52 protein-coding genes and 1 tRNA gene are annotated in these 57,671 nt (G+C 39.8%); 20 read left to right on the forward strand and 33 right to left on the reverse strand.

Annotated features, from left to right (window positions below; translation table 11 throughout):
• The first annotated feature begins 123 nt into the window (after positions 1-123).
• The gene (locus ABE099_RS12045) at positions 124-1,590 is read left to right on the forward strand and encodes a methyl-accepting chemotaxis protein (RefSeq protein WP_430030945.1); all 1,467 of its coding nucleotides are present in this window, start codon (positions 124-126) and stop codon (positions 1,588-1,590) included.
• 187 nt (positions 1,591-1,777) lie between these two features.
• Here ABE099_RS12045 and ABE099_RS12050 read toward each other — a convergent pair whose 3' ends face one another.
• From ABE099_RS12050 to ABE099_RS12095, 10 genes are all read right to left on the reverse strand, one after another.
• Complete coding sequence (locus ABE099_RS12050; protein ID WP_430030948.1) at positions 1,778-2,341, reverse strand: hypothetical protein; 564 nt, start codon at positions 2,339-2,341, stop codon at positions 1,778-1,780.
• A gap of 364 nt (positions 2,342-2,705) precedes the next feature.
• Complete coding sequence (gene secG, locus ABE099_RS12055; protein ID WP_210090114.1) at positions 2,706-2,939, reverse strand: preprotein translocase subunit SecG; 234 nt, start codon at positions 2,937-2,939, stop codon at positions 2,706-2,708.
• Between the two features lie 123 nt (positions 2,940-3,062).
• Positions 3,063-3,512: an OsmC family protein gene (locus ABE099_RS12060; RefSeq protein WP_430030951.1), complete on the reverse strand. Its 450-nt coding sequence runs from the start codon at positions 3,510-3,512 to the stop codon at positions 3,063-3,065.
• Between the two features lie 136 nt (positions 3,513-3,648).
• Positions 3,649-4,695: a LacI family DNA-binding transcriptional regulator gene (locus tag ABE099_RS12065; RefSeq protein ID WP_430030953.1), complete on the reverse strand. Its 1,047-nt coding sequence runs from the start codon at positions 4,693-4,695 to the stop codon at positions 3,649-3,651.
• A 248-nt stretch (positions 4,696-4,943) separates the two neighbouring features.
• On the reverse strand, positions 4,944-6,371 hold the full coding sequence (locus ABE099_RS12070; protein WP_430030955.1) for a 6-phospho-beta-glucosidase: 1,428 nt from the start codon (positions 6,369-6,371) through the stop codon (positions 4,944-4,946).
• Positions 6,372-7,664, reverse strand: a complete 1,293-nt coding sequence (locus tag ABE099_RS12075) for a DUF4038 domain-containing protein (RefSeq protein WP_430030957.1) — start codon at positions 7,662-7,664, stop codon at positions 6,372-6,374.
• Between the two features lie 87 nt (positions 7,665-7,751).
• Entirely contained in the window at positions 7,752-9,056 is a 1,305-nt protein-coding gene (locus tag ABE099_RS12080; protein WP_430030959.1) for a PTS sugar transporter subunit IIC, read from the reverse strand.
• 80 nt (positions 9,057-9,136) lie between these two features.
• Complete coding sequence (locus ABE099_RS12085; RefSeq protein WP_430030962.1) at positions 9,137-9,436, reverse strand: PTS sugar transporter subunit IIB; 300 nt, start codon at positions 9,434-9,436, stop codon at positions 9,137-9,139.
• 77 nt (positions 9,437-9,513) lie between these two features.
• Positions 9,514-9,846, reverse strand: a complete 333-nt coding sequence (locus ABE099_RS12090; RefSeq protein ID WP_430030964.1) for a PTS lactose/cellobiose transporter subunit IIA — start codon at positions 9,844-9,846, stop codon at positions 9,514-9,516.
• A 126-nt stretch (positions 9,847-9,972) separates the two neighbouring features.
• On the reverse strand, positions 9,973-11,943 hold the full coding sequence (locus tag ABE099_RS12095) for a BglG family transcription antiterminator (protein ID WP_430030966.1): 1,971 nt from the start codon (positions 11,941-11,943) through the stop codon (positions 9,973-9,975).
• Between the two features lie 469 nt (positions 11,944-12,412).
• Between ABE099_RS12095 and ABE099_RS12100 the strand changes: the two genes are divergently transcribed.
• The 4 genes from ABE099_RS12100 (at position 12,413) to glpK (ending at position 17,372) form a co-directional block, all read left to right on the forward strand.
• A complete protein-coding gene (locus tag ABE099_RS12100; protein ID WP_430030968.1) occupies positions 12,413-13,879 on the forward strand; it encodes an L-fucose/L-arabinose isomerase family protein in 1,467 nt (488 codons plus the stop codon).
• Between the two features lie 117 nt (positions 13,880-13,996).
• The gene (locus ABE099_RS12105) at positions 13,997-14,839 is read left to right on the forward strand and encodes a transketolase (RefSeq protein WP_430030970.1); all 843 of its coding nucleotides are present in this window, start codon (positions 13,997-13,999) and stop codon (positions 14,837-14,839) included.
• A 47-nt stretch (positions 14,840-14,886) separates the two neighbouring features.
• The gene (locus ABE099_RS12110; protein ID WP_430031099.1) at positions 14,887-15,822 is read left to right on the forward strand and encodes a transketolase family protein; all 936 of its coding nucleotides are present in this window, start codon (positions 14,887-14,889) and stop codon (positions 15,820-15,822) included.
• An 11-nt stretch (positions 15,823-15,833) separates the two neighbouring features.
• The gene (gene glpK, locus ABE099_RS12115) at positions 15,834-17,372 is read left to right on the forward strand and encodes a glycerol kinase GlpK (RefSeq protein WP_430030973.1); all 1,539 of its coding nucleotides are present in this window, start codon (positions 15,834-15,836) and stop codon (positions 17,370-17,372) included.
• A 138-nt stretch (positions 17,373-17,510) separates the two neighbouring features.
• On the opposite strand, the gene eno is transcribed toward glpK, so the two are convergent.
• The 6 genes from eno to ABE099_RS12145 all read right to left on the reverse strand — a co-directional run bounded on the left by eno (position 17,511) and on the right by ABE099_RS12145 (position 24,818).
• Positions 17,511-18,797, reverse strand: a complete 1,287-nt coding sequence (gene eno / locus ABE099_RS12120) for a phosphopyruvate hydratase (protein ID WP_210090124.1) — start codon at positions 18,795-18,797, stop codon at positions 17,511-17,513.
• Positions 18,798-18,896: 99 nt separating this feature from the next.
• A complete protein-coding gene (gpmI, locus tag ABE099_RS12125) occupies positions 18,897-20,438 on the reverse strand; it encodes a 2,3-bisphosphoglycerate-independent phosphoglycerate mutase (protein ID WP_430030975.1) in 1,542 nt (513 codons plus the stop codon).
• A gap of 1 nt (position 20,439) precedes the next feature.
• The gene (tpiA, locus tag ABE099_RS12130) at positions 20,440-21,192 is read right to left on the reverse strand and encodes a triose-phosphate isomerase (protein WP_430030977.1); all 753 of its coding nucleotides are present in this window, start codon (positions 21,190-21,192) and stop codon (positions 20,440-20,442) included.
• 61 nt (positions 21,193-21,253) lie between these two features.
• Positions 21,254-22,435 (reverse strand): phosphoglycerate kinase, encoded by a 1,182-nt coding sequence (locus ABE099_RS12135; RefSeq protein ID WP_430030979.1) that lies wholly within the window; start codon positions 22,433-22,435, stop codon positions 21,254-21,256.
• A gap of 245 nt (positions 22,436-22,680) precedes the next feature.
• Positions 22,681-23,691: a type I glyceraldehyde-3-phosphate dehydrogenase gene (gene gap / locus ABE099_RS12140; RefSeq protein WP_430030982.1), complete on the reverse strand. Its 1,011-nt coding sequence runs from the start codon at positions 23,689-23,691 to the stop codon at positions 22,681-22,683.
• A gap of 89 nt (positions 23,692-23,780) precedes the next feature.
• On the reverse strand, positions 23,781-24,818 hold the full coding sequence (locus tag ABE099_RS12145; RefSeq protein ID WP_430030984.1) for a sugar-binding transcriptional regulator: 1,038 nt from the start codon (positions 24,816-24,818) through the stop codon (positions 23,781-23,783).
• A 681-nt stretch (positions 24,819-25,499) separates the two neighbouring features.
• On the opposite strand from ABE099_RS12145, the gene ABE099_RS12150 reads away from it, so the two are divergent.
• The 4 genes from ABE099_RS12150 (at position 25,500) to ABE099_RS12165 (ending at position 29,075) form a co-directional block, all read left to right on the forward strand.
• Positions 25,500-25,571, forward strand: a tRNA-Arg gene (locus tag ABE099_RS12150).
• Between the two features lie 270 nt (positions 25,572-25,841).
• Positions 25,842-26,438, forward strand: coding sequence for an ATP-dependent Clp endopeptidase proteolytic subunit ClpP (gene clpP, locus ABE099_RS12155; RefSeq protein WP_210090130.1), 597 nt, complete (start codon positions 25,842-25,844; stop codon positions 26,436-26,438).
• A 157-nt stretch (positions 26,439-26,595) separates the two neighbouring features.
• A complete protein-coding gene (gene ade / locus ABE099_RS12160; RefSeq protein WP_430030986.1) occupies positions 26,596-28,392 on the forward strand; it encodes an adenine deaminase in 1,797 nt (598 codons plus the stop codon).
• Positions 28,393-28,700: 308 nt separating this feature from the next.
• On the forward strand, positions 28,701-29,075 hold the full coding sequence (locus ABE099_RS12165) for a hypothetical protein (RefSeq protein ID WP_430030988.1): 375 nt from the start codon (positions 28,701-28,703) through the stop codon (positions 29,073-29,075).
• A gap of 8 nt (positions 29,076-29,083) precedes the next feature.
• Here ABE099_RS12165 and ABE099_RS12170 read toward each other — a convergent pair whose 3' ends face one another.
• The 12 genes from ABE099_RS12170 to ABE099_RS12225 all read right to left on the reverse strand — a co-directional run bounded on the left by ABE099_RS12170 (position 29,084) and on the right by ABE099_RS12225 (position 41,274).
• Positions 29,084-30,298, reverse strand: coding sequence for a GDSL-type esterase/lipase family protein (locus tag ABE099_RS12170; RefSeq protein ID WP_430030990.1), 1,215 nt, complete (start codon positions 30,296-30,298; stop codon positions 29,084-29,086).
• Between the two features lie 245 nt (positions 30,299-30,543).
• Complete coding sequence (locus ABE099_RS12175; protein WP_430030992.1) at positions 30,544-31,644, reverse strand: PdaC/SigV domain-containing protein; 1,101 nt, start codon at positions 31,642-31,644, stop codon at positions 30,544-30,546.
• A 312-nt stretch (positions 31,645-31,956) separates the two neighbouring features.
• Positions 31,957-32,997, reverse strand: a complete 1,041-nt coding sequence (locus ABE099_RS12180) for an ABC transporter substrate-binding protein (protein WP_430031101.1) — start codon at positions 32,995-32,997, stop codon at positions 31,957-31,959.
• A gap of 72 nt (positions 32,998-33,069) precedes the next feature.
• Positions 33,070-33,876, reverse strand: coding sequence for an ABC transporter permease (locus tag ABE099_RS12185; protein ID WP_430030995.1), 807 nt, complete (start codon positions 33,874-33,876; stop codon positions 33,070-33,072).
• Between the two features lies 1 nt (position 33,877).
• Positions 33,878-34,726, reverse strand: coding sequence for an ABC transporter permease (locus tag ABE099_RS12190; RefSeq protein ID WP_430030997.1), 849 nt, complete (start codon positions 34,724-34,726; stop codon positions 33,878-33,880).
• Positions 34,723-35,694, reverse strand: coding sequence for an ABC transporter ATP-binding protein (locus ABE099_RS12195; RefSeq protein ID WP_430031000.1), 972 nt, complete (start codon positions 35,692-35,694; stop codon positions 34,723-34,725). Before ABE099_RS12195 ends, ABE099_RS12190 begins: the two co-directional genes overlap by 4 nt.
• Positions 35,695-35,954: 260 nt before the next feature.
• Positions 35,955-36,713: an SIMPL domain-containing protein gene (locus tag ABE099_RS12200; protein WP_430031002.1), complete on the reverse strand. Its 759-nt coding sequence runs from the start codon at positions 36,711-36,713 to the stop codon at positions 35,955-35,957.
• Positions 36,714-36,935: 222 nt separating this feature from the next.
• A complete protein-coding gene (locus ABE099_RS12205) occupies positions 36,936-37,205 on the reverse strand; it encodes an HPr family phosphocarrier protein (RefSeq protein ID WP_091235902.1) in 270 nt (89 codons plus the stop codon).
• A 218-nt stretch (positions 37,206-37,423) separates the two neighbouring features.
• Entirely contained in the window at positions 37,424-38,353 is a 930-nt protein-coding gene (whiA, locus tag ABE099_RS12210; RefSeq protein WP_430031005.1) for a DNA-binding protein WhiA, read from the reverse strand.
• A gap of 5 nt (positions 38,354-38,358) precedes the next feature.
• Complete coding sequence (locus ABE099_RS12215; protein WP_430031007.1) at positions 38,359-39,345, reverse strand: gluconeogenesis factor YvcK family protein; 987 nt, start codon at positions 39,343-39,345, stop codon at positions 38,359-38,361.
• A 15-nt stretch (positions 39,346-39,360) separates the two neighbouring features.
• On the reverse strand, positions 39,361-40,254 hold the full coding sequence (gene rapZ / locus ABE099_RS12220; protein WP_430031009.1) for an RNase adapter RapZ: 894 nt from the start codon (positions 40,252-40,254) through the stop codon (positions 39,361-39,363).
• A gap of 69 nt (positions 40,255-40,323) precedes the next feature.
• A complete protein-coding gene (locus tag ABE099_RS12225) occupies positions 40,324-41,274 on the reverse strand; it encodes an ROK family glucokinase (RefSeq protein ID WP_430031011.1) in 951 nt (316 codons plus the stop codon).
• 216 nt (positions 41,275-41,490) lie between these two features.
• Here ABE099_RS12225 and ABE099_RS12230 point away from each other — a divergent pair, with 216 nt between their 5' ends.
• Positions 41,491-41,634 (forward strand): hypothetical protein, encoded by a 144-nt coding sequence (locus tag ABE099_RS12230; protein ID WP_430031013.1) that lies wholly within the window; start codon positions 41,491-41,493, stop codon positions 41,632-41,634.
• A gap of 179 nt (positions 41,635-41,813) precedes the next feature.
• Here ABE099_RS12230 and ABE099_RS12235 read toward each other — a convergent pair whose 3' ends face one another.
• The 3 genes from ABE099_RS12235 to ABE099_RS12245 form a co-directional block, all read right to left on the reverse strand.
• The gene (locus ABE099_RS12235) at positions 41,814-43,817 is read right to left on the reverse strand and encodes a flavocytochrome c (protein ID WP_430031015.1); all 2,004 of its coding nucleotides are present in this window, start codon (positions 43,815-43,817) and stop codon (positions 41,814-41,816) included.
• 562 nt (positions 43,818-44,379) lie between these two features.
• Complete coding sequence (locus ABE099_RS12240) at positions 44,380-45,042, reverse strand: ComEA family DNA-binding protein (RefSeq protein ID WP_430031017.1); 663 nt, start codon at positions 45,040-45,042, stop codon at positions 44,380-44,382.
• Positions 45,043-45,266: 224 nt separating this feature from the next.
• Positions 45,267-46,595: a DUF438 domain-containing protein gene (locus ABE099_RS12245; protein ID WP_430031019.1), complete on the reverse strand. Its 1,329-nt coding sequence runs from the start codon at positions 46,593-46,595 to the stop codon at positions 45,267-45,269.
• A gap of 200 nt (positions 46,596-46,795) precedes the next feature.
• On the opposite strand from ABE099_RS12245, the gene ABE099_RS12250 reads away from it, so the two are divergent.
• The 5 genes from ABE099_RS12250 to ABE099_RS12270 all read left to right on the forward strand — a co-directional run bounded on the left by ABE099_RS12250 (position 46,796) and on the right by ABE099_RS12270 (position 51,321).
• Complete coding sequence (locus tag ABE099_RS12250; RefSeq protein WP_430031021.1) at positions 46,796-47,473, forward strand: response regulator transcription factor; 678 nt, start codon at positions 46,796-46,798, stop codon at positions 47,471-47,473.
• Entirely contained in the window at positions 47,470-48,882 is a 1,413-nt protein-coding gene (locus ABE099_RS12255; RefSeq protein ID WP_430031024.1) for an ATP-binding protein, read from the forward strand. The genes ABE099_RS12250 and ABE099_RS12255 overlap by 4 nt, the downstream gene beginning before the upstream one ends.
• Before the next feature lie 70 nt (positions 48,883-48,952).
• Positions 48,953-49,864: an ATP-binding cassette domain-containing protein gene (locus ABE099_RS12260; RefSeq protein ID WP_430031026.1), complete on the forward strand. Its 912-nt coding sequence runs from the start codon at positions 48,953-48,955 to the stop codon at positions 49,862-49,864.
• Between the two features lies 1 nt (position 49,865).
• Positions 49,866-50,579: an ABC transporter permease gene (locus ABE099_RS12265; protein ID WP_430031028.1), complete on the forward strand. Its 714-nt coding sequence runs from the start codon at positions 49,866-49,868 to the stop codon at positions 50,577-50,579.
• Between the two features lies 1 nt (position 50,580).
• Entirely contained in the window at positions 50,581-51,321 is a 741-nt protein-coding gene (locus tag ABE099_RS12270) for an ABC transporter permease (protein ID WP_430031031.1), read from the forward strand.
• A 2-nt stretch (positions 51,322-51,323) separates the two neighbouring features.
• Here ABE099_RS12270 and ABE099_RS12275 read toward each other — a convergent pair whose 3' ends face one another.
• On the reverse strand, positions 51,324-51,746 hold the full coding sequence (locus ABE099_RS12275) for an Lrp/AsnC family transcriptional regulator (protein WP_430031033.1): 423 nt from the start codon (positions 51,744-51,746) through the stop codon (positions 51,324-51,326).
• Positions 51,747-51,905: 159 nt separating this feature from the next.
• Here ABE099_RS12275 and ABE099_RS12280 point away from each other — a divergent pair, with 159 nt between their 5' ends.
• The 5 genes from ABE099_RS12280 to ABE099_RS12300 all read left to right on the forward strand — a co-directional run bounded on the left by ABE099_RS12280 (position 51,906) and on the right by ABE099_RS12300 (position 56,310).
• Positions 51,906-52,688 (forward strand): MBL fold metallo-hydrolase, encoded by a 783-nt coding sequence (locus ABE099_RS12280; protein WP_430031036.1) that lies wholly within the window; start codon positions 51,906-51,908, stop codon positions 52,686-52,688.
• Between the two features lie 173 nt (positions 52,689-52,861).
• Positions 52,862-53,770 carry an ABC transporter ATP-binding protein gene (locus ABE099_RS12285; RefSeq protein ID WP_430031038.1) on the forward strand — a complete coding sequence of 303 codons (909 nt, stop codon included), beginning with the start codon at positions 52,862-52,864 and terminating at the stop codon, positions 53,768-53,770.
• Positions 53,770-54,513 carry an ABC transporter permease gene (locus ABE099_RS12290; RefSeq protein WP_430031040.1) on the forward strand — a complete coding sequence of 248 codons (744 nt, stop codon included), beginning with the start codon at positions 53,770-53,772 and terminating at the stop codon, positions 54,511-54,513. The genes ABE099_RS12285 and ABE099_RS12290 overlap by 1 nt, the downstream gene beginning before the upstream one ends.
• 5 nt (positions 54,514-54,518) lie before the next feature.
• Entirely contained in the window at positions 54,519-55,655 is a 1,137-nt protein-coding gene (locus ABE099_RS12295) for a sensor histidine kinase (RefSeq protein ID WP_430031042.1), read from the forward strand.
• A gap of 52 nt (positions 55,656-55,707) precedes the next feature.
• A complete protein-coding gene (locus tag ABE099_RS12300) occupies positions 55,708-56,310 on the forward strand; it encodes a response regulator transcription factor (protein WP_430031045.1) in 603 nt (200 codons plus the stop codon).
• A 13-nt stretch (positions 56,311-56,323) separates the two neighbouring features.
• Here the strand turns inward: ABE099_RS12300 and trxB are convergent, their stop codons facing one another.
• Positions 56,324-57,274, reverse strand: coding sequence for a thioredoxin-disulfide reductase (gene trxB / locus ABE099_RS12305; RefSeq protein WP_430031047.1), 951 nt, complete (start codon positions 57,272-57,274; stop codon positions 56,324-56,326).
• Positions 57,275-57,671 lie beyond the last annotated feature (397 nt).

Here is a 57,671-nt window from a genome sequence, read left to right on the forward strand (position 1 = left end):
ATTAATTTTTACTAAATTTCCTACCAGCATTTGCCGAAATAAAGAATATTGTGCATTTTGTAATGGTATTTTTTGTTCAAAGTTATATCAAAATTTTTGTTAGAGAAGGGGAAGTTAAAGTTAATGGATAATATGAAAATACTGCAAACTCGAAATAAGCTGTTTGTCAAAATAATTTGGATCATGGCTATTTTAGGGGTAGTTACGGATATTATGGTTGGTGTTGATCGTTCCATGCTTATGACTCTTTCCATCGTGTCTGTCATCTGCTGTTCTATCGCTACTTATATGACCTATGCCAACCGAGGCACAAAATACGTCATGTTTGTCATTCCACTTATCGTAGCCGCTTTAACATTTCTATTAATATACCAAGACCCAGAACCAATTATCGGAACGTACCTACTTGTTTATTTAAATCTTGGGTTAATGACGTTATATTCAAATTATAAGCCTATTGTGTTTGCAGGAATTTTAGGGATAGCTACCACCGTTTATTTTTACTTCACTCCTTTTTATCATGACAAAATGTTTACGCGTGAGCCATTAAGCTACTTACTCTTATTTTTGTGTTTTACGACAGTAGCCCTTGCCTTTGCCGCTAGATTTAGTGAGAAACTACAAAAGGCAGTCTTGGAAAAGCAACGGGATACTGAGCAAGCAAAAAAAGAAAGTGATGCTGTATTAACAAAGCTCCAATCATCCATTGATGTTCTAACCAATTTAAGTGCTGGTTTGAGAGATAATGTAACGGTTACAGGTACCATTTCCAAGGAAATAACTATTGCATTTAGTGAAGTGTCATCAAGCATGGAACAACAAAGTCATAATTTACAAGACATTAACACCTCTGTACATACCGTCAACGATGTCATTCAGCAATCTGTAAACAGCTCTGTCCGGCTACATGAGTTATCTGATACGATGCTAGGAAACACACATAGCGTAAAGGGTCAAATTAAAACTTTTGCTCAGCAAATTCAGGATTTAAAGCAAACGATCACATCTATGGTTCATCAAATGGACCAATTAAATGAGCAAAGCCAACAAATCAGCACCATTGTACAAACTATTTACACGATTTCCATGCAAACTAATCTTTTAGCTATGAATGCAGCGATCGAAGCCGCACATGCGGGTGAGCATGGCAAAGGCTTTACAGTGGTCGCCGATGAAATTCGCAAGCTTGCGGAGCATTCTCGTGCGTCAACGGAAGAGATCAATTCAATTTTAGAGGATGTAATGGGACGTATTGTTAGTGTCAGCGAAGAGGTTGCGGTAGGACATGAGGCCATTATTGCAAGTGAAAGTAAATTCGGGGAAATAACTGAATTTGTAAATACAGTCGCGGCTGAATCTGAAAATATTAGTCAACACTCCGACCAAGCAGATGCGCAAATGACGCAAATTAAACAAAAATACAATACGATCGTAGAGCATATTCAATCTATTGCAGAGGGTACTGAAAACAATATGAGTACTACCGAAGAAATTTTGGCAAGCATTGAAGCGCAGGACGGGAAAATCGCGGAAATTGTAAAGTTATATCAAGATCTAGACGCACTGATTTCTACCCTTTCGAAAGAATAGTTAAAAAAAGCTATGATGCGCCCATCTTTGTTAGCAATGCAAAACTTATTTATGTTTTGTGCATTGCCCACTATGATGGGCGCATCACCATTTACAGTCTTTGTCTTTTATCTTATCTTTTTTGATTTATTGACTTATGGCTTTAAAATTTATGACTTTATATTTTATAAATTATTGTGTAATCAAGTTATGTAATGGGCTCTGAAACACTATGACATACATCCATAAACCACGGGTACGTTTCCTTAGCTTTATAAAATTGCTCTGCATGAATGATTGCTGGAATAACGTAGTCCCCTTTATAAAAAATTTTCTCTCCTACTCGTGACATTGGAACATGATAAGAAACCTTCAATGCACGGAATAAAATGGGTTCTAGCAAAGTCACATAATGATGAATATTATTTTGCTCCGCATATAACACAATTGCTGCTAATAAACGATCCAAATTTTTCCCTCGGCGATTCTCTTGTAAAATAGCAACCTTATCAACCTCAGCAATATGATTGGGATCAGATTGAATGGAAGCTTGCTTATGGAATGGAGCTATCTCGTCCAAACCTCCTTGATATTTTGGATGATAGGGTTTTATTTCAACTGTAGCTACAGGATTACGATGCTCATCAAAAATAAGACATTGATCTAACACTTCATCAAAATACTCAAGCTCAAACCCCTTTTCAACCCAAGCTTGTGTCCAAATCTGATTGAAAATCAATCGTTCTTCTTCGTTTTCTACTATTTTAAACATCATTTTCCCCCATTCTTTCAGAAGGTCCAAAAGCACCAACTAAACACCCTAATTTCCTAGCATCTGGGCTTTATATACTAAAATAGTAATATGATTCTTATTTTGAGAGCAATACAATATTTAACATATAGTCCAATAAAGTGATTAAAAGTCATCACAGTTCGATAAATTGGTTCTTTTTACCTTAATAAAAAACTAATAAAACTCTCATTTATGTAGGACTGTGTAACTAGTACAATTTATAAGTGCCATTAATATTAAAGGAGAGCGTTAAATAAGGTTAAATAAAATAGCAAAAAAAAGACGCATACATAATTGTACACGCCTTTGAATGTTTACTTATTGATTTCGTTCAATCCGTTCATTATTTAACTACAATCGCAACTACGATTGATAAGATAAAAAATCCGGCTCCAAGTCCTACAGTTACACGTTGTAGTACTAATTCCATACCACGTGCCTTTGATTTACCAAAAAGATGTTCCGCACCTCCGGAGATGGCACCGGACAGACCTGCGCTTTTCCCCTCTTGTAGTAAGACCGCAGCAACTAGACCGATCGAGAAAATCACAAGCAATATTTTTAATAGGATTTCCATTCAACCCACCTCCTAAAGACTGGTATAAACAGCATTTATATTTTAACATAGCCTGTATGAGAAAACAATAATTAGTTATAGGCTGTATAAAACCGTTAGACATTTAAGTACAATAGATGTTCATTAAACATCCATAACCCGAATCACTGGCTCAGCACTAACCTGCACATTACCTGCAACAGCTCTAGAAATCATACAGGCCCCTTCTGCTTGTATGGCAAGACGATGAACATGCTCCACGATAGCCGTTTGTGTCCCTTCCTTTAACACAATAGTAGGACGGTGTACAATCGACTCAAATGTAAAAATGTTATTCGTTACATCTACCGTTGCTTCTGAATGAAGGGTATGAGAAATAGGTACAATAGCTGCGCGCTCTAGCATCGCGGCCAACGTTATCAAATAACAAGTCGAAGCTGCACCTAACAACATCTCATCTGGATTTGTCCCCACACCTGGTCCCCCCATAGGGACAGGAATGGATACTGTAGATTTTAAGTTACCCGCCTCAATCGTTCCTTCACTATTTCTCCCACCATTCCAAGTGGCATTCAGTTTAAATAAATGCTTCATGTTCCATCCTCCTACTGAACGATACAGTAAATAGCAAAATTAATGTTATCCAATTATTGATGTATTTATAACATAATCTGCTAAATTTCTTCCATACTAAAATTAGTGAACATTTTCAGTAACGTTGGCTTCTAGCCTAGCAGGATTTACGTACAATAACGTCTGTATTTACATACACCTGTACATTACTAGCATCGGCATGATTGCTAGAATCAAGGGGATTTATTTTTTGGAGCAAGACATCCATCGCTGTTTTAGCCATCACGTCTTTTTTCACTTGAATCGTTGTTAGCTCAGGACTAATAATTTCGGCTTCAAAAATGTTATCAAAGCCCATTACAGCAACATCTTCGGGCACCTTAATACCTAACTCTTGAAACGTTTTAATTGCACTGATCGCCATATAATCATTTTCACAAAAAATAGCCTCAGGTAATTCCTTAGCGTTAGCCTTAATTCCCTCAATTTCTGCTTTAAAAGAAGGCTGTGAGACGACAGACATCGGATTCATAAAATAGGTGAGCTTATCCTCTAATTGTAGTCCGCTTTCAGCTAGAGCCTCCATAAAACCTGCCTTCCGCTTAATAAAGTTCACAATTCTCACATCAGACTGGACGTACCCTATCGATTTATAGCCCTGAGCTAAGAGGAATTTCCCCGCCTGATAACCTCCTAGGTAGTTATTAATCCCCACAATACTAGCATCCACCTGCTCTAAGCAAGTATCCATGACTACGACATTTTTGTGGACAGACAACACAGAGTTAATCAACTCTGCACTTAAATTTGTCCCTAACAGCAATATTCCTGCAGAGGACTGCTCACTTTCGAGTAATTCAATCTCCTTGTTCAGGTTTTGAATTGACACCGAAGAAATAACAAGTGTATGGCCTTGTTCTCCAGCATAGGACATTAAATGGTGAATTAATTCGTTAAAAAAGGGCTGTGACTCGTAGTGCTCCGTTACGATATCTACATTTTTACAAGCGATAAATCGAATTAAAGTATTGTTTTTGGGTGCTATTTTATTACTTTTAAACGTGCGTGGAATATATCCATTTTGTCGTGATATTTCTAAAATATGTTGTCTGGTCGCTTCACTTACACCAGCTTTATTGTTTAACGCCAAGGAAACTGCCGATTTAGAGACGCCGGCAAGTCTGGCAATATCATCTATTTTCACAAATACCACTCCTGATTCAAAGTACTCAGCATTTTGCATAACTTAATTCTCTTTTATCCAAAATGCTCACTACTGAATTATAACATTGTTCATTGGAAAGTTTATATGAAATTGAGTAAACTAAACTAAAATGTACTCATATATAAAAAGTGCGACCGCCCCAGTTGCAATTACAGAAGCGACCGCAGTTCATACCTATTTAATTGATCGTAATCATATTTATCTTTGCCCTATACTTTCCTAATAAGCTATTCCAAATCTTCTCCATTACTTTCGATCACCTTTTGATACCAATAAAACGATTTTTTCTTGCTACGCTTCTTGGTTCCATTCCCCTCATTATCACAATCCACATAAATAAACCCATAACGTTTACTCATCTCACCTTTAGTTGCACTTACTAAATCAATGCAGCCCCACGTTGTATACCCCAGTAAATCGACACCATCTTCTTCGACTGCTAACTTGAACGCTTTGATGTGCTCACGTAAATATTCAATACGATAATCATCATCAATATTGCCATTCTCATCAGGTTGATCTACCGCACCCAGTCCATTTTCTACAATAAACAGCGGCTTCTGATAGCGATCGTACAACACATTTAACGCCGATCTTAAACCTAAAGGATCGATTTGCCATCCCCACTCTGATGATTTTAGATAAGGATTTTTAATTGATTTAAAAATATTGCCTGCCGTTTCATGAGTAACAGAATCATCTGTAGTAACAACCCTTGAGGAATAATAAGAAAACGAAACAAAATCAACCGTATGACTTTTTAAAAGTGCAAGATCCCCTTGCTCCATCACGATATGAATATTTTCTCGCTGGAATTTTTTTAATGCGTAATTTGGATACGCTCCCCTAGCTTGTACATCAATAAACAAAAAACTTTCTCTGTCTTTTTCTATCGCTTTGGCATAGTCCTCAGGTCGACAAGAATAAGGATAATAATTGCCACCTGCTAGCATACACCCCACCTTATTTTCTGGATCAATCTCATGGGCAATTTTTGTAGCTCCAGCACTGGCGATTAATTGATGATGTACCGCTTGATACTTCACTTGTTGCTCATGCTCACCACTTTCAAAATACAAGCCTGCTCCTAGAAATGGGGCATGTAAAATCATATTGATTTCATTAAAGGTTAACCAATAATTGACGAGTCCTTTATAACGGCTAAAAACAGTACGGCAATAATTTTCGAACAAATCCACCATTTTACGATTCCGCCACGAGCCATATTTTTTAATTAGCTCAACAGGAACATCAAAATGCGCCAACGTGACTAATGGCTCAATATTGTACTTACGAAGTTGTAAAAATATATTTTCATAAAATACAAGCCCTTCTTCATTTGGTGATTCTTCATCGCCATTAGGGAAAATCCTTGTCCAAGCAATGGACATACGGTAAGTTTTAAAACCCATTTCAGCAAATAACTTAATATCCTCCATATAGTGATGATACATATCAATCCCTTGTTTAGCCGGATAGTAGCAGTTAGGGTCAAATTCTAGCATTTTTACTTTACCAGCCATCACCTCTTCGCGAATTTTCCCCATTGGTAACAAATCAACATTGGACAAACCTCTATTACCTAAATTATAACCACCTTCACTTTGGTTCGCCGCCGTTGCCCCACCCCACAAAAAATTAGGATTAAGCCCCATTTATATCACCTCATCTATTTTGTTACCAATCAGTAACACATCACATGTAAAATTGTGCATTCCGATTATTGTCACATCGTTCTCTACTGTAGCTGTTACCTCTGCAACTTTTCGTTGCTCCAGCTCAATAAGGGTAAATTCATATCCACTGAGATCTGCGTTTAGCTTCAATACCGTATTAACAGGAACATAGATTAAAACTTTAGATAAATCCTCTGTCGTAGCGGCACAAATTTCATCCGTATTTTTAAGGACAATGTCCCATGTTTTTAAATTTGTTAATCCATACATCTGGAATACCCACTTCATAAAGCCATAATCCCATGCACCCTCAAATTTAAGCGCTGTTTGCCAATCATAGGGACTATCAAAACCTTCACCAGTAACGCCAAACCGCTCGCCTTTCTTATGCCAGCTCCAAATTCCATGCGCTCCATATGTGATACCTGCGACAGCCCCAGATAAGACGCTTTGCCATGCCACCCTCCGTACATCAGCACGACTGAAGCGACCATATAGCTGACGACTATAACCCATCATTTCATAACAAGGCTCGGAGTTAAGAACCGGACGGGTAACAGGCTGGCTACTAAAATGCTTTGCTAGCGTATGCGCCGTAGATTGGAACTGTATATTATGTCCCGATTGGTACATATAAAAGTCTAAATCAGGATCATTGATAAACGATTCAGGTAACTCTGCTAGTCGTCCTTGAATATGCAATGTCGTCAAACAATCAGGGCTACATTCCTTTATAACGTGAAGAGCCGTTTCATAATATTGATTTGCCCTTTGTGAAGGAAAGTCTGTGTCACCACTCACCATGTAAATTGGATAGTATTTAGAAAATCGATCAGCAACAGCATTCACATAAGGCTCCACTGCATCTAGTGGCATCTTTTTGTCCTCACGAATTTTAGAAGCCCAAGTATCAGGAATATAATTGCACCATAGTAATACAAGTGCAGGCACGAAACCTTTATCTACTGCCATTTTCACCATTTGCTCCGCTCTTGAGAAGTACGATTCATTTAAGGAATAAAAATCATAAGTCCCATCTTCACCTAAATGGAATGGCTCATAATCTAAGTCACAACCACTGGCATCCCATTGCCTAAGTAAATTCATTTGCAGCACATTAAAGCCTTGGCTTTTACGATAATCTAAGTAATAACTCCATTCCTCTAGTGTAATATTTGTAAATGCACTCCATATCGTATCCGCTAAGTAAAAAAACGGCTTGCCCTCATTAACAAAATACTGTTTATTTTCTGAAATTTGCAGTTTAATCATCGTCATCCACCCTTTCATTATGATAAAAAAACGGCGTGAAACACGCCGTTTATCCTACCTTTTTAAATGTGCTAATCCAATTCACTCTTATGAGGTAACGGCAGCGCCATTCACACCCTCAATATTTTCGTTTTCTAAGCTTTCTTGCGCTTCTTTTTCTTTAGACAACGCTTGTTTATCTATCATCTTAAAGAATGGATAGTATATCAACATACAGATTGGAATCAATACAAGCTGTGCAGCAGCAAGTCTCCAACTGCCCTCAATAAAACCTAATGCGAATATCGGTGTACCAAATGCCGGATAAATTCCGATTGGTGCAGGCAATATGCCGATCGTTGTTGCAAAGTACCCAAGTATACAACATACAATAGGTGCTGCGATAAATGGGATCACTAATAGTGGATTTAAAACGACCGGAATCCCGAAAATAAGTGGCTCATGGATTGAAAAAAATGATCCTGGCAAGCCAAGCTTACCAATTGTTTTTAATTGTTTACTCTTAGCTAAAAAGACAAGTAGGAGTGCAAAACCTAACATTGGTGCATAGTTCGCATAAATATACCAGAATGCTAAGCCTATAATATTAGGCAGCTCCGCACCAGACTGGAATGCTTCAAGGTTAGCAAGGTCTAAGCTCATCCAAATCGGCTTAACAATCGCCAATGTTACGATAGCACCATGAATCCCAAACAACCAAAGTCCTTGCATAATGATTAAAGCAATGATTAACGCGCCTAATGATCCACCTAATCCTTCTAATGGAACCTGTAAATAGTTATAAATAAATTGGTGTACAGTGCCAAAAGAGGTCTGCATGAAAATACCCGCAGTAACTACAAAAATAATAGCGACAAGTATGGCTGGAATCAATCCTGAAAAAGTTTTAACAACGGTTGGTGGAACGCCTTCTGGCATTTTAATCGTCCAGTTACGATCCACAATCCAAATATACAATCTTGATGCCAATAAACCAACGATCATGGCTACAAATAACCCTTGCGCACCAAGCCACTGAAGCGGAATTGCTCGAACCTTATCAAAGGATTGTACTGGCGTAAGAATTAGAAATGAGAGCAAGGCAGTTGCCGCAGGAACCAACGGGTCCTTATCAAAGGCTTGCGCAAGTCGGTATGCGATAAAAAACACAGCATATAAAGCAATAATTCCTGTCGTCATGGTGGATGCTAGTCCAATAATTCCTTTTACCGGAGCAATAAAGTTTTGATAAGGCTCCCAAGCAATGGCAGAAAATAGAGTTGAAAATGCGCCAATAATCAGAAAAGGAAGTGTTGACATAAGTCCGTTGGATATCGCACTCATATAACGATTTTGTTGAATCTTGCCCGCATATCTTTGCAGCTTGTGGGATAGATTTCTTTTGTTTTCCATTGTTTTCATCTCCTGCTTTAGATTTTCCTAGATAGCGCTTTCATTTTGCCTATTATTTTTGAATAACTAAATATATAGGATTATAGTTTTAGTGCATCAGTTAGCACCTTTTCACCATTCATCATTCCATAATCAATACGGTCGATTACGCTGACCTTAATCCCTTTTGGTTCGTATTGACTTTTAAAATTATCTTCTAAATAACCCACTTGTGGTCCAAGCAGCAACACATCTGTTTTTTCAGCATATTGCTTAAAGGAGCTTTCAGGCACTGCTCTGATCTCTACTTCAACATTTTGAGCTTCAGCTGCCTTCTGCATTTTTTGTACTAGCATACTTGTAGACATTCCTGCCGCACATACTAAAGTGATTTGTTTCATTTCAAAATCCCCCCATTATATTTGTTTGTAATCGTTTGAATCCAAAGCGAAGCATCGTGCATCTAATTTCTGCTTAATTATCGATTCAAGGCTGCTTCATACGTGCTCATTCGGTGATATAGATCCATAATGTGCCCTGCTAAATCTTTTGTTGTAATGGCATTCATTAAATGATCCTGTGCATGTACCATGAGCAGCGTAATTTCATATGTCGTTCCGGCTGCTTCTTGTTGAATAAGACGTGTCTGAGATTTATGCGCCTGCACTAATTCCTGACTGCATTCCTCTAAAGCCGCTTCTGCCTCATCCATTTTCCCTTTTTGCGCTAAGGCAATCGCCTGCAACGCTTTACTTTTAGCGAAGCCTGCATTCGTTATAATTTTCATAATTATTTCCTGATATTCATTCATAGCGTTCACCTCAATCAAGTTGTTTCCTTATGTCTTACGCTCATTGTATCTGATCGAATTTGATATCTACACACAATCCTTTTCCGCTACGAGTGGAAAACATAAATACTTAAGGTAATCTAATTATTAATAAAGCTTATGCTTCACAATAATTTGGGCAAATTCATGATACGTATTGCATTTCAAAATATTTTGGACCACCTCTGTATCATCAACAAGCCCCATAAGATGCTGGTACATGTTTGAATTAGGTTCTTCTCCACTCTTGTCAATACTGAGAAGACAAACTAATTGAACCGGTCGCCCCGACCAATCGATTGGCTTATTAAGTGTACAAATCACCCATACTGTACAATTGCTTTGTGGAATAATTGGATGTGGGATGGCTACCAAATTTCCATATGATGTTGGCGCCGCATTTTCCCGTTCTAATACTAGTCCTATAAACCCTTCGGAAGAGCGAATTAATCCACATTCATGCATTTTGTTCCCAAGGAACGTAATCACTTGCTCTTTTGTGGTGAAGTCCTGTTTCAGAAAAACAAGCTTTTCGATAATATAGTCAAATTGATAGGTTTCGCCATCGTTTAGTAAGGTATTAATTTTATCCATGTCTTCGCCGCCAAGAAGCTTTTCGACTACAATGACAGGCACTGCCAATGGTTGCAAAATAGGAACCGTACTCACAACAAAATCAATATTAGTTAAAGAGATTGCACTCAGCTTGTACAACTCTGTTGTCCCTACGACTTCCAGCCTTTCCCCAAACTTACTCCTAAGCTTATAGTAAAGTAAGCGCGCACTCCCCATTCCTGAGGTGCATACAACGAGACAACGCTTTGGTGTACTGTTCATTCGTTGTCTTTCTATCGCCGCACCAATATGAATGGCCAAATAACCCATCTCAGCCTCAGGTAATACCACACCAAGCTTACTCTCAATCAGTTTGGCCATAATTACACCTGCCTGAAATGCAAAAGGATAGTTATTTTTCACATGCTCTAGCATCGGGTTACGAATACTCATTCCATATTTCACCCGATTTAATGCAGGCTTTAAATGTAGACAAATTCCCATAATCAGCTCTTGATCTTTACTAATTCTCAACGCCAGATCCTTATCGATTTTAGCAAGAATGTCTTTAACCAAATCATAATTATCATAATTATCGTAATCCGCTGCTACTTCTCCATCTGGGTAATGTTCAGTCATCTTACTTGTCGCAGAAAACCACTTGTTTCCAGATAAATGCATAGCTATATAAACTACTTCATCTAACGAAAATGATAGATGTAGCACTTTTTCAATTTGCTCCACAATTTGCTCCGCCGCCTCAATAACCTCAATTAAAGCAATTTCGTTTCTTTCATCTGGAGATATTGTGACTTGATTGCCTTCACGAATACGTCGACATGAGATGGCAATATGATTAACTAAATTGTTAAAGGCAGCATCGGACAAGTTTACACCCAGCTGTTGAATCTGCTCCATGATGATGTTACGAATTAACTGCATTTCATCAAAGGAAACTATTTTCAAGTCGCGATAAATATCTACGCTTTGCTCTTGGTCTAGGCCTTCCCCCAAACGATTCATAATAAATTCAGAAATACAAAAGCGTAAATGGACCTCATCGCCCTTTAGCTTAATGCCATAGTTAGGACGTTTATCAATCACGATGCCATACTTCGCTAAAGTTTGCTTAACCTCTTTCAAGTCATTTTGAACTGTAGATTTGCTTACATAAAGCTCATCTGCCAATTCCTCAAGTTTTACATATGTTTCTGCTAACAATAATCTTCTAATTAAATAATTGAATCGATACACGGGTGAACCTGAATCCCCTGCTGTATGAGTCAAAGATAATTTGTCCTGTAATATACAAAAACGATCCTGATCTAAAATTTTAAGCTCATATCCTCTTGCGCGAACAGGTTGAATGGAGGCTCCATACTCATTTAACAAGTCCTCTAGCTCCCTGATGTCACTACGTATTGTTCGTGAAGTTACTTGGATTAATTTGGCCAGATGCTCACTTTTAAGAGGTCCATCCGCTGCTAAAAGATGTTGTAAAATTGCTATCATACGTGAATTCATTTGAGCTCCCCCTGGCGCTATAAAATCATTATTGCCCTCACAACTATTTTTATTAAAGTATGATGTGAAGTTTATACCATTTTAAAATTTGGTACAACAAATACATAAACTAAACTAAATTAAAATTTAGACAACAAAATAATATGTCCTTCCTTTAATCCCTAATTCAGAATGGAAAAATAGCCCTGTAAATACTGCTTCTTCAACTTAATTGTAATTAAAACCACAATCACTTATCCCACTTAACTAAATTCAAAACCCTACTAAGCATTCTAAACTAAACTAATTATACATATAGAATATCATAAACTTTAACTATATTTAATATAAATTTAACTAAACAAATGATTGACTGCGCTTTCTCACGGTGTTAACATGACGTTATAATATATAATTTAGTTTAATTTCACCATTAATTTAGTCGTTATTTATTAAAGTTTAGTTTATTTCCTAAAAGGAGTTGCCACCTATGAAAAAATTAAAATTGGGTTATGCCCCTACTCGCCGCTTTACTTTCAGTGCAGAAGATGCCTTTAAGTATAAGGTACAAATTCGCCAGCAAATTGAGAGCTTTGGACTAGATATCGATATTGTTGATTTGGAAGGACTTAATGCGGAGGGTCTACTTTACGATGATCACGTCAATGCGGATTTAATCATTAAGCGATTTAAGGAGGAAGAAGTAGATGCTGTATTTTTCCCTCACTGTAACTTTGGGACGGAGGACACCGTTGCACGTGTTGGTAAAGCGTTAGGTAAACCCGTATTACTATGGGGACCTCGTGATGAAGCCCCTTTAGAGGATGGTATGCGTTTACGTGATACCCAATGTGGTATTTTCGCAACAGGTAAAGTATTACGTCGTTTTAATGTTCCTTTTACCTACATTACAAACAGTTGGGTTACTGATCCTGTATTCGAACGTGGCTTCACCAATTTTATTGCCGCCGCTAATGTTGTTCGCCATTTTAAAAACTTACGTATTTTGCAAATCGGACCCCGTCCCGCTTCCTTTTGGACGATGATTTGTAATGAAGGTGAATTACTAGAAAGGTTCGGAATCGAAATTCACCCGATTACCCTTGTAGATATTCAGCTACGCAGTAAAAAAATAGCATCTAGCAATAGTAGCGAGCTACAAGCAACGATAGATTACATTAAAGCAACCCTCGACTACAGCGAGGTTACTGAAGAAGATATTACCCGGATTGCTGCACTTAAGGTTGCAATGAAATCCTATGCGCAAGAAACAGGCAGTAGTGCGATTGCCATTCAATGCTGGTCTTCTCTACAGGATTCCATGGGCATCATGCCATGCTTAGCCAACGCCATCCTTACTGATGAGCAAATTCCAGTAACATGCGAAACTGACATTCACGGTGCAATTACTTCAATCATGGTTCAAGCTGCTGCAATGCACACCACACCTACCTTTTTTGCAGATATTACCGTGCGTCATCCTGAAAATGATAACGGTGAGCTCTTGTTCCACTGTGGGAACTTCCCAGTTTCTCTATCTGTTGAAGATAAACCTAAGCTACGCAAGCACTTCTTGTTTGATGACCATGCCCCTGGTACACACGAAGGCGAAATTCGTGGTGGTGGCATGACGCTTGCCCGCTTTGATGGGGACAATGGAGAATATTCTATTTTCTTAGGTAAAGCCCATGGGATTCAAGGCCCTTATACTCGTGGCTCCTATGTATGGGTTGAAGTTAACGATTGGCCATTATGGGAGGAAAAGCTAGTTAAAGGACCATATGTCCACCATGCTGTTGGAATTCATGCCAATGTCACTCCAGCTATTTATGAAGCTTGTAACTATATCCCTGGCTTAACTCCTGATCCCGTAGATCCAACTGTACAAGAAATTGAGCGCTGGTTACGTGGTTCTGACCTCGTTTCCAAGCCTCAGACTAAAACTCATTCAAAGTAAGTCATTTAAAATCGGCTTAAACCGCTAAAGTGACTTAAGAGTCTTAGCTGATTTAAGCGGCTTAAACAAATCACTGCAAACTTTACTTTCACTTCTACCTATGGGAGGGCACTTGTAATGGATACACTCCAACTAAAAATAAAGGCAGCACAAATTCGCAAAGACCTACTCACAATCATTCATCGAGCCAAAACAGGACACACTGGAGGTTCATTAAGCAATACAGATATTTTGACTGCACTTTATTATGAAATTATGAATATTGATCCTGCTCAACCAGATATGAACAATCGCGATCGATTTATCGCTAGTAAAGGACATTCTGTTGAATCGCTCTGGTGCATACTTGCTGATCTTGGCTTTTTCCCAAAAGAAGAATTGCTTACCTTCAGTCAATTTGGCACACGACTCATCGGACATCCCAATAATAAAGTACCTGGGATTGAAATGAATACAGGTGCACTTGGGCATGGCTTACCGATCTCCGTAGGGATGGCACTTGCCGCGAAACGAGATGGCGCCTCCTATCGAGTATTTTGCCTCATGGGCGATGGCGAGCAAGCCGAAGGCTCTAACTGGGAAGCAGCGATGGCTGGTGCACATTACAAGCTAGATAACTTGGTGGGCATCATTGACCGTAATCGATTGCAAATCAGTGGAAGTACAGAGGAAGTCATGGGGCTTGAACCATTAGAGGATAAATGGACCGCATTTGGCTGGAACGTTGTATCTATCGATGGAAACGATATGGAGCAATTACTTCAAGCCTTCCGCGCTGTTCCTGAGGTACAAGGCAAACCAACCTTAATTATGGCAAATACGGTGAAAGGCAAAGGCGTCTCCTTTGCAGAAAATGTGCCTGCATGGCACCATTACGTGCCAAATGATGAAGAGCTTGCACTCGCACATGCTGAGCTACAAAGCTACATCGATGAATTAACTGCGAAAGGTCAGGTGTAACGATCATGACTAATACAACGAATTCGATAAATACCTCGAATAATAAGATGAATAAAATCCCAAACCGTCAAGTTATTTGTGAAACACTCATGGAATTAGCAAAGTCCGATCAAGATATTACCGTGTTAGCAAGTGATTCTCGTGGTTCAGCTGCAATGGCTCCATTTGCAAGCACCTTTCCCCAGCAATTCGTCGAGGTTGGCATTGCTGAACAAAATATTGTAGGCATGGCAGCAGGTCTAGCGCATAGTGGTAAAAAGACATTTGTTACCTCACCTGCTTGCTTCCTAAGTATGCGAAGTATTGAGCAAATCAAGGTTGATGTCGCCTATTCTCGTACAAATGTAAAGCTCATTGGTATTAGTGGTGGTGTAAGTTATGGCGCACTTGGTATGTCTCACCATTCCTTGCAGGATATCGCTGTGGCTCGTGCCATTCCGGGTTTAGCCATCGTGCTTCCCGCAGATCGGCATGAGACAAAAAAATTAACCGAAGCGCTAGTTAATTATGACGGTGGCGTATATGTCCGTATTGGACGTAACGCAGTTGAGGATGTATATGAATCTGATGATTACCCATTTGAAATCGGGAAAGCTGTAGCTTTGAAGGAAGGCAACGACATTACGATTATCGCTACAGGTGAAACGGTACGGATCGCTGTGGACGCTGCTGAAATGTTAGATGCAGAGGGAATCAAGGCAAGAGTGCTAAATATGCATACCATTAAACCACTGGATGAAGCTGCGATTATTGCAGCAGCTAACGAAACAGGTGCAATCATAACTGTGGAAGAACATAGCATTTATGGTGGTCTAGGTGCTGCTGTAGCTGAGGTTGTCGTGCAACACCAACCAGTTCCAATGAAGGTGCTTGGTATTCCAGATGAACCTGCAATTGCAGGGAAAACGAGCGAAGTATTTCAGCATTATGGCATTACGAAGGAAAACATCAAACAAATTGCGCTTGATTTGATAGGTAGATAAGGGTGAGTTCAATGACACGCAATCAAAAATATATATTATCCATCGATCAAAGCACCTCAGGCACTAAAACATTATTGGTAAATCAACAAGGCGAGGTGATCGCTCGCTCCGCTAAAGAGCACAGTCAAATTTATCCTAGACCTGGTTGGGTAGAGCATGATCCCCTTGAAATCTATGAAAATGTTAAACACTGTATGCAGGATGTTATGAAAAAGGCTGCTGTTAGCCCTGATGATCTGGCTGCTGTGACAATAACAAATCAGCGTGAAACAGCGGTCATGTGGGATAAGGAAACTGGTTTACCTATTCATAATGCAATTGTGTGGCAATGCCAACGAACTGCTGAGGCTTGTAAGCAGCTACAGGAAAACGGTTTTGAAGGTGTCGTTAAAGCTAAAACAGGGTTATTAATTGACCCTTATTTTTCAGCAACGAAATTTAGTTGGATGCTTAAACATGTAGATGGCGCACCTCAGTTAGTAGATCAAAATCGTCTACTCGCAGGTACGATGGATAGTTGGCTACTTTGGAAGCTAACAAGGGGTACCTCTCATGTCACAGACTACTCTAACGCTAGCCGAACTTCCCTTTTTAATATCCATACCTTGCAATGGGATGAGGAACTTAGCACATTATTTGGGGTACCACTCTCTATATTGCCAAAGGTAGAGCACTCTGACTCCATTGTTGGATATATAAATGATAAGACTATTTTTGATCCTATTTCTAATCACAATTCTACCGCAAATACTCCAATTCCAATTCCAATTCCAATTACAGGATTAATCGGGGATTCACAGGGCGCCTTGTTTGGACATTTATGCTTTGAACCAGGAACAGCCAAAGCCACTTACGGAACAGGTACTTCACTTCTAATGAATGTAGGGGAGCAACCTGTTGATGGTGGAGAAGGACTTGTGACCACAATCGCTTGGGGTGCTGACGGTAAAGTTACCTATGCTTTGGAGGCGGTCATTCGATCCTCAGGGGATAGTATTAAATGGACGCGCGATAATTTAGGCTTATTTACTACCTTTGAAGAAATGCAGCAATTAGTGGATAGCCTACCTTCCAATGAGGGTGTGTATCTTGTTCCAGCATTTGTAGGCTTAGGCGTCCCTTATTGGGATCCTTGTGCCCGTGCGGCTATTGTTGGCATGAATCGCGGAAGTACAAAAGCACACATAATTCGTGCGGCACTGGAAAGCACCACTTATCAAATTCGTGATGCTGTAGATTTCATGCAGGAGCAATCCAGCGTCTCCTTCACAAGCCTACGTACAGACGGAGGGGCTTCTGCTAACCGTTGGCTCATGCAATTTCAGGCTGATATTTTGGGACAAACCGTTATACGCTCTACCTGTCCTGAATTGTCTGCATTAGGTTCTGTTTACCTTGGTGGTGTTGCTGTTGGTTTCTGGAGCGATTTTGATCATCTACCCCATGATCAGAACCTATATGAGTTGTTTCAGCCCACGATGCCAGAGACAATGCGGGAAGATAATTATGATGGCTGGAAAAAAGCAGTACATTCGATCGTTTCTCAATAAATTGAGTTATAGTATGGTTTGCAAGTGCAAGTAATATTGCTCCTAGTCTTAAATGATATTATGAATAAAAAAAGAGGAATTGTCCTAACTCGCCTGCAGACGAGTTATGGACAATTCCTCTTATACTATAAGCAATTATTATTTGCTCAAGTTGTAGAAAGATTTCAAGCCGTGGTATTGAGCCAATTCACCCAATTGATCTTCGATACGAAGCAATTGGTTGTACTTCGCAATACGGTCAGTACGGGAAGGCGCACCAGTTTTGATTTGACCAGCGTTAGTTGCTACAGCGATGTCAGCAATTGTGCTGTCTTCGGATTCACCAGAACGGTGAGATACTACTGCTGTGTAACCAGCACGTTTAGCCATTTCGATTGCATCGAAAGTTTCAGTCAATGTACCGATTTGGTTAACTTTGATCAAGATAGAGTTACCGATACCATCTTTGATACCTTTAGCTAGACGCTCAGTGTTTGTAACGAACAAGTCGTCACCAACGAGTTGAATTTTGTTACCCAATTTTTCAGTAAGCAATTTCCAACCTTCCCAATCGTCTTCAGAGCAACCATCTTCGATTGTGATGATTGGGTATTTATCAACCCAAGAAGCAAGCAAGTCAACGAATTCAGCTGGAGTGAAGGATTTTCCTTCGCCTTCAAGGTGGTATTTACCATCTTTGAAGAATTCAGTAGAAGCTACGTCCATACCAAGCAATACGTCTTCACCTGGTTTGTAGCCTGCTTTTTCGATTGCTTCCATGATGGAAGACAATGCATCTTCATTAGAAGTAAAGTTAGGTGCAAATCCACCTTCGTCACCTACAGCAGTGTTTAAGCCTTTACCTTTAAGTACAGACTTCAAGCTGTGGAAGATTTCAGCTCCCATACGAAGTGCTTCTTTGAAGGAAGGAGCGCCTACAGGCAATACCATGAACTCTTGAACGTCAACGTTGTTGTCAGCGTGAGCGCCACCATTAACGATGTTCATCATAGGTACTGGCAATTGTTTAGCGTTGAATCCACCAAGGTAAACATAAAGTGGCAAGTCAAGTGCATCTGCTGCTGCACGAGCTACAGCCATAGATACAGCTAGAATTGCGTTAGCACCCAATTTACCTTTGTTATGTGTACCGTCCAAAGCGATCATCGCTTTGTCGATTCCTAATTGGTCAAGTGCATCCATACCAATTACTTCAGGAGCGATTTTTTCATTTACGTTCTCAACTGCTTTCAAAACACCTTTGCCTACGTAACGGTTTTTGTCTTCATCACGAAGCTCAACTGCTTCATGCGCACCAGTGGAAGCACCAGATGGTACGATTGCGCGGCCGATTGCACCGGACTCTAAATATACTTCTACTTCAACCGTTGGGTTACCGCGTGAGTCTAGGACTTCGCGAGCGTATACGTCAGAAATAATTGTCATTGTATATGTCTCCTTTTGTGGTTAAATTTATCACTATATATTTTACATCAGACTTGTCTTAACTGCTAATCAACATGCACCAAAACAAGACAAAACATACTACTTGCGACTAGCAATCATGGATTCACCTGTCATTTCAGCAGGCTTAGGCAAGCCCATCAAATCAAGTAACGTTGGCGCAACGTCAGCAAGAATACCGCTCTCACGAAGAACAACATCTTTGCTTGTTACGATAAATGGTACAGGATTAGTAGTATGAGCTGTAAACGGACGACCGTTTTCATCAAATACCATATCCGCATTACCATGGTCTGCAATAATGATGACAACGCCACCTTTTGCAGTAACGGCATCTACCACTTTACCAACACATTCATCTGTCACTTCAACTGCCTTTTTAGTAGGCTCTAGCATACCAGAGTGTCCTACCATATCAGGGTTAGCAAAGTTCAAAATGATCGCATCATGCTTATCTGCATCAATTTCCTTTACACAAGCTTCAGCTACTTCATATGCACTCATTTCAGGCTGGAGATCATACGTTGCAACTTTAGGTGAGTTAATCAAAATACGAGTTTCACCTGGAAGCTCTACATCACGTCCACCACTAAAGAAGAACGTAACGTGAGGATATTTTTCAGTTTCAGCAATACGAAGCTGCTTCTTACCGTGTTGTACCAATACTTCACCAAAAGTATTGTCTAAGTTTTTAGGCGAATAGGCAACAAAACCATCTACTGATTCAGCAAACAAGGTTAAGCACACGAAATGCAAGCCTTCTGGGAACTTAGGTCCACGGTCAAAACCACGGAAATCCTTGTTAGTGAAAACATTCGACAATTGGATCGCACGGTCAGGACGGAAGTTAAGGAAAATAACAGAATCGCCTGATTCAACAAGACCAACAGGTTGATCCTTATCATCTACGATTACAGTTGGCATTACGAATTCATCAAATACTGATTTTTCATAAGATTCCTCAACTGCTTTAAGTGCATCGGTATATTTAGGGCCTTCACCATAAACCATAGCACGATATGATTTTTCTACACGTTCCCAACGTTTGTCACGATCCATTGCATAATAACGTCCTTGAACCGTTGCGATTTTGCCTACACCAACCTCTTCAATTTTAGCAATCAAAGATTTAATGAAGCCCACCGCACTGTCTGGAGCAACGTCACGTCCGTCAAGGAAAGCATGGATGTAAACATCCTGTAAATCTTCCTTTTTAGCCAAGTCAAGCATCGCAAATAGATGATCGATATGACTGTGTACGCCACCGTCAGACAACAAGCCATACAAATGTAGCTTTTTGCCGTTTTGTTTTGCACTACGAACTGCTGCAACTAATGTTTCGTTGTCGAAAAATTCACCATCGCGAATGGACTTAGAAATCCGAGTCAAATCTTGATATACGATACGTCCTGCACCGATATTCAAGTGACCTACTTCAGAGTTACCCATTTGTCCTTCTGGAAGGCCTACAGCTTCACCGCAAGCAGTTAGCGTAGTGTTAGGGTATTCTTTTAAGTAACGGTCGTAGTTCGGCTTGTTCGCTTGCGCTACTGCGTTACCTTCAGTTGTATTACGAAGTCCAAATCCGTCCATAATAATTAATGCTACTGGTTTTGGAGCCATCTTACTTTGCCCCCTCAACTAACTGAATATAAGATTCAGGCTGCAAGCTAGCTCCGCCTACCAAAGCACCATCGATGTCGCTTTGTCCCATATATTCCTTCACATTCTCAGGCTTCACGCTACCGCCGTATTGAATACGAATTTTGTCAGCTACTTCATTATTGTAAAGGTCTTTTACCAAGCTACGAATGTAAGCAATCACTTCATTAGCATCTTGAGAAGTAGAAGATTTACCAGTACCAATCGCCCAAATTGGCTCATAAGCAATAACAACTTGTGCTGCTTGCTCAGCGGATAAACCGTTAAGTGCTGCTGTTGTTTGTACTTTTACAACCTCTTTAGTTTGGCCTGCTTCACGCTCTTCCAACTTTTCACCCACACATGGAATTGGAGTTAAGCCATGTTTGAATGCGGCATGAACTTTTTTGTTTACAATTTCATCAGTTTCGCCAAAGTAAGCACGACGCTCAGAGTGTCCAATAATGACATAATCAACGCCAAGCTCCTTTAACATTCCACCACTGATTTCGCCTGTAAACGCACCTTCGTCTTCAAAATGAAGGTTCTGAGCGCCAATCTTGATTGACGTTCCTTTAGCTGCTTCTACTAAAGCAGGCAAGTTCGTGAATGGTGCACAAATCACACTTTCCACGCCACTAACCTCCGCTTTTCCCTTAATACCTTGGAAAAAAGCAGTTGCTTCAGAAACAGTTTTGAACATCTTCCAGTTTCCTGCAATAATCGGTGTTCTCAATGCGGTTCACTCCTTACTCTATTTAAGTCAGACCCTAGATGGCCATAAACTGCGAACAGTTTTATTTATCGTTTAAAGCAACAACGCCTGGAAGTGCTTTACCTTCCATAAACTCAAGAGAAGCACCGCCACCAGTAGAGATATGATCCATTTGGCTAGCAAGATTAAATTTCTCTGCTGCTGCTGCGGAGTCACCACCACCAATAATGGTGTAGCCTTCAGTTGTTGCACAAGCTTGTGCAACTTCTTTTGTTCCGTTTGCGAAAATATCAATTTCAAATACGCCCATTGGTCCGTTCCATACTACCAATTTGGAGTTTTTGATAATATCTGCATACATTGCACGTGTTTTAGGACCGATATCCACGCCTTCCCAATCCGCAGGAATGCTATCGATACCTACTTCTTTATGATTAGCATTTGCACTAAAGTCATCTGCAATCACAACGTCTACTGGTAATACAAAGTTTTTACCAAGCTTTTTCGCCTTTTCAATGAAGCCAAGGGATGCATCAAGCTTCGTATCATCTAACAAGGATTGGCCAATTTCATAACCTTGAGCCTTGAAGAACGTATAAGCAAGACCGCCACCAATCAATACATTATCAGCGATGTTAAGCAAGTTATCGATCACATCGATTTTATCCTTAACTTTTGATCCACCGATAATAGCAGTGAAAGGACGATCTGGATTAGACAATGCTTTACCAAGCACGTTTAATTCTTTTTCCATCAACAAGCCGGATACAGCTGGAAGATGATGAGCGATACCTTCTGTGGAAGCATGAGCACGGTGAGCTGCGCCAAATGCATCATTTACGAACAAATCAGCAAGCTCTGCAAATTGCTTCGCAAGTTCTGGATCATTTTTTTCTTCACCAGGGTAGAAACGTACATTTTCAAGCACTAATACATCGCCATTGTTAAGCTCAGCAACTTTTGCTTTTGCAGCGTCGCCAATCGCTTCGTCTGCTTTTGCTACTGGTTTACCAAGCAACTCAGACAAACGTTCAGCCGCTTTAGTCAAACGCATAGATTCAACAACTTCACCTTTTGGACGACCAAGATGGCTCGCCAAAATGATTTTTGCACCGTTTTCAATCAAATACTTGATTGTTGGAAGTGTTTCACGAATCCGAGTATCATCTGTAATAACTCCATCTTGCATCGGTACATTAAAATCAACGCGGACAAATACGCGTTTGCCTGTTACTTCTACATCACGTACACTCTTTTTGTTCATCTCCACGTTCCTCCTAATAGATATGCAGCCCATTCCTCGCAGGTCGCTCAAAACGGCGCAAATAGTAGTAATAGTAATCCTAATTAGCTCTTATGCTCTTATATTTATTGCTCTTATCTCTATAAAAATAAAAATCTATGTGTGTGTGAATGTCGATTTTTATTCATGAACCAAAGAGGAGTGCTTCGAAAGGTCACTCCTCTTTGATATTTTCAAATCATATTTATAAGGTAACTATTTTAATATTAGTTAGCTTTTTTAGCGAAGAATTCCAAAGTACGAACCAATTGAGCAGTGTAAGACATTTCATTGTCATACCAAGCAACAGTTTTAACCAATTGTTTGTCGCCAACAGTTAATACTTTAGTTTGAGTTGCATCAAATAGGGAACCATAAGTGATTCCTTTAATGTCAGAAGATACGATTTCATCTTCAGTGTAACCATAAGTTTCTGGATCAGAAGCAGCTTTCATCGCTTCGTTGATTTCAGCAACAGTTACTTTTTTGTCAAGAACAGTTACAAGCTCAGTCAATGAACCAGTTGCTACAGGAACACGTTGAGCAGCTCCGTCTAATTTACCTTGCAATGAAGGGATAACTAGACCGATTGCTTTAGCAGCACCAGTTGTGTTAGGGATGATGTTTTCAGCAGCTGCACGCGCACGACGGAAGTCACCTTTAGCATGTGGAGCATCCAAAGTGTTTTGGTCGCCAGTGTAAGCATGGATTGTTGTCATCAAACCTTCAACAACTCCGAATTTCTCTTCAAGAACTTTAGCCATAGGAGCTAGACAGTTCGTTGTGCAAGAAGCACCGGAGATAACTGTTTCAGAACCATCCAAAATTTCATGGTTAACGTTGTAAACAACAGTTTTCATGTCGCCAGTAGCAGGTGCGGAGATAACAACTTTTTTAGCTCCACCTTTAAGGTGCTTTTCAGCGCCTTCTTTAGTTGTGAAGAAACCAGTACATTCAAGTACGATATCAACACCAAGGTCGCCCCAAGGCAATTCTTCAGGGTTACGGTTAGCAAGAACTTTAACGTCTTTACCGTTTACTTTAAAGAAACCATCGTGTACTTCAACGTCGCCGTCGAATTTACCTTGTGTTGTGTCATATTTCAACAAATGAGCCAACATTTTAGCGTCTGTTAGGTCATTGATCGCTACCACTTCGATACCTTCCACGTTTTGAATACGACGGAAAGCTAAACGTCCAATACGGCCAAATCCATTAATACCTACTTTTACAGTCATGAATAGATCCTCCCAAAAGTATGTTTTTTTTATTAATCAAAGCAGGTAATGAAGCCTGCCATGAGTAAACAAGAAGTAATAAATCAATACTAATTATGTTCATGCATAGCTACGATTTCTAGTGCAGCAGCTTCATCTGTCACAAGAATATCCTCATGCCCAAATTTCAGCACTGCATGTATCGCTTTTGCCTTGCTTTTTCCACCAACAACTCCGATTACAGTTCCAGTGTCCATAATATCCTCTAGGCGCAGACCTAATGTGAGCATTTTATGAATCACTTTGCCCTCCTCATTGAAATAAAATCCAAATGATTCAGCAACTGCCCCGTGTTTGTGAAGATCCTGTACAAAAGACGGTTCCAACTTTCGTCTTGCCGCCATCTCCATTGCATCACCAATACCATGTACGATAATGTCCGCCTTGCGGATTTGATCAACTATACTATGCACATTCGGATCGTGAACAAGTGATTCATACGCTTCCTTGCCTAATAAATCAGGTACATGTAGTAAGCTATAACCTGCACCTAGCTTCTTAGCCATTGCAGAAGCAATCGTATTCGCTTGAATTTCCAAGCTCTCATTCAGCCCACCTCTTGCTGGTACAAACCAGCTTTGCTTCAGCGATGTATTACTAGGCGGATTTAATTGTTCAGCCACCTTAGCCAACGTGGAGCCACCGGTCACCGCAACAACATCGCCATCGTGTATTACTTTTAGCAATGTCTTTGCGCCAGCTCTTCCAAGGTTATGCTTAATTAATGGAGAACTCTCACAATCTCCTGGTACAATGACCACCTTACGCAATCCGTAAAGCTGCTTGATCTTATCCTCTAAATTGGCTAGGCCGAAAATCTCCTTCACCAGAGGCTCCAAATTTTCCAACAGAGCTCTGCCTGAATCACTGATTCTCATTCCTATATTCTCAATTTCAATTAGGCCCTGCGTCTTCAAAAGATCCGTCTCGGCACGCAATACACGTTCCGTCATATCCAGTGAAGTTGCTAAGGTTCTACGGCCAATTACGTCAGATAACATGATCTGGTGAAGTATGGTGTACCTCTTTTTGAGAATTTCCATGAGATCAGGAAGAAGCTGCTGCTGCAATTCTAAAATTTTACGCATGCTTTTTCACTCCTGCAAGCTTCGACTTCTCTCGTCTTCTCCTTGGCCCTAAAATGTCCCGGGTTAACGTTTTAAGTCCCACATATATTCTAACCAATTTTTGTGTTAGTTGCAAGCCCAACGACCGTATAATTTGCAATATTAACCTTAGTTATACAGGATAAATGTAAAAGGTTAACTATTTGTTTTTTATGTATATGTAAAAGTATTTTTTGCTCTGAACAAGATATGGCGCATAACCACGCTAAAAGGGTCTACATATAGGATAAGCGATCAGATTAGTAACGAAGTAATTATCCAATTGTTAAATAAAATAAATTTAAAATATCTATAGCTCTATTAAATTAGTACTTGCCCGCGATTGGGGGTGGTAGCTACGATCCAGAGCGTTCTTACGATTGTTGTTAAAATCATATTCCTTTTATTAAAGTATATTTATGGATGGAATTTGATTTTAAGAGACAATCTTCAGAATCTCTCTGTCTCTTCGCTAGCTTGGGTTAGCGGTCAAGCACTAATTGCAAGATTGAACCATAAATATATTTATTTCTCAGATGGTAAGTTTCACATTAATGTATTCATTCACATTAAAATTAGTATGGTTATATCTTAAACACGGTTTGGTTTCTGCTTGCTTTTTAACCTAAAATCTCATATAATAGCTCTTGCACTATCAAATTTGCGCCCGTGGTCCAATGGATATGACGTAGGCCTCCGGAGCCTGAGATCGAGGTTCAATTCCTCGCGGGCGCGTTCTACCCAAGTTTTTACTTTCCTTCATGATAACACAGCTTGTACTACAGATTCCCCTTTGGGAATTTTTTATTAGTTAAAGTTTGACTTTCTTTGACTTTCTTTTTGAAATTGTTTATTATGGGGTTGTAATCAATCAAATTGGTCAAAAATAAGATTGACCTAACCCATGAAACTACAATTATATACAAGGGAGTAGCCTGCTATTACCACTCATAAGAGTTTGGTAGTCAGTGATGTGCTATATCCACATTCAAGGAGGTTTTATCAGTGAGTTATATTCCAATGGTTGTTGAACAAAGTAACCGCGGTGAGCGTGCCTATGACATTTATTCCAGACTACTGAAAGACCGGATTATTTTCCTCGGCTCCCAGGTTAATGATGTTGTAGCTAATTCGATCATTGCACAAATGTTATTCTTGGATGCTCAGGACCCAACGAAGGACATTAGCCTTTACATTAATAGTCCTGGCGGTTCTATCACAGCAGGGATGGCAATTTATGATACGATGCAATATATTAAAGCAGATGTATCAACAATCTGTGTAGGTCTTGCGGCTTCAATGGGTGCATTTTTATTAAATGCAGGTGCACCAGGCAAACGTTTTGCTTTGCCGAACAGTGAAGTGATGATTCACCAACCACTCGGTGGTGCAGAAGGGCAAGCGACAGATATTGAAATTCGTGCACGCCGTATTTTGCAAATGCGCGATAAATTGAACAAGATTTTAGCAGAACGTACAGGTCAACCTTTAGAGCGTATCGAAAAGGATACAGACCGTGACTACTTTATGAGTGCACATGCTGCTAAGGAATATGGTCTTGTAGACCAAGTTATTGAAAAGATCGCCCCTGAAAAGGCATAAAACGCAAATACTTTAACAAATAAGGCTGTCTTTGTACGAGGATGATTCCACGACAAGGGCAGCTTTTTAATTAATGCTTTCCATATGAAGTAGCTTTTTGTATAATTCCATTTAATATTTATTTTTAATAATTACCCAAAAAAGGAGCCAGCTATTCATGCCACAATCAAGCTATGAGCCGTTATATAAGGTCAGTCAGAAATTAGGTCAAGTTGCGTTAGGCAACCAATGCGCAGACCTTGTTATTAAAAACGGAAAGCTAGTTAACGTATATACAGGCGAAATATTAGAGAATATTGATGTTGCAATTGCACAAGGCAGGGTGGCATTTGTAGGACAAGCGGATCATACCATTGGCGACAATACTAGGGTAATTGATGCACAGGGAAAGTACATTTCCCCTGGCTTATTAGATGGACACATGCATGTAGAAAGTACAATGTTAACTGTTACCGAATTTGCAAAAGTTGCCTTAACTAAGGGCACGACTGCTATTTTTATGGACCCGCACGAAATCGCAAACGTATTTGGCGCAGAAGGTGTTCGCTGGATGCATGAAGAAGGTCGAAATTTACCGCTACGCGTGTATACGACGTTCCCATCTTGTGTACCTGCTACAGATGATCTTGAGGATGCTGGTGCATCGCTAAAGGTTGCAGATATTGAGCAAGGTATGACTTGGGATGGTGTAGAAGGCTTAGGTGAAGTGATGAATTTCCCTGGCGTTGCTTATGGGGATGACAAAATGCATGGCGAGATTGCCGCTACGTTAAAGGCAGGTAAAACCGTTACAGGCCATTTCCCTGCGGAAGATGAGCGTATGCTACAAGCGTATGTCACTTCTGGTGCAAGCTCTTGCCACGAGTCAGTAACGAAGCAGCAAGGGCTGGAAAAGCTACGTCTAGGTATGTACTTAATGATCCGTGAAGGCTCTGCATGGCAAGATGTAAAAGAGGTTATTAAAGTGGTCACAGAGGATCATGCCAGCACCGATCAAATTTTGTTAGTCACTGACGATGCTTACCCTCAAACCTTGATGGAGCAAGGACATATGAATCATGTTGTACGTCGTGCAATCGAAGAAGGCGTCTCCCCTGTTCAGGCGATTCAAATGGCGACGATTAATACTGCTCGTTATTTTAAGCTTGATGGCGATCTAGGTGGAATTGCACCAGGAAAATTTGGAGATATTCTACTCATTGATGATCTAGAAAAAATGGAGCCGTCCACTGTCATTGCACATGGCAAGGTTATTTATAATGATGGTAAGCTACTTGCGAACTTCCCTAGCTATCAATATCCTGACAAGGCAAAACAATCCCTTCATTTAGCTAGACCACTCGTAGCGGAGGATTTCTCTTTAGCTAGCAAAGTGGACAAAAGCGAAACAACCGTCCATGTCATTGATGTCATTGAGAATAGTGCACGCACAGCCAAAACGACAGCTACGCTTCAAGTGAAGGAAGGGATGATACAACCTGATCTTGAGCAGGATATTATTCAGCTTGCTTGTATTGAGAGACATCGTGGCACAGGTGAAATCTCATTAGCATTTGCACGTGGTTTTGGGCTTAAACAAGGTGCAGTAGCCTCAACAGTAGCCCACGATAGTCACAATTTGCTTGTGATGGGTACAAATGCAGGGGATATGGCATTTGCAGCCAATGAGTTGGCGAAGCTGGGTGGCGGTATGATTGCTGTTTGTAATGGTGAAATCCTAGCGGCTGTTCCAATGGTCATTGCAGGCTTAATCTCCGATCAGCCCCTTGGCAACGTCGTAGCACAGGTTAAGCAGCTTGAAGAAGCATGGAAGCAACTAGGTTCACCTCTTCATGCCCCATTTATGACATTGTCATTAATCGCATTGCCTGTCATCCCTGAGGTACGAATTACAAATCGCGGCTTAGCAGATGTGAATGAATTTAAGCTGATTGATGTAGAAATATTGGATTAAAAATAAAAACCAGATCCCTCATTATCAACAAAGGCTTTACTTAAGGATAATGTAGGCATCTGGTTTGTTTGTTGTTAATACATCAATTTGGAAACAAATATCAGTTTGAAACGTTATATAGGCAACTAACTTTTTAGTCTCTAAGAATTACATATTTGCCAAATCACAAAATTAAAATTAGCGGATAGGAGATCTTTAACTATGTTCCAAAAAAAGCTCCCCTTTTTATTAACTTTAGCTCTATTCCTATTGTGTGCTGGCATCGTAAGTGCCAATGCTGATAAACTCGTCACACCACAAAGCTAGAGGTGGCTACAAGCAAGCCAATCCAAGCCGTTGAACAAAATGCACTAGAAATGTCAAAACTCATCATTCACGATTACTTTACTGCAATTCAGGCAAAGGGGAATGCTGAGGGAGCTGCATTAGAGCATTTTTCTATAGGTAAAGTAGATGTTAGTAACCCTGATGAAATCATAGTGGAAGTTACTTTAAAGTATGTGAACTATGAAGTTTGGCCACCTGTTAACTACTCTATCATTAGAATAGACGATACGTATCAAGTTCAAAAGCAAATTTGTGTTTATGATGGTGATCCAGACTCCCCCACTAGAGGAACTGTCAGCGTTAATAAGCTCTATACAATCAATAAGGGTTCAATATCTATAAGATCAAATCATTAAGGCACGATTTATTGAATAATCCCCACCAACCCTAATCTAAAGTTAAACCCTTGGCATGCAGGATCATTACTATGGACAACCTCTAGCTCAACATAGTGCTCACCAACGGCTAGCGTCTCTGCTAATGTATTTAAACGTAACCAGCCTCCACTTCCCACCCAATCAGGTTGATCAAGCTGTACGATAACCCATTCTCCGTTATCAATCCGATATTTAAAATCTGCAGATGCTTTGCCAAAATCAAATGCTAACGCCACACCACGCCCCTTAAAAGTAAAGGACAGCTTAGCGCCAATCGTATTTGTTTCTAGTACATGATCAAACCACTCATAATCAAGCCAACGTTTCATAACCCAAGGCCCCTCAGTGCAAATTGAGTCAAGTGACATTACTTTTGCAGACTGCCAATGCGAAAACTCAAGTGGCTCAGGCAAGTTGTAACTTAAAATGGGAAGTTCTTTTACAGATGCGCTGGAGTCACCGAAAAAATCAACTAGCTGTGTCTCTAAAAAAGCAATTACACTTTGCGCATAACTATAGCTCCCACGAGAGGTTGGATGGAGACCATCTGGTAGCCATTCCTCCCAGCGCATCAAGCCACGTTGCACCTCCCCAAAAGCATATTTGCCCATCCAAATACTATTCAAATTATAATTCTGGGCTAATTGTTCAAATTCTGCGATTGAAGGCGGGAGCTGCTCTGCCAGCATTGGCTCACACATACTTTGGCTAAATGTATATACCAAAATTACATCAGGACATAGCTCACATAACTCCATCTGGTTGATTGACCGATCCATCGCCTTCCCATCCGTTATTACATTGCTATTCGGAATTTCATCATCTTCACTAGCAAGTAATTTACGAATTAAGCCTTCTCTTGTTGCCATCCGCCTCTGCGTAGGTACGCCTTCATCATTTACAGCGTAATCCACAAAAATTAAATCACAACCTCGATCAAGCAAATCACGTTTTGCCCGGAATACAGCTAAATCACTCCCAGTTGCACCAATCGCAGCATTTTCAACTACAATTTTAATCCCTTTAAAACGATCTACAAACCAAGCGGTAACAGCCTCAGGCCAATTATGTCTAGGTCTTCCGTCAGTAATGGAACCTCCAATAAAACCGATAACTAGCTTGCCTTCTTTAATTTTTTTCTCTGTACGTGCCAACCTGCTGCGAACATTCCATATTCCCATATCCTTTGCTTGCTGTCCCACAGTATAACCCTCTTCCCCTATAAAAATTGATATAAGTTACCTTTTCTATTCTTTTTCACGATATAAAAATCCTTTTACAGTTATCGTATGCACTACAACTTCACCACAACTTCAGATAAATTCCTAAGTAATTCTTTCAACAAAAAAAGAGCATCTCCAATCACCCATTTCTGGTTACGGAGATGCCCCACCATAAAATTGTTAAGTGTAGCTATTTACTATTGAAGCAGCATTTTAATTTTTAGCTATTTACAAGCTTCAAACGGGTTTGCTCCTGCTGGTAGCAATTCACTAAATGGAAAATAAAACTCTGGGAAGCCAAATACATAAGGTAAATACTCATATAGTTGGAAGAAAATAACGACCCCTTCATCCTTTAAATAAAAATCAGGATTAGGGCCAACCGTCGTGAAGTTATTAAAGTATCCTTCGGTCTTTTTAAGCTGCTGCAAAATTTGTGGATCTACAATTTTACGATAGTTTGGGTTAGCGGACAAAATCTGATCAAGTGTTAGCAGCTTCCCATTACTTAAGCAAAAGGTTAAGCCCTCTCTAATGCTATTCCCATGAGCTCCACCTGTATAAGCATAGGTCTGTTCAAGAATACTGAGCACACCTTCACGGTTAAATGTAACTGTATAGTTGCCTAAATACTCATATTTGCTTCCATTTGGTGAAGGCTGACTATTTTTAGCTTCTTTAATTGAATTTTTAACAAATTCATCTGCCCTTGATTTTAACTGCTTATTAATTGATTTTTCTGCTTTCTTATTGTCTAACCCACTAATCTGTGGATATTCTACTTTAATTGTCGCTTCAGGTATGTCTTTCTCAATCGTTACAGTTGAAATTGTAATTGGATTTAGCTTATGTTTTGTTAACGCAAGGGTTTGATTTGCTTCATTATATTGAGAAGTATATCCTAAATGATCAGTGATCACCTTCGCAGAAACATAAGGTTGCTCCCCAACCTGCTTCCATTCGTAGGGCGTAATTTGCGTACTCCCATTCACAACTGCATTGGCTTCTCCATCTGTGGGTGTTAAAACCACTGCAACTTGATCACGTTGTAAAATATAGCTTTTTTTCTCTGTATCATAATTCACAGAAATATGGAGCCCTTTCTCGATCAACTGTAATGGAAGCAATACACCCTCTTCCCCCATTATACCTTGCTGCTGTAATGGCTTGCCTTTGACCGTTACCGTAACTAAAGTCACCGTTTTATTATCTGTTCTTAACGGTTCCTTTTCTTCAGGCTGTGCATTAACGAAGCTAATTAATGAACTACAAGTTAATATTACAATCAACATCGCAGAAACTACTGTTTTATGCCACTTTCTCATTGATGCTATTCACTCCTTTTTTTGGATGCCCCTAGTATTTCCGCAACAAGAAGTAATTATGTTTGTTCCTGGCTCTATTTAATAATTAGTACATGCAAGTGAGTGTTAGCTACGGTGCAGAGGGTGGCTTCGCTATTTTGGCTTTAGCAGTCAAGTACTAATCTCTAGATTGAGCCTCTTTCCTAATTTTCTTTTATATATCAAAGGAAAACAAAAGAAAAACACCCTGAACAAATCATGTCTTCCTACCATGGATTAACTCCAAATAGCAGTCTAACTTCTTCAAAGGTGTTCTTCTTATTGTTATTACTGTTATCGTCCACTCTTCAGTTCTGTCCAATAACGATCATATAAATCTAACTTTTCACCTACATCGCCTAGCCACTCTGTGCGAGACAACTCATCTGGAGACAAATTAATCATCTTGTCATTGTTGTAGGCTTCACTATGGAATGGCTTCGCCTTCGTATTTGGATCACTATAGCCAATGGACTCATAGTTTTTAGCACTATTTTCAGGATCAAGCATAAAGTTAATGAACTTCTCGGCTAATTCCTTATTTTTAGCACCCTTTGGAATCGCATAGTTATCGGCAAAAATTGTACCGCCTTCTTTAGGTACAACATATGCCACATCAGGATTTTGCTTTGCAATAAAAGAGGCATCCCCAGACCATACTGTTGCGATCCAGCCTTCCTCTGACATCATTTTTTGTTTAATATTGTCAGTATCAAAGGCAAGTACATTAGGTAATAACGCCTTCAAATCGTTGACTGCCGCAGTAATTTCAGTTTCATTTTGTGAGCTATTAGAAAGGCCCGCCTTTTTAAGCGCCATCCCAATCACCTCACGGTTATCATCTAATAAGATGACCTTCCCAGCATAAGCCGGGTTCCATAAGTCCGACCAACTCGTAATTTCTTCTTTTACATACTTTTTGTTATATGCAATCCCTGTGACACCTGACATATATACTAATGAATACTTGTTTTCAGGATCAAAGGGTGGATTTTTATAAATATCAGCAATATTGGTCCAATTCGGGATATTATCTTTATTAAGCGGCTCCAGCAAATCCTGCTGGATCATCGTTTTCACCATATAATCGGAAGGCTGAATGAGGTCATATCCTCCTCCACCTGCTTTTATTTTAGCAAGCAAATCTTCATTATTGGCAAAAACAGCATAGTTTACTTTCACATTGTATTCCTTTTCAAACGCCGCTAATACTTCACCATCAAAGTTATCCGCCCAGCTATACACGTTTAGCGTTTCCTTTGAAGATGAAGCCCCACATCCTGCAAGAATAGAACCAAGTAACATTACAGCTAGACATATACTAGCCCATTTCATTTTTTTCAATTCCTTATCTCCCTCTCTTTCATAAAGCTGTTTATTTATAAACCAGTCGGCTTACATGTAATTTTAAAATGGTAACACAGATTGCTTTTTTTGTCCCTTGCCACGATTTAAAATAAATTGCGCCAAAAGGATTAAAGTAATACTTACAACAATTAAAATGGTACATAAAGCATTGATTTCCGGGGAAATACCACGCTTAACCTGCCCATAAATATAAATGGGTAACGTAGTTGACGTAGGTCCACTCACAAAAAAGCTGATCATAAAGTCATCTAATGACAATGTAAAAGCAATTAAAGCCCCTGAAATAATCGCAGGCGAAATTTGTGGAAAAATGACATATCTAAACGTTTGCCACGAACCAGCGCCTAAATCACTCGCTGCCTCTTCTAATTGCTTACCCATCCCTGCCAATCTAGACGCCACGACCACATACACATAAGATAAGCTAAACGTAATATGCGCGATAATAATCGTACTTTGGCCTAATGGGATATGGATTTGATTAAACAAAACTAATAATGATAAACCCATGATAATATCGGGTACAATGATGGGCATATACAACAATGCCCCCATCCCCTTTGTCCAACGTCTAGATAGCTTTCGCATTGCTAATGCTGCTAATGTACCGAGTATAGTAGAGAAAACCGTTGATACAATTGCAATCGTTAAGCTATTGCTTAATGCCTCTAGGACATGTCGGTTTTTAAACAAAGAGAAATACCAGTCAAAGGTAAATCCACTCCAATCCGCCGCCAAACGCGATGAGTTAAAGGAATACAAAATAATAATTATAATTGGAATATAAATAAATGACATCATTAGTAGGGAATGCACTGCGAGCAGGCGATGATTTTTAGTTTTCATGTCATCGGCCCTCCTTCGCAGTTAAATGTTTGGCTGTCATTGCACGATTAAATAATGCGATTAAAATTAAAGACGTGATGACAAATATAACTGATAATGCTGCACCAAATGGCCAATTTCGCGCCCCAAGGAATTGACTTTGAATAATGTTGCTTATCATTGCAGATTTCGCTCCGCCCAAAATATCTGTGACGACAAACATCCCTGTTGTCGATACATATACAAGAACAGCGCCCGTCATAATGCCTGACTTTGTCTGAGGTAATGTCACATGCCAAAATGCACGCCAGCTTGTTGCTCCAAGATCACTTGCCGCCTCCAATAGCTTTTTGTCCATTTGTTCTATTGCGACATAAATCGGCAAAACCATAAATGGAATAAAGGTATACACCATACCAAGCAAAACCGCACCTTTGGTATATAGCATTTGTAACGGTTCCCCAATCCATCCAAGGTCGATGAGCAAATTATTTACAACCCCCTGTGTACGCAGCAATAACACCCAAGCATATGTACGAATAAGGAAGTTAATCCAGAATGGGACTGTAATTAAAATGAGACCCCACGTTCTTATCTTTGTACTTGCATTTGCAATATAATAAGCTAGTGGGTAGCTTAGTAAAAGACATAATACAGTTGTAGTTACAGACAATACAATCGTATCCCAATAAATCCCTAAATACAGGGGCTCAAAAAAACGTTTGTAGCCTTCCAAATTAAAGCCCATAACAACGTTACCAAGTGTATCTCGGCTCATAAAAGAAATCACAACAACAATCAGCATCGGGACAACTAGAAACAACCCTAGCCAAAAGATGATCGGCATAATACCCCAATTGGATTTTCTCATGATCCGACAATCACCTCGTCTTCCGCTTTCCAGCTAACCCCTATACGTTGTCCAATATGCCACGAGTTATCTTGATTAAGATCCAATACAATCGATACCTTCATAGGCTCCTGATCAAGCTGTACCACTAGTTTATGAACACTTCCAAGATAAAGCACATCTGTAATAACACCCGTATATTTATATTGCTCCAAATTATGAGGTTGTGCACTAAGCTTCTCTGGTCTTAATGCAATCATGACACCGTCTTTGGCAAATATATTATTTTCCCCTACAAAAGTAGCCGCAAATAACGTTGCAGGTGTCTCATAAATTTCGCGTGGTGAGCCAATCTGTTCTACTTTCCCATGATTCATTATGACGATCCGATCAGATAACATCATCGCTTCCTCTTGATCATGTGTAACATATACAAACGTAATTCCTAGACTGCGCTGTAATTGCTTAAGCTCAGCCTGTAGGCTTTTTCTTAACTGAAGGTCAAGCGCCCCAAGTGGTTCATCTAACAATAACACCTTTGGTTTATTTGCAATGGCACGCGCAATAGCCACCCGTTGTTGTTGTCCACCGGATAGCTGATGAGGGAAACGTTTTGTAAGTGCACTTAACTGTGTCATTTCAGTAGCTTCTTGAATACGTTTTGTTTGCTCTTGTTTCGAAAGCTTTTTCATTTTAAGACCAAAGGCGATATTATCCTCCACGGTCATATGTGGAAATAAGGCATAGTGCTGAAAAACAAGATTTAAATCTCTTCGATTAGGTGGAAGCTCCGTTAAATCTAATCCATCTAACATAATTTGACCACTTGTAGGCTGCTCAAAGCCAGCAAGCATACGTAAAATTGTCGTTTTACCACAGCCGCTTGGGCCAAGTAGAGTTAAAAACTCCCCTTCTTCGATCGTTAGTGATAATGGATGTACAACAGCTTGACCACCAAAGTTCTTAGTCACTTCAGATAGCGCAATCATTGGGACACCAGCTCCTTTGCAATTTTTGTTTTAACTATAAAACAAGCCATATCCGTAGGGATGGCTTGTTGATTTTGTATAAATTGGTTCCTCATAATTTTGCATATTCACTATACCTTGTTTTGACCTAGGTTACAATAGTTTTCTACGAAGCAAAAGAGATGGCTACATGGAAACTTAATAACCAAACGCTAATTTTAAAGACAAAGAGCCTTGTGTAGATTACACAAAGCCCTTGTGAACTAAAAGCTATAGACTGACTATTTCAACTCATAAACAACATTCAAACTCATCTTAACGTTAATCTCACCAATTTCTACCGTTGTGCGATCTGCAGTACTTCCCATTGCCTGTGCTTTTTCTAACATTTGATAATTTTGTACATATAGGGAGGAATCACTACCCGATTGACTAATAGAAAGCTCAGTACCTAACTGACGGCCGGAAGATTTAGCAATAGCTTTTGCTCTATTATTTGCATTTTTCATCGCTTTTTCGATTACTTCTGCTTCAAATTGTTCTGGGTTCTCAATTCCGAAATTAACATTATTGATCTGGTTTGCGCCTGCTTCAGAAACAGCATCCAGTAATTGTCCAACTTTATCTAAATCACGATAAGTAATTTGCAACATATGGGATGAGCTATATCCTTTAATTTTTTGTCCATCTTTTTCAGAATATGTGTAATTCGGTTGTACATAAAAATCTCCTGTTTTTAAATCCTTGCCGCTAATTTTCCATTGATCCTTAAGTACAGCCGTTAGCTTAGTAATTTTTGCTGCTGTTCCAGCTTGTGCTGCTTTTGCTGTAGCTGCCTCTGTCTTCACTCCGATTGATAAATAAGCGATATCAGGCTTAACGGAAATTTCACCATTACCCACCACACTTATAATACTTTTGTTTTGCTGTACTGCATCCGCTGCCAATGCTCGATTTGCAAATACCCCTGTTGAAGCTGTTCCAAACAATAATACACCTGCCACAAGTGTTGCACCTACTGGCTTTAACCATGTTTTCATCACTTTCCGCCTCCATTTTCAAATAAAATTATTTTAAAATTAACTACAATATTTTTTTCCTTTGTTGTAACCTCTGACGGTGTAGCGTATTTAAATGTTGCAATTCAAAATAATTGTAGTTGAAAAAAATACTTCAAAATTAAAGTTGTTATAAATTAACATTAAAATTTATCAAAAAAGAGTAGCTTCGCAAATGCGAAACTACCCTTTTATTTTGGTTCATTATTGGTTTTCTAATTCTTCTTTGCTTACTAAACTGATTAGAGCGTTTGCTGCCTGTTCAGCATCTGCACCCTCGGCACTGATATAAATTTCTGTTCCGGTGCTGATGGCAAGGCTCATAATCCCCATGATACTTTTAGCATTTACTTTTTTATCATCTTTTTCAACGAAAATTTCTGATGAATATTTGTTCGCTTCTTGAACGAAAAGTGCTGCTGGACGAGCATGAAGTCCCGTTTTTAGTCGAACGGTCACTGGGTTTTTAACCATGAAACCTTACCCCCTATTACGAATTCAAACAACGTATCTCTTAACCTAAACAATTTGCATAACTAATTAGATCACTCTTAGATACAATATTTACGAATTGAACCGTTTTCGTAAATTTGTATTGCTAATTTAGAAGGCGCTAATACATTTATGCAAGCTGCTTCTCTAATACATTATAATTAATATCATTATAGCATATCCAGTAAGTAAGAAACTACCTAAGACCCACGAATTTTTTCTGCAAGCTCATCAATCTTACGTAATCTATGGTTTACACCTGATTTGCTAACGGTTCCTTTAAGTAATTCGCCAACTTCCTTTAAGTTCATATCTGGATGTGCTAAGCGTACCTCAGCAACCTCTTTTAGTTTTTCCGGCAAATTTTCTAAACCGATTTTTTTCTGGAGAAATTTAATATTATCGATTTGTCTAACAGCAGCACCGATCGTTTTATTGAGGTTTGCAGTTTCACAATTTACGATACGATTAACTGAATTCCGCATATCTCGCATGATTCGCACATCCTCAAACTTAAATAAAGCTTGATGTGCGCCAATGATACTAAGCAGCTCGATAATTTTTTCACCCTCTTTGATATAAAAAATGAATCCTTTTTTACGCTCAATAAAGCGAGCATTTAATTCAAATTCATTAGCTAAATCGACGAGTGCCTTGCAATGCTCCTCATACATTGAGGCAATTTCTAAATGATAAGAGGAACCTTCTGGATTATTCACAGACCCACCCGCCATAAATGCTCCACGTAAATAAGCCCGCTTACAACAGTTTTTCCGAGTGAGGTCAGGATTAATCCCTGAATTAAAAACAAAACCCTCTGAAACAATTTTTAAGCTCTGTAATATCTCTTGTACTTTGCCTGGAATTCTTACGATGTATACATTATTTTTCTTCAAGCGCATTTTTTTACGAACAAGCAATTCGGTATGAATCTGAAAATGCTTTTTAATTAACGAATAGATGCGCCTTGCAATCGCGGCATTTTCCGTAGAAATATCCAAAACCACCTTCTTATTCGAAACCTGAACAGCGCCATTCATCCGAATAAGTGCTGATAACTCGGCTTGTTCACAGCAAGGTTCAGCTTCAAACATCGTTAGCTCTTTTTTGGTTTGTGCCGCAAACGACAAGGAAATCACCTCTTTCTAGAAATCCAGTTTTCTACTAACTGATAAATGTGATGACTTAATTTATCTGCATCATGCCGTAAATAAGTTCTAAATAGTACAAGTGTATCTGCAATGACCTTATAACCACGTCCAGTAACAACATCCCAATCTACTTCGACTGGTTTTGCACCCTTCTCAGCATAAAAATCTTGAATTTGAGAAGGTATTTCACCATCATTGACGATAACATAATCAAACAAATGATGTCCAACATGCTGATATACAGCTTCCAAATGATCACTTACAGTATATCCATCCGTTTCACCAGGCTGTGTCATGACATTACAAACAAACATTTTAATTGCCGTATCATTATTTAAAATCGCCTGAGCGAGTTTTGGCACAAGTAAATTAGGAATAATGCTAGTATAGAGGCTCCCAGGGCCAATTAAAATTGCATCTGCTTCAGCGATCGCTTCAACCGCTTCCGGTAAAGCTTCCACCTCTGCAGGCTCTAGCATAATTCGTTTGATCTTGCCTTGAGCTTGAGGAATCGCAGACTCGCCTGAAACAATCGAGCCATCCTCCATCTCTGCATGAAGCACAACCGCTTGATCCGCGGCAGGCAACACACGTCCACGTACTGCAAATACACGACTAAGCTCACGCACAGCCGTTACAAAATCACCTGAAATGTCCGTAATAGCCGCAAGAATTAAATTCCCTAAGCTATGTCCTGCAAGCCCTGAGCCTGATGTAAATCTATAGCTAAGCATATCTGATAGCAACGGTTCCACATCCGCTAGTGCTGTGAGCACGTTTCGAATATCTCCCGGCGGCGGCATCTGTAGCTCACTACGTAAAATGCCTGAACTCCCTCCATCATCAGCTACGGTAACAATGGCTGTTATATCTAATGATTTCTCTTTTAAACCACGCAGCATCACAGATAGACCTGTTCCTCCACCCATGACCACAATACGTGGTTTTCTTGCTTCCCTTTGCCGACCCATCAATCATTCACACCCTTAATGTCGGTCCTTATCAGAGTCTCGATGACTGACTCGTACCTTCTCCGTTTCACTAGTACCAAGCATACGACCTAAATATTCGCTAATCGCTACAGAACGATGCTTGCCACCTGTACACCCGATTCCGATGATGACCTGACTTTTTCCTTCTTTATGATATTGAGGCAGCAGAAAATGAAGCATATCTAATAACTTAGTTAAAAACGCCTGTGTCTCTGGCCATTTCATCACATAATCATATACATCTGCATCCTGTCCGGTTTTAGGCCGTAAATGCTCAATGTAATGTGGATTTGGTAAAAATCTCACATCAAAAACAAGATCAGCATCAATCGGAATTCCGTATTTGAATCCAAATGAAGTGACATTCACAGAGAGCTGATTACTCTCCAAATGGGAAAATCTAGAGATGATTTTCTCCTTAAGCTGTGCAGGCTTCATATGGCTTGTATCGATCACTAGATTAGCAGAAGACTTCAGCTCATCTAACATTTTACGCTCTAGCTTAATGCCATCCAGAGGCATGCCTTCAGGTGCTAATGGATGACGTCGACGACTTTCCTTATAACGTTGAACAAGAATATTATCTAATGCATCCAAAAACAAAATTTCACAATGAATTGTAAAATGCTCTTTAACGTAGCCTAATGATTCGGATAATGCCGTGAAAAATTCTCTTCCGCGCAAGTCAATAACTAAAGCGACCTTAGCGATTTTCCCCTTTGACTGCTCAATCAGCTCTGCAAATTTAGGAATTAATACAGGAGGCAAATTGTCTACACAAAAGAAACCCAAATCTTCAAGACTTCGCACTGCAAGTGTTTTCCCTGCTCCTGACATTCCCGTAATAATAATGAGATTAGCGACTGATATTTCCTCTGCATCCAGCATGTTTTTCCCTCCTTGCATACACAAAGCATATGCGCTGAGTGTTCATATTATCCTTATAGACCTCGTCAATTATGAGCGTAAAAATAAACCGGCTGCTCCTACAATACCTGCATCATTACCTAAAACAGCTGGGACAATTCTTAGTCCAGCTTGTGTTGGCTCAGGCGTTAATTCTGCAAACACAGATCTGATTTCATCAAATAAAATATCACCAGCTTTAGATACTCCGCCACCGATAATGACCAGTTCTGGGTTAAGCACTAATGCAACTGCTGCTAAAGACTTACCTATATAATAGGCGGCGCGATTAACGATACGAATGGAAACCTCATCACCTGCTTTGGCAGCATCAAATACATCCTTCGCTGTAATTTTCTCCACCAAAGATAATGAAGTGCGCTCCCCACGAGCCACCGCATCCTTACCCATACGAATGATTCCTGTCGCAGAGGACACCGTTTCTAGGCAACCCATTTTACCACAGCCACATTGAATTGCTTCTAGATCGGGAACAACTGAAATATGTCCAAGCTCTCCTGCTAATCCCGAAAATCCTTGATATATTTTACCATTTATAATAATCCCGCCACCAACACCTGTTCCAAGTGTATAACATACGCAATTATCGATACCTGCGCCTGCGCCGCCCCATGCTTCGCCAAGTGCAGCAACATTTGCATCATTATCTATCATTACAGGCTTGCCTAGACGATCCTCTAAAATTTTGCGAATATGAAAATCTCGCAATCCTACATTTGGCGCAAGAATAATGATGCCTTCACGTACATTGGTAAAGCCGGCAACCCCTGCACCTATGCCTTTAACTTGTTCCCAATCAAACTGAGATTGTTCAACAATATGGCGTACATACCGTTCGATATTGTCAATCAATGTCTCGGCACCCTTATCGGCTTCAGTTGGGCCTTCATAAGTCTGAAGAAGCTTACCCTCTTCACTACAGATACCGACCTTTATCGCAGTACCACCCAGATCAACGCCAATGTAGATATTTTCAGACATGTCACAAGCCACCTTTTTCTCTATTAAAATTGTTTGCTCCTACGTACCAACTATAAGCGAACCTTGACCGATAGGTCAAGAGAAGTGAATCACGCTTGGAGCAAGGAACTTATTAACAAGAAGTAGACGATGAATGGTAATATTTTATATAAAGTTTCCTAGCATACAAAGACTATTCTTTTTAATTTTAGAAATTAAAGAAAGGGATCTTACACGATGAAAACATCAATTATATTTAAGAATGGGACAGATAAAGATAACGAATTTCTAGACTCACAGCTTGAACAATACAATTTAACAAGCAAACCACTTACACAGTCTACAATTTGGTTGCCATATGTGTCATTTAGATACATTTGACTTTCAAGCACCTAAATTTTATCTAAATGCTGGCTACACTGAGTTTGGTAGATTAGAGCATGAGCACGTCAATCTGACAGAGTATTTCTTCTACAAGAAATTAAAATGATAATAAATAACAATCCCCTGTTTGCTCCATTTTATTTTAGAGTACAGGGGATTATAAAAAATATTAATCGTTATTTCGCTCCAGCCGCACTAGCCCCTGCAATCCGTCCAAACGTAAAAATATCTGTGATTGCATTACCACCTAATCGGTTACCAGCATGAAGCCCCCCAGCAACCTCTCCTGCTGCGTAAAAGCCAGGTATTGGGGTTCCCTTTGCATCCAGCACCTGCGCCTTTTCATTAATTTCAAGTCCACCCATCGTGTGGTGAACCGAAGGAGTTCTTGGAGTGGCAAAGAAAGGTGCCTTTTCTAGCTTTGCACCAAAGTTCTTTTTACCAAACTCAGGGTCATTTTGTTTTTCAACATACGTATTGTATTTGGCCATCTCCTTCACAAAGGTTTCTACTGGCACTCCGATTTGCTGAGCTAGATCCTCCAAAGTATCCCCTTTAAAAATACTTTTACGATCTATTAGGCTCTGGTAAGTTTCGCCCCAGTTTGTTTTGTCGCTCATCTTGGGATTGCCTAGCGCTGTCATATCACTAATAATATAGAAGGTTTTATCCTTTTGCTTAAGTGCCGCGGCTGCCAAAACGTCCCGTTCAGCATACTCGTTTACATATCGCTTACCTTCCTTATTTACAAAAATCTGCGTTTCTGCACTTCCCCACACCCCACCAGATAATGCACCTGTTTCAGGTTCACCGCTTGGCATAAGCTGAATAAAGCCCATTCCCCACAAATTAGCTCCAACTTGTTCCCCCATGACAATCCCGTCTCCAGTTGCATTCGCGGTATTCGTTGTTTTGATATTAGGATCAAGGTCAGGCCAATAATTGTTGTATTTCACAACCATTTCTGGATTCGCACCGAAACCCCCTGTCGCCATAACAACACCCTTTGTTGCCTTTAATGTAACTGATGTACCATCTGATTGCTCGGCGGTTACACCCACTACTTTCCCATTTTCCATAATTAGCTTTGTTGCTTTCGTGTTTAGTATGATTTCTGCTCCTAGCTTCGTTGCTGCTTTTTCTAGACTATTAATATAACCTGTAGCTAAAGGTTGTGTACTATGATGTGTTCTAGGCCATAATGCCCCAAGCACTGTGCCAATCCCATCTCCAAAACCTACCCCATTGCCCTCCAGCCACTGAATTGTGCCATAACCATTTTGGACTAGCGTTTGTACCAACTCAAACTTACCCGATATCTCCTTGCCATCTAACCCTGTTCGCTTCCCTCCAATATAAGTATGAATCATATGAAGCTCAGGGGAGTCGAATAGCTTAGAAGTGTCTTCTTTACTTAAATAGTTTTTTATTTGAGACTTTAACACTTTTAATGTATTTCCATATTCGCCAAACTGGTCTTCCTTATAGGTTAAAATATCCTTCAATTCATTGATCAGGGCTTGGTTCATCTCTTTTTTAGGTTGGCGAACAGGGTCATAGGCATTTAATGCACCACCAGATCGGATTGTATTCCCACCTAGCGCAGGTGCCTTCTCAATTAAAATGACTTTCGCTCCTTGTTCACCAGCAGATACCGCAGCCGCTAAGCCTGCACCGCCACCACCTATGATAACAACCTCTGTTTCCTTGGTGACGTCCTCCTTAGCCGCATTAGCTTGAATTGGCTCTTTATTTTTAAGCTCATTCACATCTGCCCCTGCTTTAGCTAACGCAGCAGAAATAGCATCAAGTAAGCCTTGACTCGATATAGAGGCACCTGTTACCGCATCCACCTTTAACGTCTGACCTTGAACAATTTTTTCAGGAATGGTGGTGAATACGGGATCACTAATCCCTTTAGTATCATTTTGCTCTAACACCTTAATTGACTGGATTGAATTAGCATCCACCGTGACTTCCACCTTAATCTTACTATGGAGGCCCTCCGCTTCCCCATTGTAAGTACCAGGTTTAAAAAGCTGGGCTTCCTCATTTTCAGTTTTATTTGTTCCATTACAATCATTCTCATCCTTGTTACACCCAATTAGTCCTAAAATCAGAATAAATGATAGCACTGCTAAACAACTGACCTTTACCGCCTTCCACCTTACTTTCCTCATAGTATTTGCCCCCCTCTGTATTAAGTGATTATTTTCACAATTAATAAGAAAAAAATAACGAATACGCTTTCCATATCCGTTATTTCCATTTTATTCAGAGAGATTGGATTCAGTCTAAAAAATTTGGCTCCATTTAATAATTAGTACTTGGATTCGACTAGAGGCTGATGCTACGATCCAGAGAGTTCTTGCGATTGTTGTTAAAATCATATTCCTTCTTAATAGCTTAAAACAAAAATTAGTGGTTGCTAACTACCGAGGGAAGCAGCTACGGTGCAGAGGGTGGCTTCGACCCCTGTTACAGCCTGATTTTCTTTAATTAGATTTTTATCGGTTGAAAAACAGGCTGTAAAGGCGGACGTGTTCACTTCTCCACCATCCCTCTACCCCTTCGCTATTTTTGCTTCCTCTCAACCACTAATTTCTAAGTTAAGCCCGTTTTATTGAAGTAAATTTATGGATAGAAATTGATTTTAAGAGACAACCTTCAGAATCTCTCAGTCTCTTCGCTAGTTTGCGTTAGCAGCCAAGCACTAATTCCAAGATTGAACCCGAATTTTAGTTATACTGTCAGTAATGGGACTAGCCGATGGATCTCATAGTCCTTTAATTGTAGTAATTCAAAAAACTCCCCTAACGTAGTATACTGACCATTTCTTTGGCGATGATAAATTGCCTTTTTAGATAAGAGAATTCCGATCCCTGGAAGATCAGCAAGTTCTTCTTCGCTAGCTAAATTAATATTCAGTGGTACGTTACTGTTTCGTCCATCTTTATCTTTGTTACCATGTTGATGATTTTGCAATGGGATAGCAGCGTTAGGTACCTCTCTAAAATTAGGTATTTCCCTCGATGAACTTAATGATGCTGTTTCTCCTGATGTTATTTCTCGTTCTGTTCTCACTTCAGTCCCATATTCAGACTTATATTCCAGTCGATTTAAGTATTCTTTACGAATTACAAAACTATGAATAATAGCAACTACAGTACTCATCATAGAGGCTGCCAAAACCATGTCATACGCGGAACTTTCATGGGGATAGTCTGTAAAGAAAAAGATGAAATTCGGAATCGCATACACAAGACTCCAAACAGCCCATGAATTCTTCTTTGTCCTAGCCGCAATATAAAGGAAAGGTAACCACGGTAGTAAAGGAATAAATGAAAGCACAATCCACCAAGATTGTAGCAACCCCCAAGCCTTACTTTTACGCTCTAACTCCATTTCTAAATTCTCCTTTTAATCTCAGTTAATAATTCTACACTCTTATGTATTACACAATTCCATTATATTACTTTCATCAGGAAGAACATATAAGAATGCGTTTGGGAAAAAAGGTTTTCAGCTAAAGAAAAACCCGAACCTTCTGAATTCCACAAAAGTTCGGGTGTAACAATCTTTAATTGAGTTATGTCCCAGCCTTAACTACGGAGCGATCAAACAATTTGTTAAGACATAATCCGCTTCTGCCCCTCTAACGCACGAATTGGCGCAACGTTTTGGGTAAATTCAAGTGTACCCATATAACGGCCATCCTCATCACGAACAGCAAAGTAACGAATAAACACAAATTTATCTTTAAACGGAATCCAGAAATCCTCGATATCCTTTTTACCTGCTTTAAAGTCTGCTAATAGCTCATTCACGATATGCACACTTTGCGGTGGGTGGCAGTTTTGTACTGTACGTCCAATCACAGCTTTCGTTCTTGCAAAAATACGCTCACCATGGGAGAAGTAGCGCACTACGTCATTTTCATCGATAAAGGTTAAATCAACAGGGAGCACATTCATAATTGCTTCGAGTTGTCCTACAGATAACACACCTGTGTCAAATTTAACAAAGCCTTGTGGTGTAGCAGAAGCTTCTCCTGCCTCCGCTCCCTCTCTAGCACCATCTTTTATTTCATTTTTACCCTCAGCCTTAGTTTCAACTGTAGCTGCATTAGCATACACCGTTTCAGGTGATGGCGCACGAGCGGGAATCCATTTTTCAGTTGGTGCAGTTAAGCAAAATCCGATTTCATCTGACTCTTCGGCAATTTTCACCCATTCATCTTCAGTCAGCTTCTGCAATGCCATCGGCATCAAAATATTTTCTTCCTTGTAGATCATTTCGTTTACTTCTTTGATCATCCGATCCAAGTCCATCTTCATGGTATCTTTATCACCATTGTAATTCATAAGGTTAGCTTTGATTTCCTTAATCATGGCACGAATTCCATCATCTACGCCCCACATTACCTTCGTAGGACCATAGATGCCATACTTCTCTAAATAAGGGAATAGCAAGTTCTCTTTTCTACTATAGTGCTTATCTACATCTAATAACAGATTTAAATCTTCAACTAGCTTGAAAATAATCTCTTCATCATCATTTTTCATAAATTTATCGACATGAAGTGAAATTGTAAAGTTTAGCAAGCGTTCAATCTCACGGTTTTCCAATTTAAACGTATGCACAGGATGTCCTGGCTGATCTTCTGGTTGACCAGAATGAGGAGCATGAATCTCTTCAATTGAACCTTTGAAAATAGCAGTGTGCACTGAGCATAACCGTTGCACCTCAGAGACTGGAATACCTTCCTCCTCCATTAATGCATGCTCTAATTGGGAAATTTCAGCGACAGTGACATCACCTACAGCTTCTTCAAATCTAGCCTTAACTTCCTCTACACTTTTACCTTGATGGAGCTCTTTAATAATTTCCTTTAGTAATTCCTGACGTCTGGTTTGCTCTGGTATATGATGTTCACGATTATTAATTAATTCGCTCATTATTTGTGCACCTCCGTTAGTGATAACTATTCTCAATAAAACTTAACATAGCCTTCATATTACACTAGTGATTATAATCACAAATAAAAAGGGATTTGATTTGCAGTCTCTAAAATGACAATAATAAATGTCATCAAGGGCTATGATGGATTTATAAGAAACACTCATATAAAATAAAAACACAAGGAGGCTCAGCCACAATGGAATCCATAACACTTTTATATATAGAAGACGATATAGAAATTGGACAACTTGTATCTGCGGATTTGAAGGAACGAGGTTATCATGTCATTTGGCTAAAGGATGGTGAACAAGCCCTTACCTTTGCAGAGCAAAGTAAGCTTGTTATTTTAGATGTGATGTTGCCTGGCTTAGATGGCTTCACATTAGGACAACGTTTGAAAAAAAGTTTTCCTGCATTACCGATCCTAATGTTATCTGCAAGAACATCGATTGATGATAAGCTCCAAGGACTACAATTTGCTGACGACTATTTAACAAAGCCGTTTCATCCCGATGAATTGTCTGCCAGAATTGAAGTATTGCTCCGGCGAAGTGGCACACCTTCTAGCCAGCAGCTACAAGTGAAGCACCTCACAATTAGTGATCAGGAAAATATTATTATTAATAACGATACAGGCGAAGAAATTGTTCTCACTGGCAAGCAATTTTATATTTTTAAATTTCTGCTTCGGCATTTAGGGCAAATTCTAACCAAGGAACAAATCTATGAAGGCGTGTGGGGGGAGCCTTATATTGACGGGGATAAAACGTTAATGGTTCATATCCGACATTTACGCGAAAAGCTAGAGCGTGACCCAGCCAATCCAGTTATCATTGAAACAATTCGTGGTATCGGCTATCGGGTGAAGCCATGAAGGGAATAAATTTTCATAAATACAAAAATTCACTTTTATCCAAATATACCTTAATTATTTTAACCGCTATTATTTTAGTCCCAATTGGATTACCCATTTCACTTGTAGCTACGAACTTGATAAAAAGCTTTATGCAACAATCTCCTACTACAAGTAACGAATATTATGGTGATTCCATCCATTTAGAAAATATGTGGCACAAACAAGCTAAACAGCTAGACCAGGCTTCTCCAGAGACAATCAACGATACATTACGTAGGCTCAAGCAAAAATACAGCAAGGCAAGCCTCTTCTGGGTAGATGCTAGAGGCAAAACACAGCTACAGCTACCTGTTAATCCAAAGTTACCTGATACATGGTCGGCAGAGCAAGCGATTGAATTTATGAAAAAACATGTGAATGCTGATCCCTATACTATTATCTCTTTTATTGGAAATAGCAACGAATATACACGAGCTAATCAGGGCTTTATCGTATTTATGCTGCCACGCAGCATGCTTATTGTAGATGATAATTACAATGAGATTTTCTCCTCAATTTTATACCTGCTTAGCTTATTAGCTACAATCTTTGCGTTTATTGTGGTCTCTTTTTTATTTTTCAGGAAAATTCAGAAGAGACTGCTGCGATTAGAGGAAGCGATGAAACCAACGGCAGATAACCAGCTCCCAGCTCCCATAGTTGAAGGAAGCCCAGATGAGATTGGAAGACTAGAGAAATCCTTTAACCATATGATTGAAGAGCTTGAAGCTAGCCAACAGCGTGAACGTGAGGAGGAAGCCCTACGTAAAAAGATCATAAGCAACCTCTCTCATGATTTACGCACACCACTCACTGTACTTGGTGGTCATCTGTTCACATTATCAAAAGAATCACTTTCCCCCTCAGGGAAACAGTCCTTAGCACTTATGGAGAGTAAAATTAATGATTTAGACGGGTTAATCGAAAATCTTCTCTCCTACAATTTATTATCAAGTGGAAAATACAAAATCGATCTACACGAGGTGGATGTCATTCGTTTTGTTCGGCAAAGTGCTGCCGCATGGTATCCTGTATGGGAAGCTAAAAATATCGAGGTCCATATTGATTTACCTAATACTCCTTTAAAATGGAAAATTGACGAGCTTGGCTTCCGTCGTGTCTTGGACAATCTGTTCCAAAATGTAATGCGTTATGCGAGCAGCGGCAAATATATTGGAATATCAGTTATAGATCGAAAAGGCATTCCAACCCTCTGCATACAAGATCATGGGCCAGGCATAGAGGCGCACACGACCTCACAAGGCTCTGGGCTTGGCTTGCTCATTGTTGATATGCTGTTAAAGGAAATGGATCTAACTCGCGAAGTAGATTCTACTCCACATGGAACCACGGTATACATCTCCCCCCAAACTCAACTTTTAAACTAAATTTAAACAACTCACCTCTATGTATTTAAACTACGGTCTGTAGGATGATACATAGAGGTGATGATATTCAATGTCAAATTCAATTATTCAAACAACGAATCTAACAAAAACCTACGGCAAAACCAATGTCGTCGATCATTTAAATCTATCGATGCAGCAAGGAGATATTTATGGCTTCTTAGGTCCAAATGGTGCTGGCAAAACAACCACAATTCGGATGTTATTAGGGCTGATTAAACCTAGTAAAGGTAATATTGAAGTTTTGGGCAAAAACTTAGCCAAGCACAAACTAGAAATTTTAAGAAATACCGGCTCCTTAGTGGAGTACCCTTCCTATTATGGTCATCTAACTGCCACTCAAAACTTAGAAGCGATTCGGCTTATCCTAGATGTGCCTAAATCAAGAATTGATGAAGTGCTTTCGATTGTTGGCTTAACTAAAGAGGCTAACCGCCCCGTTAAAGGTTTTTCATTAGGGATGAAGCAACGTCTAGGCATTGCAGCTTCCTTACTTGGACAACCAAAGCTACTGATTCTTGATGAGCCAACAAATGGGCTTGATCCAATGGGCATTCATGAAATACGTGAGTTAATTAAAGAGTTACCTAAAAAATATGGCATCACGATTTTAATTTCTAGTCATTTACTTAGCGAAGTAGAGCAAATGGCGAATGTGGTCGGTATTATTTCAAAAGGGAAAATGGTGTTCCAAGATACGTTGGAGGAGCTGAAAAAGCAATCCATCAGTGAAATGAAATTTGTAGTGTCAGACTCAGAAGATGCGTTATGGTTAGCACGTGATTTAGGCTTCATGGGCACACTTCAAAATAATGTACTCTCCTTCTCACATATACAGGATGAACAAGTGGCAAGACTTGTCACGCATCTTGTTGAGCATCGTCATCTAATTTACAGAGTGGAGCAAGCACGTCAGTCGCTAGAGGATATCTTTATGGACTTAGTCGGAAAGGAGAACCTCTAATATGTTACTCAGATCGCTAAAAGCTGACTTTTTAAAAATATCAAAAAAGGGCATCTGGTTGCTTGTGATTGGAGCCCCCCTTGGAGTCGTATTGATGATGGCATTGAACTGGGGCCTTCGCTACAACTATTTGACCCATCATAATCAGGGACGTTTATGGCAGTCGTTATTAGGAGATATTAGTGCCTTTGTTCCGATCTCCCTATTCCTTGGCTGTACACTAGTATCCTCACTTGTTTCTAATGTAGAGCATCAGACAAGTGCTTGGAAGCAATTACTGGCGTTACCGATCTCCAGAAAACGTGTGTATTTGTCCAAATTTCTGTTATGTACACTACTCCTATTGCTTTCTTGTTTTACGTTATCGATTGGTAGCCTAATTTTAGGTCTCGTACTTGGTTTCGGTACAGCAATCCCTGTTGGACAGATTGCGATTTTAGGTCTGTTTCCTTATTTAAGCGCCTTGCCACTACTCGCTTTACAGCTTTGGTTATCGGTTATTTATCAAAATCAAGCGATTCCTGTGACTCTTGGGGTGACTGTATCCCTTGTGTCTATAGGTGCAGGTCAATTACCAGAATGGTTTATTTTAAATTGGCCTTCCTTAAGCTTGAATAGTGAGCAAAAGTTACCTTTTATTATTGCAGGTATAGTCACCGCTTTAATCGTGCTATTTATAAGCCGCCAACATTTTAACCGAAAGGACATTGCCTAATATGACAACTTTTTTAAATATATGTGCCTCCGAACGTCTTAAAATGTCGCGCTCTCACATTTGGCTACTTATGCTAATCAGCCCCATGTTTGTGTTTCTAATTGCACTCACCGTAGCTAACACAGCCTCTTTTCCCTGGGAGAACCTTATGCTGCAAAGCATCATCCTACATGCTGTATTTATGTTACCCGTAGTGTCAGGACTGTTACCTGCGTTTATTTGCCGCTATGAGCATACTGGGGGTGGGTGGAAGCAACTCCTCACTTTACCTGTCGCCAGAGCGCAAGTTTATTTTACTAAATTTGTAATTGTTATGGCACTACTTGCGTTTTGCCAGCTTCTAGCCTTGCTAGCCATCCTTGGTGCAGGCCTGATCCATGGTATTGATCAGCCTATCCCTTGGGCAACATTACTCCGTAGCTTCATTGGCGGTTGGGTGGCTTGTCTGCCCCTTGTTGCACTACAATTAGGCGTTTCATTAAGCTGGTCTAGCTTTGCTGCACCGTTAGCAATTAATGTAGCCTTCACCATTCCTAATTTGCTGATCGTAAATTCAGGGAAAATTGGGCCTTTTTATCCTTGGGCTCAGCCTTTATTAGCTATGATGCCAAAAGTGGGCAACGAGACATATACTTTTGGCGCTTTTAACTTGCCACTGCAAAATCTAATGATTACTGTATTAGGTAGCTTTCTACTCTTTTTAACTGTAGGTCTACTGCACTTCTGTAAGAAGGAGATTTAAATTCACTTTACCTGCTCTAATGATAAGTTCACTCTATAATTACCCCACTTTAATAGTTCCTCCAAAATAGCATTAAGCTTATCATTAGAAGCAGTGTATACATTCATCCAATAACATCCCTCTCCACTTATCCGATGCACCTCTACAATCTCCGGATGCTGGTGCACAAACTGAATAAAAGTATGATGACTTGTCGCCAAATTCAAGAATACGGTAACCATGGCATGAACGTGATCCCCTATTTTGTGATGATTGTAGCGTAATGTATAACCTTGAATGATGCCTAAATCCTCCAATTTCCTCACCCTAGAGCCAACCGCTTGTCCAGTAAGATGAACTTTATTTCCAATCTCCTTATAAGTAAGTCTTGAATCCTCAATCAATAAATCCATAATATGTTTATCCACCTGATCTATTTTACTCATTTTTGAAATTCTCCAATTCTATGGTGTTTTAACATGCTTTCATCATGTAAATTATAATAAGTACATTCTTTCATTAGATTATGTTTATCTTTTTTTATTCTATCTATAATAACAACTATACCAAATGCAAAATGCTGGGCAAGAAAAGGAGAGATTACGATGGACATACAATTAATACGACATGCCTCATTATGGCTTAAGTATGGCGAAAAGACACTATTAATCGATCCCATGTTTGCGGATAAGGAGCAATTCCCCCCTTTCCCCAATACACCTAATGATAAAAGAAATCCACTAATCCCATTACCAGCTTCGATGGATAAGTGGTCAAATCCTGATCTTGTTATTATCACTCATGTTCATTTAGATCATTGGGATACTGTAGCAGCAAATGCATTACCTAAATCTACACCTATATTATGTCAGCCTGAAAATAAACAAGTCATTATGGATGCTGGTTTTTTGCACGTTACAGCATTCCCTGACAGGGATGATATAGCCGCTTTAGATAAACCTATCTCATTTTTTGGCTTACAAATATATCGTACAGGGGGCAGGCATGGTACGGGCGAGATCGGAGAACGGATGGGCACAGTATCCGGTGTAGTGCTCACCGCAGAGGATGAACCCACTTTATATGTTACTGGGGACTCCATTTGGTGTGAGGATGTAGCTATGGCACTCGATAAATATAAGCCTACACTCATTATTGCCAATGCAGGTGGGGCCAGATTCGTAACAGGTGATCCAATTACGATGGATGAACGAGATATTACTAAATTATGTGAGCAGGCGCCTGACAGCAAAATTGTTGCTGTGCACATGGATGCCATCAATCATTGTCTAGTGACTCGGGAGCAGCTTCGCAAATATGTAGATGAGCACAACTTAACAAATCAAGTCATTATTCCAGAGGATGGCGAAAAAATCAGCTTTCATTAAACTACAAGCTCTATCATCAAACTACAAGCCCTACCAGCAACATAGCTCCACGCTCAAGCACCGTATGCATATGACAGTTGTCATTACAATATCATGACATCTTCCACTAATACTGATCTGCAAGCTATTTTACAATGAACTCATCACCAATAAACGTAACGGAGGAACACGTGATGAATCATGTAATTGAGCTGACGCAGGTCAGTAAAAAATTCAAAGATAAACAAGCGGTAGACAACATCAGTTTTCAAATTCCCCAAGGTTCGATCACAGCGATCCTTGGCCCCAATGGAGCAGGCAAAACAACCACCTTATCTATGATGCTTGGCTTAATGGAACCAACCTCTGGGAAGGTGAACATTTTGGGCCACACCCCTTCTTCCCCCCTTGTGCGAGAGAAAATAGGTGTAATGCTACAAGAAGTGAGTGTGATGGACTCTTTACGTATCCATGAATTACTGACACTTGTAAGAAGCTATTACCCGAATCCCCTTAGCATGGAACAATTAATTAAGTTAACTCGCTTTTCTCAAACCGACCTGAACCGTTTTACAGATAAACTATCTGGCGGACAAAAACGTAGTCTAAACTTTGCCCTTGCACTTGCAGGCAATCCCGATATTTTATTTTTTGATGAGCCTACCGTTGGCTTAGATACAACAGCGAGAAGACAATTTTGGGAAGATACAAGAAAGCTTGCTTCTCAAGGGAAAACGATCATTTTCAGTACACATTATCTACAAGAGGCCGATGATGCCGCAGACCGAATCTTATTATTTAATCAAGGAAAAATTGTCGCAGATGATACCCCAGCTAACCTAAAAGCTAAGCTAATGCAGCGGACAGTATCCTTTTTACCACAAATCAATAACAATGAGCTGTATGCACAGCTAGAAACACTGTTTTCAGATGATGGTTATCATGAACAGCAAGGGAGAATTGTAATTCCAACCGAACATTCCGACGATATTTTACGACGTATTTTTGAGCACGCATTACCTGTTTATGATATTCAAATTAGTGAAGGTCGGCTAGATGAAGCCTTTGAGCAGCTTACAATTGAACCAAGAGGTGAACAATAATGAGAACTCAGATGTTACTATCACAATGTCGTGCTGAAATACTACGTTTATTCCGCAATAAGTATTACATTTTCTGGTCCCTAATGATGCCCATTATGTTTTACTTTTTATTTACGAGAGTGATCAGCACAGGAGTAGATGATGCGAAGCTATGGCAAGGACATTACTTAATGTCTATGACCACCTTTAGTGTAATGGGCTCCGCAATTATGACACTAGGAATTAGACTTGTACAGGAGCGAACTCAAGGCTGGACGACTTATATTTCCGTTACGCCACTTCCGGCCTCCATTTATTTTATGAGCAAAATGATTGGGCAAACAGTCATTCATTTATTTTCAATTATATGCATTTTTATCGCAGGTTACTTGATTAATGGAGTTACCTTGAGTGCATTTCAGTGGCTGGCTTGTGCAGGCTGGATTATGATCGCCTCCCTCCCCTTCCTAGCACTTGGTACATTAATAGGGACAATGAAAAAGGTGGATACAGCTAGTGGTGTGAGTAATGTAGTATATATGTTACTAGCGATAAGTGGTGGCATGTGGATGCCAATTAACGTTCTACCAGACTTTTTGCAGAAAATCGGTAAATGGATGCCCTCGTTTAGCTTTGGTAATGGCGCATGGGGGATTGTACACGGTGAAGCCTTTGCGTGGAAAAATGTATATATTCTTGTCGGTTACTTCGTCTTATTTATGATATTATCCGTATATGTAAGAAAAAAACAACGGGTGGTGTAATCCCTTTGAAGGCTGGTCGTCTTTATAACCTGTTTCCTAAAGAATATGGAATTTTCCCTTATATTTGGCCCATCTATTTGCTGATTCCTTTAACCTATACACTTCGGGAAAGTGGCTTAAAGCTATACGCTGGCTTATTACTAATTGCCATTTTCCTATTTTCCTACCAGCGTTTATATTGGGTTTCTGAGAAAAAATATGATTATTGGATCGCTACACAGCTTGCTATCATTTTGCTATTCTCTTTGTGGATCAATCCGTTTTATTTGTACATGGGATTTTTTACGGCATATTCAATAGGCTATTACACAGAAAACAAAAAATTTAAAAGAGCGATTGTTGCTTTAGCGGTCACCGAAATGATACCAATTGCAATTGGATTTTTTCAAGGCTTACAATTGGAAGGTCTTTTATTTTCCATTCCTTTTTTAATGGTTATGATCATTACCCCATTTGGAACACGTTCTGGAAGACAAAAAAAGGAGCTAAAAAAGCAACTCGTAGAAGCCAACGAGCAAATAAAAATGCTGATCCAACAAGAAGAGCGTATGCGCATTGCAAGAGATCTTCATGATACGTTAGGTCACACATTGACGTTAATTACACTGAAGAGTCAGCTTGTCAGTAAACTGATTCCTCGTGATCCAACTCTTGCTATTACAGAGGCAAAGGAAATCGAACAAACCTCAAGAGCTGCACTAAGTCAAGTGAGAGAGCTTGTATCCGATATGCGTACGATTACGATTGAAGAGGTGCTTGCAGAGTCTAAGCATATTTTAGAAGCTGCAAATATCAGTTTAGAGGTAGGCGGCAGGGCAACAGCAGAGGTACCCGCGCTAATCCAAAATATACTCAGCATGTGTATAAGAGAAGCCATCACAAATATCGTCAAGCATAGCCATGCAACAGCTTGTCATATTTCCTTTATGATTTCATCAAGTGTGATCAATATGACTATTAAGGATAATGGGCAAGGGATTGCTAACCAACAACTACTACAGTTACAGCAAGGTGGTAATGGGTTAAATGGGATCAAAGAACGCTTAGCCCTCATTGAAGGTAATCTCGAGCTGACATCAAATCCCGATGGTGGTAGTACATTAAAAATTGCAGTACCACTTGCTGTTAAAAAGCATGACTAGCACATGCACTTAGGTAATACCTAGGACTCGATTACGTATAGGAGGGTAAATGATGATTTCTATAGTTATTGCCGAGGACCAACGCATGTTGCGTGGGGCACTTGCTTCATTACTTGATTTAGAGGATGATTTAACGGTGATCGGTCAAGCCGAAGATGGAGAGGAAGCCTTCCAGCTTATAAGCAGGCTCCAGCCTGATATTTGTCTGATCGACATCGAAATGCCTAAGCGAAGCGGCTTAGATATTGCGGAGCAGCTCCACGCATTAGGCACCTCCTGTCGAGTCATCATTTTAACTACGTTTGCTAGACCTGGTTATTTTGAACGTGCTGTGGCAGCAGATGTACGTGGCTACTTACTTAAAGACGAGTCAAGTGACACCTTAGCGGAAGCGATCCGTCGCGTGATGCAAGGACATCGAGAGGTTTCCCCCGCCTTAATTTTTGGTTCCACTCGTGTAGCTAATCCGTTATCAGAACGAGAACGAGATATTTTGCGGCTAGTAGCCAATGGAGATAGCGCGAATGATATTGCAGCCACTTTACACTTAACCCATGGTACGGTCAGAAATTATATATCTGAAATTTTAAGCAAGCTTGAGGTGAAAAGCCGCATTGAAGCGGTACGTATCGCTAAAGAAAACGGGTGGATCTAATGCAAATTAGATTTTATAACAAGCCACCCCAGTCATGCACCATATCGCCTTCTAAGTACTTTTCGCAATCCATCGCGGCCATACAGCCTGAGCCTGCTGCGGTAATTGCCTGACGGTATTTTTTATCCTGGACATCCCCACAAGCAAATACGCCCGCTACACTTGTTAACGATGTACCTGGCTTCACCACTATATATCCATGCTCATCCAGCTTGACCTGCTGTGCTAGAAAACTAGTATTCGGAGTATGACCAATAGCCACAAATACGCCATCCGCTTCAATTAGCTTCTCTGATCCATCCAAGCCACGCACCTTTAATCCCTTCACAACCCCTTCAGGGGATGATTCCACAGCAAGAGGAGTATAACCTAATGCCCACTTCACCTTTTCATTTTGCTGCACCCGCTCCTGCATAATTTTTGAAGCACGCAATTCCTCTCTACGGTGTACAACCGTGACTTCAGTCGCAAAACGTGTCAAGAAACCTGCTTCCTCCATCGCAGAATCTCCACCGCCGACCACAATTATTTTTTTACCTCGGAAAAAAAAGCCATCACAAGTGGCACAAGTGCTCACTCCACGTCCAATATTGTCCTGCTCACCTGGAATACCTAAATATTTGGCAGACGCTCCGGTGGAGATCAAGACCGTCTCCGCACTTAATTGCTCACCGTTTTCTAACGTAATTGTAAATGGTGCACCTGATGATAGATCTATTGCGGTTGCCCGCCCCGTTTGAAACTTTGCACCAAAGCGTTCTGCTTGCTTACGCATCGCATCCATTAATTCAGGACCTTGAATTCCTTCAGGGAAGCCTGGAAAATTTTCGATTTCTGTTGTGGTAGTAAGTTGACCCCCAGGCTGTTCTCCTTCAATGACAAGTGGGTTCAAGCTCGCACGTGCTAAATATATCGCCGCGGTTAAGCCAGCTGGTCCCGTACCAATAATGACTGATTTATACATAAATTTAATTTCCTCCTTATCCAACAATAAGATCATCATCATTATGGACAAGATCAGGAGGCATCATTCATCATTACACATTACCATATAACTAATTACGGTTAAGGTTGTTATGGTAGCTCAAATATTCCAAAAATTTGGAGATAATCGGTCTTTCCGGTGGTGATAGCTCATTTGGGAGAGGGAGATTAGTAAAGTCGAAGAAAGCTAACTCGGATACTTCATTATTATCACCTTGAAGATCACCTTCATAGTCGGTGCAAATATAAGCGGCCACAATATTGTAAACCTCATCGCCATTGGGGTACTTATAATATAGTATTACTCCCACTCTCCATTTGAATATAAAATAGGCGCCAAACTCTATTTTGTTTGAACGCCATTTATATTAATTCTA

The organism is Paenibacillus turicensis, assembly GCF_050461185.1.
Classification (GTDB): domain Bacteria; phylum Bacillota; class Bacilli; order Paenibacillales; family Paenibacillaceae; genus Fontibacillus; species Fontibacillus turicensis_A.

What these genes read in the sequence shown, in the direction of transcription:
- ABE099_RS12180 (WP_430031101.1), bottom strand. Translation starts at nt 32,997, where the DNA reads ATGAAATGGGCTAGTATATGTCTAGCTGTAATGTTACTTGGTTCTATT.
- ABE099_RS12090 (WP_430030964.1), bottom strand. Translation starts at nt 9,846, where the DNA reads ATGAATGAATATCAGGAAATAATTATGAAAATTATAACGAATGCAGGC.
- ABE099_RS12135 (WP_430030979.1), bottom strand. Translation starts at nt 22,435, where the DNA reads ATGAACAAAAAGAGTGTACGTGATGTAGAAGTAACAGGCAAACGCGTA.
- ABE099_RS12085 (WP_430030962.1), bottom strand. Translation starts at nt 9,436, where the DNA reads ATGAAACAAATCACTTTAGTATGTGCGGCAGGAATGTCTACAAGTATG.
- trxB (WP_430031047.1), bottom strand. Translation starts at nt 57,274, where the DNA reads ATGTATAAATCAGTCATTATTGGTACGGGACCAGCTGGCTTAACCGCG.
- ABE099_RS12045 (WP_430030945.1), top strand. Translation starts at nt 124, where the DNA reads ATGGATAATATGAAAATACTGCAAACTCGAAATAAGCTGTTTGTCAAA.
- ABE099_RS12280 (WP_430031036.1), top strand. Translation starts at nt 51,906, where the DNA reads ATGGACATACAATTAATACGACATGCCTCATTATGGCTTAAGTATGGC.
- ABE099_RS12230 (WP_430031013.1), top strand. Translation starts at nt 41,491, where the DNA reads ATGAAAACATCAATTATATTTAAGAATGGGACAGATAAAGATAACGAA.
- ABE099_RS12095 (WP_430030966.1), bottom strand. Translation starts at nt 11,943, where the DNA reads ATGAATTCACGTATGATAGCAATTTTACAACATCTTTTAGCAGCGGAT.
- ABE099_RS12105 (WP_430030970.1), top strand. Translation starts at nt 13,997, where the DNA reads ATGGATACACTCCAACTAAAAATAAAGGCAGCACAAATTCGCAAAGAC.
- ABE099_RS12300 (WP_430031045.1), top strand. Translation starts at nt 55,708, where the DNA reads ATGATTTCTATAGTTATTGCCGAGGACCAACGCATGTTGCGTGGGGCA.
- ABE099_RS12215 (WP_430031007.1), bottom strand. Translation starts at nt 39,345, where the DNA reads ATGGGTCGGCAAAGGGAAGCAAGAAAACCACGTATTGTGGTCATGGGT.
- ABE099_RS12260 (WP_430031026.1), top strand. Translation starts at nt 48,953, where the DNA reads ATGTCAAATTCAATTATTCAAACAACGAATCTAACAAAAACCTACGGC.
- ABE099_RS12185 (WP_430030995.1), bottom strand. Translation starts at nt 33,876, where the DNA reads ATGAAAACTAAAAATCATCGCCTGCTCGCAGTGCATTCCCTACTAATG.
- ABE099_RS12235 (WP_430031015.1), bottom strand. Translation starts at nt 43,817, where the DNA reads ATGAGGAAAGTAAGGTGGAAGGCGGTAAAGGTCAGTTGTTTAGCAGTG.
- ABE099_RS12255 (WP_430031024.1), top strand. Translation starts at nt 47,470, where the DNA reads ATGAAGGGAATAAATTTTCATAAATACAAAAATTCACTTTTATCCAAA.
- glpK (WP_430030973.1), top strand. Translation starts at nt 15,834, where the DNA reads ATGACACGCAATCAAAAATATATATTATCCATCGATCAAAGCACCTCA.
- ABE099_RS12275 (WP_430031033.1), bottom strand. Translation starts at nt 51,746, where the DNA reads ATGAGTAAAATAGATCAGGTGGATAAACATATTATGGATTTATTGATT.
- ABE099_RS12250 (WP_430031021.1), top strand. Translation starts at nt 46,796, where the DNA reads ATGGAATCCATAACACTTTTATATATAGAAGACGATATAGAAATTGGA.
- gap (WP_430030982.1), bottom strand. Translation starts at nt 23,691, where the DNA reads ATGACTGTAAAAGTAGGTATTAATGGATTTGGCCGTATTGGACGTTTA.
- ABE099_RS12145 (WP_430030984.1), bottom strand. Translation starts at nt 24,818, where the DNA reads ATGCGTAAAATTTTAGAATTGCAGCAGCAGCTTCTTCCTGATCTCATG.
- ade (WP_430030986.1), top strand. Translation starts at nt 26,596, where the DNA reads ATGCCACAATCAAGCTATGAGCCGTTATATAAGGTCAGTCAGAAATTA.
- gpmI (WP_430030975.1), bottom strand. Translation starts at nt 20,438, where the DNA reads ATGGCTCCAAAACCAGTAGCATTAATTATTATGGACGGATTTGGACTT.
- ABE099_RS12110 (WP_430031099.1), top strand. Translation starts at nt 14,887, where the DNA reads ATGAATAAAATCCCAAACCGTCAAGTTATTTGTGAAACACTCATGGAA.
- ABE099_RS12200 (WP_430031002.1), bottom strand. Translation starts at nt 36,713, where the DNA reads ATGAAAACATGGTTAAAGCCAGTAGGTGCAACACTTGTGGCAGGTGTA.
- ABE099_RS12075 (WP_430030957.1), bottom strand. Translation starts at nt 7,664, where the DNA reads ATGATTAAACTGCAAATTTCAGAAAATAAACAGTATTTTGTTAATGAG.
- ABE099_RS12190 (WP_430030997.1), bottom strand. Translation starts at nt 34,726, where the DNA reads ATGAGAAAATCCAATTGGGGTATTATGCCGATCATCTTTTGGCTAGGG.
- eno (WP_210090124.1), bottom strand. Translation starts at nt 18,797, where the DNA reads ATGACAATTATTTCTGACGTATACGCTCGCGAAGTCCTAGACTCACGC.
- secG (WP_210090114.1), bottom strand. Translation starts at nt 2,939, where the DNA reads ATGGAAATCCTATTAAAAATATTGCTTGTGATTTTCTCGATCGGTCTA.
- rapZ (WP_430031009.1), bottom strand. Translation starts at nt 40,254, where the DNA reads ATGCTGGATGCAGAGGAAATATCAGTCGCTAATCTCATTATTATTACG.
- ABE099_RS12205 (WP_091235902.1), bottom strand. Translation starts at nt 37,205, where the DNA reads ATGGTTAAAAACCCAGTGACCGTTCGACTAAAAACGGGACTTCATGCT.
- ABE099_RS12245 (WP_430031019.1), bottom strand. Translation starts at nt 46,595, where the DNA reads ATGAGCGAATTAATTAATAATCGTGAACATCATATACCAGAGCAAACC.
- ABE099_RS12285 (WP_430031038.1), top strand. Translation starts at nt 52,862, where the DNA reads ATGAATCATGTAATTGAGCTGACGCAGGTCAGTAAAAAATTCAAAGAT.
- ABE099_RS12195 (WP_430031000.1), bottom strand. Translation starts at nt 35,694, where the DNA reads ATGATTGCGCTATCTGAAGTGACTAAGAACTTTGGTGGTCAAGCTGTT.
- ABE099_RS12070 (WP_430030955.1), bottom strand. Translation starts at nt 6,371, where the DNA reads ATGGGGCTTAATCCTAATTTTTTGTGGGGTGGGGCAACGGCGGCGAAC.
- ABE099_RS12050 (WP_430030948.1), bottom strand. Translation starts at nt 2,341, where the DNA reads ATGTTTAAAATAGTAGAAAACGAAGAAGAACGATTGATTTTCAATCAG.
- ABE099_RS12175 (WP_430030992.1), bottom strand. Translation starts at nt 31,644, where the DNA reads ATGAGAAAGTGGCATAAAACAGTAGTTTCTGCGATGTTGATTGTAATA.
- ABE099_RS12225 (WP_430031011.1), bottom strand. Translation starts at nt 41,274, where the DNA reads ATGTCTGAAAATATCTACATTGGCGTTGATCTGGGTGGTACTGCGATA.
- ABE099_RS12100 (WP_430030968.1), top strand. Translation starts at nt 12,413, where the DNA reads ATGAAAAAATTAAAATTGGGTTATGCCCCTACTCGCCGCTTTACTTTC.
- ABE099_RS12060 (WP_430030951.1), bottom strand. Translation starts at nt 3,512, where the DNA reads ATGAAGCATTTATTTAAACTGAATGCCACTTGGAATGGTGGGAGAAAT.
- ABE099_RS12240 (WP_430031017.1), bottom strand. Translation starts at nt 45,042, where the DNA reads ATGGAGTTAGAGCGTAAAAGTAAGGCTTGGGGGTTGCTACAATCTTGG.
- ABE099_RS12080 (WP_430030959.1), bottom strand. Translation starts at nt 9,056, where the DNA reads ATGGAAAACAAAAGAAATCTATCCCACAAGCTGCAAAGATATGCGGGC.
- ABE099_RS12290 (WP_430031040.1), top strand. Translation starts at nt 53,770, where the DNA reads ATGAGAACTCAGATGTTACTATCACAATGTCGTGCTGAAATACTACGT.
- ABE099_RS12265 (WP_430031028.1), top strand. Translation starts at nt 49,866, where the DNA reads ATGTTACTCAGATCGCTAAAAGCTGACTTTTTAAAAATATCAAAAAAG.
- ABE099_RS12270 (WP_430031031.1), top strand. Translation starts at nt 50,581, where the DNA reads ATGACAACTTTTTTAAATATATGTGCCTCCGAACGTCTTAAAATGTCG.